The 55,259-nt window shown below is 66.8% G+C and carries 54 protein-coding genes (1 of these 54 running past the window's edge); 26 read left to right on the top strand and 28 right to left on the bottom strand.

Annotated features, from left to right (window positions below):
• A partial coding sequence (locus J8I82_RS32395; protein WP_209763800.1) for an NAD(P)(+) transhydrogenase (Re/Si-specific) subunit beta occupies window positions 1-84 on the top strand: 84 nt, incomplete at its 5' end.
• Between the two features lie 153 nt (window positions 85-237).
• Window positions 238-1,284 (top strand): response regulator, encoded by a 1,047-nt coding sequence (locus J8I82_RS32400; protein WP_209763707.1) that lies wholly within the window; start codon window positions 238-240, stop codon window positions 1,282-1,284.
• A 33-nt stretch (window positions 1,285-1,317) separates the two neighbouring features.
• Here J8I82_RS32400 and J8I82_RS32405 read toward each other — a convergent pair whose 3' ends face one another.
• From J8I82_RS32405 to J8I82_RS32445, 9 genes are all read right to left on the bottom strand, one after another.
• The gene (locus J8I82_RS32405; RefSeq protein ID WP_209763709.1) at window positions 1,318-2,571 is read right to left on the bottom strand and encodes a THUMP domain-containing class I SAM-dependent RNA methyltransferase; all 1,254 of its coding nucleotides are present in this window, start codon (window positions 2,569-2,571) and stop codon (window positions 1,318-1,320) included.
• A gap of 64 nt (window positions 2,572-2,635) precedes the next feature.
• Window positions 2,636-3,241, bottom strand: a complete 606-nt coding sequence (locus J8I82_RS32410; protein WP_209763711.1) for a 2-hydroxychromene-2-carboxylate isomerase — start codon at window positions 3,239-3,241, stop codon at window positions 2,636-2,638.
• A 34-nt stretch (window positions 3,242-3,275) separates the two neighbouring features.
• Window positions 3,276-3,698: a CopD family protein gene (locus J8I82_RS32415; RefSeq protein ID WP_209763713.1), complete on the bottom strand. Its 423-nt coding sequence runs from the start codon at window positions 3,696-3,698 to the stop codon at window positions 3,276-3,278.
• Between the two features lie 50 nt (window positions 3,699-3,748).
• On the bottom strand, window positions 3,749-5,029 hold the full coding sequence (locus tag J8I82_RS32420; RefSeq protein ID WP_209763715.1) for a glutamate-5-semialdehyde dehydrogenase: 1,281 nt from the start codon (window positions 5,027-5,029) through the stop codon (window positions 3,749-3,751).
• Between the two features lie 180 nt (window positions 5,030-5,209).
• Window positions 5,210-6,268: a DNA polymerase III subunit delta gene (holA, locus tag J8I82_RS32425; RefSeq protein WP_209763716.1), complete on the bottom strand. Its 1,059-nt coding sequence runs from the start codon at window positions 6,266-6,268 to the stop codon at window positions 5,210-5,212.
• A gap of 18 nt (window positions 6,269-6,286) precedes the next feature.
• Complete coding sequence (locus J8I82_RS32430; protein ID WP_029047839.1) at window positions 6,287-6,802, bottom strand: LPS-assembly lipoprotein LptE; 516 nt, start codon at window positions 6,800-6,802, stop codon at window positions 6,287-6,289.
• A gap of 40 nt (window positions 6,803-6,842) precedes the next feature.
• Window positions 6,843-9,464, bottom strand: coding sequence for a leucine--tRNA ligase (gene leuS, locus J8I82_RS32435; protein ID WP_209763718.1), 2,622 nt, complete (start codon window positions 9,462-9,464; stop codon window positions 6,843-6,845).
• A 178-nt stretch (window positions 9,465-9,642) separates the two neighbouring features.
• Window positions 9,643-10,440, bottom strand: a complete 798-nt coding sequence (dapB, locus tag J8I82_RS32440) for a 4-hydroxy-tetrahydrodipicolinate reductase (RefSeq protein ID WP_209763719.1) — start codon at window positions 10,438-10,440, stop codon at window positions 9,643-9,645.
• Between the two features lie 97 nt (window positions 10,441-10,537).
• Window positions 10,538-11,188, bottom strand: a complete 651-nt coding sequence (locus J8I82_RS32445) for an outer membrane protein assembly factor BamE (RefSeq protein WP_209763720.1) — start codon at window positions 11,186-11,188, stop codon at window positions 10,538-10,540.
• A gap of 243 nt (window positions 11,189-11,431) precedes the next feature.
• Between J8I82_RS32445 and fur the strand changes: the two genes are divergently transcribed.
• Complete coding sequence (fur, locus tag J8I82_RS32450; RefSeq protein ID WP_012353845.1) at window positions 11,432-11,863, top strand: ferric iron uptake transcriptional regulator; 432 nt, start codon at window positions 11,432-11,434, stop codon at window positions 11,861-11,863.
• 84 nt (window positions 11,864-11,947) lie between these two features.
• On the opposite strand, the gene J8I82_RS32455 is transcribed toward fur, so the two are convergent.
• Entirely contained in the window at window positions 11,948-12,943 is a 996-nt protein-coding gene (locus J8I82_RS32455; RefSeq protein WP_209763721.1) for a LysR family transcriptional regulator, read from the bottom strand.
• Between the two features lie 300 nt (window positions 12,944-13,243).
• Here J8I82_RS32455 and J8I82_RS32460 point away from each other — a divergent pair, with 300 nt between their 5' ends.
• Window positions 13,244-13,867, top strand: coding sequence for a flavin reductase family protein (locus tag J8I82_RS32460; RefSeq protein WP_209763722.1), 624 nt, complete (start codon window positions 13,244-13,246; stop codon window positions 13,865-13,867).
• Window positions 13,868-13,932: 65 nt separating this feature from the next.
• Here the strand turns inward: J8I82_RS32460 and gap are convergent, their stop codons facing one another.
• Entirely contained in the window at window positions 13,933-14,931 is a 999-nt protein-coding gene (gene gap / locus J8I82_RS32465; RefSeq protein ID WP_011298986.1) for a type I glyceraldehyde-3-phosphate dehydrogenase, read from the bottom strand.
• An 84-nt stretch (window positions 14,932-15,015) separates the two neighbouring features.
• Window positions 15,016-17,049 carry a transketolase gene (gene tkt, locus J8I82_RS32470; protein ID WP_209763723.1) on the bottom strand — a complete coding sequence of 678 codons (2,034 nt, stop codon included), beginning with the start codon at window positions 17,047-17,049 and terminating at the stop codon, window positions 15,016-15,018.
• A 275-nt stretch (window positions 17,050-17,324) separates the two neighbouring features.
• Between tkt and J8I82_RS32475 the strand changes: the two genes are divergently transcribed.
• From J8I82_RS32475 to J8I82_RS32485, 3 genes are read left to right on the top strand one after another with little or no spacing between them, the layout of a single operon-like run.
• Complete coding sequence (locus J8I82_RS32475) at window positions 17,325-17,753, top strand: VOC family protein (protein WP_133092314.1); 429 nt, start codon at window positions 17,325-17,327, stop codon at window positions 17,751-17,753.
• On the top strand, window positions 17,753-18,511 hold the full coding sequence (locus J8I82_RS32480; protein ID WP_209763724.1) for a 16S rRNA (uracil(1498)-N(3))-methyltransferase: 759 nt from the start codon (window positions 17,753-17,755) through the stop codon (window positions 18,509-18,511). Before J8I82_RS32475 ends, J8I82_RS32480 begins: the two co-directional genes overlap by 1 nt.
• Window positions 18,512-18,559: 48 nt before the next feature.
• Window positions 18,560-19,162 carry a YidB family protein gene (locus J8I82_RS32485; protein ID WP_209763726.1) on the top strand — a complete coding sequence of 201 codons (603 nt, stop codon included), beginning with the start codon at window positions 18,560-18,562 and terminating at the stop codon, window positions 19,160-19,162.
• Between the two features lie 79 nt (window positions 19,163-19,241).
• On the opposite strand, the gene J8I82_RS32490 is transcribed toward J8I82_RS32485, so the two are convergent.
• From J8I82_RS32490 to J8I82_RS32500, 3 genes are all read right to left on the bottom strand, one after another.
• Window positions 19,242-19,862, bottom strand: coding sequence for a barstar family protein (locus J8I82_RS32490; protein WP_029047850.1), 621 nt, complete (start codon window positions 19,860-19,862; stop codon window positions 19,242-19,244).
• Entirely contained in the window at window positions 19,859-20,230 is a 372-nt protein-coding gene (locus J8I82_RS32495; protein ID WP_209763802.1) for a guanyl-specific ribonuclease, read from the bottom strand. The genes J8I82_RS32490 and J8I82_RS32495 overlap by 4 nt, the downstream gene beginning before the upstream one ends.
• A gap of 365 nt (window positions 20,231-20,595) precedes the next feature.
• The gene (locus tag J8I82_RS32500; protein WP_209763727.1) at window positions 20,596-22,920 is read right to left on the bottom strand and encodes an NADP-dependent malic enzyme; all 2,325 of its coding nucleotides are present in this window, start codon (window positions 22,918-22,920) and stop codon (window positions 20,596-20,598) included.
• Window positions 22,921-23,289: 369 nt separating this feature from the next.
• On the opposite strand from J8I82_RS32500, the gene thiL reads away from it, so the two are divergent.
• From thiL to J8I82_RS32515, 3 genes are all read left to right on the top strand, one after another.
• Complete coding sequence (gene thiL / locus J8I82_RS32505) at window positions 23,290-24,279, top strand: thiamine-phosphate kinase (RefSeq protein ID WP_209763728.1); 990 nt, start codon at window positions 23,290-23,292, stop codon at window positions 24,277-24,279.
• Between the two features lie 134 nt (window positions 24,280-24,413).
• Entirely contained in the window at window positions 24,414-24,980 is a 567-nt protein-coding gene (locus J8I82_RS32510) for a phosphatidylglycerophosphatase A family protein (protein ID WP_209763729.1), read from the top strand.
• Between the two features lie 34 nt (window positions 24,981-25,014).
• A complete protein-coding gene (locus J8I82_RS32515; RefSeq protein WP_209763730.1) occupies window positions 25,015-25,512 on the top strand; it encodes a CinA family protein in 498 nt (165 codons plus the stop codon).
• Window positions 25,513-25,588: 76 nt separating this feature from the next.
• Here J8I82_RS32515 and pyrF read toward each other — a convergent pair whose 3' ends face one another.
• On the bottom strand, window positions 25,589-26,407 hold the full coding sequence (gene pyrF / locus J8I82_RS32520; protein WP_209763731.1) for an orotidine-5'-phosphate decarboxylase: 819 nt from the start codon (window positions 26,405-26,407) through the stop codon (window positions 25,589-25,591).
• Window positions 26,408-26,608: 201 nt separating this feature from the next.
• On the opposite strand from pyrF, the gene J8I82_RS32525 reads away from it, so the two are divergent.
• Both J8I82_RS32525 and corA read left to right on the top strand, forming a co-directional pair.
• Window positions 26,609-27,508: a DMT family transporter gene (locus J8I82_RS32525; RefSeq protein ID WP_209763732.1), complete on the top strand. Its 900-nt coding sequence runs from the start codon at window positions 26,609-26,611 to the stop codon at window positions 27,506-27,508.
• Between the two features lie 545 nt (window positions 27,509-28,053).
• Entirely contained in the window at window positions 28,054-29,016 is a 963-nt protein-coding gene (gene corA, locus J8I82_RS32530) for a magnesium/cobalt transporter CorA (RefSeq protein WP_209763733.1), read from the top strand.
• Window positions 29,017-29,037: 21 nt separating this feature from the next.
• Here corA and mtgA read toward each other — a convergent pair whose 3' ends face one another.
• The 8 genes from mtgA to mpl form a co-directional block, all read right to left on the bottom strand.
• On the bottom strand, window positions 29,038-29,739 hold the full coding sequence (gene mtgA, locus J8I82_RS32535; protein ID WP_209763803.1) for a monofunctional biosynthetic peptidoglycan transglycosylase: 702 nt from the start codon (window positions 29,737-29,739) through the stop codon (window positions 29,038-29,040).
• 86 nt (window positions 29,740-29,825) lie between these two features.
• Entirely contained in the window at window positions 29,826-30,725 is a 900-nt protein-coding gene (gene aroE, locus J8I82_RS32540; protein ID WP_209763734.1) for a shikimate dehydrogenase, read from the bottom strand.
• Entirely contained in the window at window positions 30,725-31,657 is a 933-nt protein-coding gene (locus J8I82_RS32545) for an energy transducer TonB (RefSeq protein WP_209763735.1), read from the bottom strand. The genes aroE and J8I82_RS32545 overlap by 1 nt, the downstream gene beginning before the upstream one ends.
• A gap of 111 nt (window positions 31,658-31,768) precedes the next feature.
• Window positions 31,769-33,871, bottom strand: coding sequence for a ribonuclease catalytic domain-containing protein (locus tag J8I82_RS32550; protein WP_209763736.1), 2,103 nt, complete (start codon window positions 33,869-33,871; stop codon window positions 31,769-31,771).
• 240 nt (window positions 33,872-34,111) lie between these two features.
• Window positions 34,112-34,852, bottom strand: a complete 741-nt coding sequence (gene fabG / locus J8I82_RS32555) for a 3-oxoacyl-ACP reductase FabG (protein WP_209763737.1) — start codon at window positions 34,850-34,852, stop codon at window positions 34,112-34,114.
• On the bottom strand, window positions 34,849-35,508 hold the full coding sequence (locus J8I82_RS32560; protein ID WP_209763738.1) for a chorismate--pyruvate lyase family protein: 660 nt from the start codon (window positions 35,506-35,508) through the stop codon (window positions 34,849-34,851). The genes fabG and J8I82_RS32560 overlap by 4 nt, the downstream gene beginning before the upstream one ends.
• Entirely contained in the window at window positions 35,505-36,128 is a 624-nt protein-coding gene (locus J8I82_RS32565; protein WP_209763739.1) for a YqiA/YcfP family alpha/beta fold hydrolase, read from the bottom strand. The genes J8I82_RS32560 and J8I82_RS32565 overlap by 4 nt, the downstream gene beginning before the upstream one ends.
• Window positions 36,129-36,144: 16 nt before the next feature.
• Entirely contained in the window at window positions 36,145-37,524 is a 1,380-nt protein-coding gene (gene mpl / locus J8I82_RS32570; protein ID WP_209763740.1) for a UDP-N-acetylmuramate:L-alanyl-gamma-D-glutamyl-meso-diaminopimelate ligase, read from the bottom strand.
• A gap of 200 nt (window positions 37,525-37,724) precedes the next feature.
• Between mpl and J8I82_RS32575 the strand changes: the two genes are divergently transcribed.
• The 10 genes from J8I82_RS32575 to J8I82_RS32620 all read left to right on the top strand — a co-directional run bounded on the left by J8I82_RS32575 (window position 37,725) and on the right by J8I82_RS32620 (window position 46,819).
• Window positions 37,725-38,414 (top strand): UDP-N-acetylmuramate--alanine ligase, encoded by a 690-nt coding sequence (locus J8I82_RS32575; RefSeq protein WP_209763742.1) that lies wholly within the window; start codon window positions 37,725-37,727, stop codon window positions 38,412-38,414.
• Window positions 38,415-38,465: 51 nt separating this feature from the next.
• Window positions 38,466-39,014, top strand: coding sequence for a TlpA family protein disulfide reductase (locus tag J8I82_RS32580; protein ID WP_209763745.1), 549 nt, complete (start codon window positions 38,466-38,468; stop codon window positions 39,012-39,014).
• A gap of 194 nt (window positions 39,015-39,208) precedes the next feature.
• Window positions 39,209-39,706: a type II 3-dehydroquinate dehydratase gene (gene aroQ, locus J8I82_RS32585; protein WP_209763747.1), complete on the top strand. Its 498-nt coding sequence runs from the start codon at window positions 39,209-39,211 to the stop codon at window positions 39,704-39,706.
• Window positions 39,707-39,873: 167 nt separating this feature from the next.
• On the top strand, window positions 39,874-40,335 hold the full coding sequence (gene accB, locus J8I82_RS32590) for an acetyl-CoA carboxylase biotin carboxyl carrier protein (RefSeq protein WP_209763748.1): 462 nt from the start codon (window positions 39,874-39,876) through the stop codon (window positions 40,333-40,335).
• 243 nt (window positions 40,336-40,578) lie between these two features.
• A complete protein-coding gene (gene accC / locus J8I82_RS32595; protein ID WP_133092335.1) occupies window positions 40,579-41,931 on the top strand; it encodes an acetyl-CoA carboxylase biotin carboxylase subunit in 1,353 nt (450 codons plus the stop codon).
• A 53-nt stretch (window positions 41,932-41,984) separates the two neighbouring features.
• Window positions 41,985-42,878 carry a 50S ribosomal protein L11 methyltransferase gene (gene prmA / locus J8I82_RS32600; RefSeq protein WP_209763749.1) on the top strand — a complete coding sequence of 298 codons (894 nt, stop codon included), beginning with the start codon at window positions 41,985-41,987 and terminating at the stop codon, window positions 42,876-42,878.
• 9 nt (window positions 42,879-42,887) lie between these two features.
• Window positions 42,888-44,645, top strand: coding sequence for a zinc-ribbon and DUF3426 domain-containing protein (locus tag J8I82_RS32605; RefSeq protein WP_209763750.1), 1,758 nt, complete (start codon window positions 42,888-42,890; stop codon window positions 44,643-44,645).
• Between the two features lie 122 nt (window positions 44,646-44,767).
• Window positions 44,768-45,268: a thiol peroxidase gene (gene tpx / locus J8I82_RS32610; RefSeq protein WP_209763751.1), complete on the top strand. Its 501-nt coding sequence runs from the start codon at window positions 44,768-44,770 to the stop codon at window positions 45,266-45,268.
• A gap of 100 nt (window positions 45,269-45,368) precedes the next feature.
• A complete protein-coding gene (locus J8I82_RS32615) occupies window positions 45,369-46,316 on the top strand; it encodes a carbohydrate kinase family protein (protein WP_209763752.1) in 948 nt (315 codons plus the stop codon).
• Between the two features lie 35 nt (window positions 46,317-46,351).
• Window positions 46,352-46,819, top strand: a complete 468-nt coding sequence (locus tag J8I82_RS32620; RefSeq protein WP_029047876.1) for an outer membrane lipoprotein — start codon at window positions 46,352-46,354, stop codon at window positions 46,817-46,819.
• Window positions 46,820-47,059: 240 nt separating this feature from the next.
• Here J8I82_RS32620 and J8I82_RS32625 read toward each other — a convergent pair whose 3' ends face one another.
• Window positions 47,060-47,641 (bottom strand): histone H1-like DNA-binding protein, encoded by a 582-nt coding sequence (locus J8I82_RS32625; protein WP_209763753.1) that lies wholly within the window; start codon window positions 47,639-47,641, stop codon window positions 47,060-47,062.
• A gap of 1,642 nt (window positions 47,642-49,283) precedes the next feature.
• On the opposite strand from J8I82_RS32625, the gene J8I82_RS32630 reads away from it, so the two are divergent.
• Window positions 49,284-49,769: a DUF2147 domain-containing protein gene (locus J8I82_RS32630; RefSeq protein ID WP_209763754.1), complete on the top strand. Its 486-nt coding sequence runs from the start codon at window positions 49,284-49,286 to the stop codon at window positions 49,767-49,769.
• A 122-nt stretch (window positions 49,770-49,891) separates the two neighbouring features.
• On the opposite strand, the gene J8I82_RS32635 is transcribed toward J8I82_RS32630, so the two are convergent.
• Together J8I82_RS32635 and J8I82_RS32640 are read right to left on the bottom strand one after the other, a co-directional pair.
• Window positions 49,892-51,997, bottom strand: coding sequence for a TonB-dependent receptor (locus J8I82_RS32635; protein ID WP_209763755.1), 2,106 nt, complete (start codon window positions 51,995-51,997; stop codon window positions 49,892-49,894).
• 165 nt (window positions 51,998-52,162) lie between these two features.
• A complete protein-coding gene (locus tag J8I82_RS32640; protein WP_209763757.1) occupies window positions 52,163-53,044 on the bottom strand; it encodes a LysR family transcriptional regulator in 882 nt (293 codons plus the stop codon).
• Window positions 53,045-53,184: 140 nt separating this feature from the next.
• Between J8I82_RS32640 and J8I82_RS32645 the strand changes: the two genes are divergently transcribed.
• Together J8I82_RS32645 and J8I82_RS32650 are read left to right on the top strand one after the other, a co-directional pair.
• On the top strand, window positions 53,185-53,577 hold the full coding sequence (locus tag J8I82_RS32645; RefSeq protein ID WP_209763759.1) for a tautomerase family protein: 393 nt from the start codon (window positions 53,185-53,187) through the stop codon (window positions 53,575-53,577).
• Between the two features lie 176 nt (window positions 53,578-53,753).
• The gene (locus tag J8I82_RS32650) at window positions 53,754-54,587 is read left to right on the top strand and encodes an aldo/keto reductase (protein WP_209763761.1); all 834 of its coding nucleotides are present in this window, start codon (window positions 53,754-53,756) and stop codon (window positions 54,585-54,587) included.
• Between the two features lie 19 nt (window positions 54,588-54,606).
• Here the strand turns inward: J8I82_RS32650 and J8I82_RS32655 are convergent, their stop codons facing one another.
• On the bottom strand, window positions 54,607-55,023 hold the full coding sequence (locus tag J8I82_RS32655) for a hypothetical protein (RefSeq protein ID WP_209763763.1): 417 nt from the start codon (window positions 55,021-55,023) through the stop codon (window positions 54,607-54,609).
• A 186-nt stretch (window positions 55,024-55,209) separates the two neighbouring features.
• On the opposite strand from J8I82_RS32655, the gene J8I82_RS32660 reads away from it, so the two are divergent.
• Window positions 55,210-55,259: the 5' portion of a BPSL1445 family SYLF domain-containing lipoprotein gene (locus J8I82_RS32660; protein ID WP_209763764.1), read on the top strand. It continues 529 nt past the right edge of the window; 50 of the gene's 579 nt are visible here — the first part of the coding sequence; the start codon lies at window positions 55,210-55,212; its stop codon lies beyond the right edge, outside the window.

The raw sequence follows: 55,259 nt of genomic DNA on the forward strand, positions 1-55,259 counted from the left end.
GAGCTGTTCTACATGGACAAGACCATGATGGTGTTCGGCGACGCCAAGAAGGTGGTCGAGGACATGTTCAAGGCGGTCGACTGAGACTGCCATGCCCGCAGGCGGCCGGGGCTTCCCGGGCGCCTGCGGCGCCGTGCCTTGCAAGGCAGCCACGGCGCGCTATACTGGCCTGCGAATGCGCACGCCGGCTTGCCGAATGCGCCGAACCCTGCCCGCCGGCCCCGACGCCAACGCATCATGACCTTCAACCCGCATGACCGGAACCTGTCGGTCTTCCATCACCCGGTCCTGACCGTCCTCGTCGACGACAGCAAATCGTTCATCGACAGCCTGGCGTTCCAGATGGATGCTTCGCGCGCGGTCATCACCTTCACCGACCCGCGTGAAGCGCTGCAATGGATCCGCGACGCCTATGCCACCCGCTTCCCCGGCTTCCTGCCGGTGCGGGTCACGCATGACGACCTGACCTTCCTGACCGAGCGCCGCACCGTCCAGCTCGATATCGACCGGATCTACCGCCAGATCCACGATATCAACCGCTTCCTGCAGCCGGGCGTGATCGTGGTGGACTACTCGATGCCGCAGATGGACGGGCTGGAGTTCTGCCAGGCACTGCAGGACCTGCCGTGCAAGACCATCCTGCTGACCGGCACCGCCGACGAAAGCATCGCCGTTCAGGGCTTCAACCACGGGCTGATCGACCGTTACGTAAAGAAGCACGACAGCAATATGGTGGAGCGGCTGGACCAGGAAATCGAGGCCATGCAGCAGGCGTACTTCGCCACGCTGTCGCGCACGCTGCGCGAGCTACTGACGCGGCATTCATTTTCGTTCCTGTCCGATCCGGCCATGACCGAGCGGGTGCGCCAGCTCACGGCGCGCTACGGCTTTGTCGAGTATTACCTCTACCCCAACCCGGCCGGCATCCTGCTGTTGACTGCGCAAGGCCACGCCACGCTGATGGTGATCGAGACCCGCGCCGGCCTGATGAGCCAGGTCGAATCCGCCGAAGCCTACGACGCTCCCGCCGCGCTGATCGAAGGACTGCGCGAGGGCCGCCTGATACCGTTCTTCTGGCCGGGCAACGGCATGTACACGCCCGCCTGCATCGACTGGGAACAATACTGCCTGCCGGCCGAGCGCTGCGAAGGCAACGAAGAGTTCTTCTACGCCCTGTTCGACCTGCCGCGCCACCTGCTGCAGGAGCCGGTGGTCAGCCTGCAGGGATTCCTGGCCGATTTTTCCCGCAATCCCGAGGCCCTGACGGGGCGCAAGCGCCCCTGACCCCGGCCGGGCCTGCCGGAATCAGGAAGGCGTTCAGTCCGCCTGCGGCGCCCGGTTGGTGCCGCGCACCATGTCGAAACGGAACAGCCGGCATTCAATATTGCCGTTGTAGAGCGGCGTGCGGCGCGATTCCTTCAGCCGCAGCCGGCGCGGAAAGCCAAGATCGCCGGTAAAGACCCACGCCTGCCAGCCCGCGAAATTCTGCTTGAGCGTCGTGGCAAAGGCATTGGCGAACTGGTTCGCGGCTGCCTCCTCCACCTCGTCGCGCGGCATTTCTTCCCCCGGCATCCGGCGCTGTCCGCGCACCGCGATGCGTTCGCCGTACGGCGGGTTCATCAGCAGCAGGCCCGGCTCGTCGTAGGGCGGCTGCACGAAGCGCGCATCGACCTGCTTGGTGCGCGCCTCGCCCGGCAGGCCGGCGCGCTGCCAGTTGGCCTGCGTGATGGCCAGCATGTCGGTCGAGATGTCCGACCCCACCACCTGCAGTTCATCCGCCGAGGCCAGCATGCGCGCACGCTGGGCGTCGTCCTTGAGCTTCTGCCACACCTTTCGGTCAACGCCCTTGAGCCATTCGAAGGCAAAGCTGCGGCTGCCGCCCGGGGCAATGTCCAGCGCCACCTGGGCGGCCTCGATCAGGAACGTCCCGCTGCCGCACATCGGGTCGTAGAACGGCCGGAAAGTCTGCCCCGGCACCCAGCCCGCCAGGCGCAGGATGCCGGCGGCCAGGTTTTCCTTGAGCGGCGCCTCGCCCTTCTCGGTGCGCCAGCCGCGCTTGAACAGGGGCTCGCCGGTGGTGTCCAGGTACAGCGTGCAGTCGCGCTCGGTCAGGTGAGCATAGACGCGCACATCGGGGCTGACAGTATCGACACTCGGGCGCGCGCCCAGGCGCTCGCGCATGGCATCGCAAACCCCGTCCTTGACCCGCAGCGCGGTGAAATTCAGGCTGCGCAGCGGCGACTTGTGCGCGGTGATATCGACGCGCAGCGACTCGTCCGGCGAGAACCATTGCTCCCAGCGCACGCCGCGCGCCAGGTTATAGATGTCGTCCTCGTGCCGGTAGCCGCGCGCGGCCACGCGCAGCAGCACGCGGCTGGCGATGCGCGAATGCAGGTTGACCGCATAGGCGGCGGCCATCTCGCCGGCGAAGTTGACCCCGCCCGGCACCTCCTGGTGCACCGTGAACGGCGCCAGCGCGGCCATGCCCGGCCGGGCGGCGATCTCGCGCAGTTCTTCGGCGAGTGCGCTCTCCAGGCCGCGCGGGCAAGGGGCAAAGAAGGCTTGGGTCATGGGTCAGGTTTCCTGCAAACAAAAACGTCCGCCGTAGCGGACGGGAGGTATCCGATAGCTTAGTTCAAGCGGCGGCGAGCGCGCGGTCGAGGAATTCGAGCCGGTCCTGGCCCCAGAAGGACTGGCCGTCAAACACATACCACGGCGCGCCGAACACGCCTGCGGAGATCGCATCCTGCGTGTTCTGCGCGTAGGCCGCCTGTACCGACTGGGCCTCGCTGGCCTTGAGCAGGCCATCGCCATCCAGGCCGGCATCGCCGGCAATCTGGGCGAGCGTGGCCACATCGGCGATATTGCGCTGCTGCGCCCACACCGCCGCGCCGATCGCGCCGGTCAGCTGCATCGCGCGCGCGGTGCCGTGCGCCAGCTGCGCCGCGATGATCAGCTTGCTGGCCGCGTCGCCGGAGACCGGGAAGTAGGTTGGCTCCAGGTCCAGCGGCAGGTTCAGGAACGCGCTCCAGCGCTTGAGCTCGACCAGGCGGTAAGCCTGTCGCTGCGGCGGGCGCTGCGCCAGCGGCAGTCCGCCGGAGACGGAGAATACCTTGCCCATGTCGCACGGCTTCAGGTTCACCTGCACGTCGTGGCGCTGGGCCATGGCGGTGAAGCGGGCATGGCCCAGGTAGACGAACGGCGACTGCGGCGTCAGGTAGTAGTCAACCAGCTTGCTCATCTCGATCTCGCAATTTGTGGAACGGGCGCCCGGCTCAGAACGGCTTGACGACCACCAGGATCACCACCGCCAGCAGCACCAGCACCGGCAGTTCGTTGAACCAGCGATAAAACTTGTGCGAGCGCGTATTGCGCCCGCCTTCGAACTTGCGCAGCAGCACCCCGCAGCCGTGGTGGTAGCCGATCAGCACCAGCACCAGCGCCAGCTTGGCATGCATCCAGCCCTGCCCCGCGCCGCGGCCGATGCCGTAGCCCAAGTACAGCCACAGTCCGAATACCACCGCCGGCACCGCCAGCATGGTCATGAAGCGGAACAGCTTGCGCGCCATCAGCAGCAGCCGCTCGGTGCTGGCGGCGTCGGTCTCCATCGCCAGGTTGACGAAGATGCGCGGCAGGTAGAACAGGCCGGCGAACCACGAAACGACGAAGACGATATGCAGCGCTTTGACCCAGAGCATCGGCGGACAGACGTTGGCTTGCGGTTGTTATTGTTGTTGGCGGGCCGGTGTCAGGTCCGGATCTCGCCGTGCCCGAAGACCACGTACTTGAGCGAGGTCAGCCCTTCCAGCCCGACCGGGCCGCGCGCGTGCAGCTTGTCGTTGGAAATGCCGATCTCCGCGCCCAGGCCGTATTCGAAGCCGTCGGCGAAGCGGGTCGAGGCGTTGATCATCACGCTGGCCGAATCGACCTCGCGGATAAAGCGCATGCCCGCCGAATAGTCCTCGGTGATGATCGAATCGGTATGGTGCGAGCCGTATTCATTGATGTGCGCGATGGCGTCATCCAGCCCGGCGACGGTCTTGATGGCGAGGATCGGGGCCAGATATTCCAGGCGCCAGTCTTCCTCGGCGGCATCGACCAGCCCGCTGAAACCGGCGGCCTCCAGCATGGCGCGGGTTGCCGGGCAGACGCGCAGTTCCACGCCCTTCTCCTGGTAGATGCGGCACAGCGGCGGCAGCGCGGCGGCGGCGATGTCCCGCGACACCAGCAGCGTTTCCATGGTGTTGCACGGCGCGTAGCGCTGGGTCTTGGCGTTGTCGCAGACGCGCACAGCCTTGTCCAGGTCGGCGGCGGCATCGATGTAGACGTGGCAGATGCCGTCCAGGTGCTTGATCATCGGCACGCGCGCTTCTTCCATCAGGCGCGCGATCAGGCTCTTGCCGCCGCGCGGCACGATCACGTCGACGAATTCGGTCATGGTGATCAGGCGGCCGACCGCGGCGCGGTCGGTGGTCTCGACCACCTGCACGGCCTCTGGCGGCAGGCCGGCGGCGGCCAGGCCCTCGGCCACCAGCGCAGCCAGCGCGGTGTTGGATTCAATCGCTTCAGACCCACCTCGCAGGATGGTGGCGTTGCCCGACTTCAGGCACAGCGCCGCGGCATCGATGGTCACGTTGGGGCGCGACTCATAGATGATGCCGATCACGCCCAGCGGCACGCGCATCTGGCCGACCTGGATGCCGGTCGGGCGGAACTTCATGTTCGAGATCTCGCCGATCGGATCGGCCAGCGCGGCGATCTGCTCCAGGCCGGCGGCCATGGTGGCGATGGCCTTGTCCGACAGCGTCAGGCGGTCAACGAAGGCGGCGTCCTGGCCGTTGGCGCGGGCACGCTCCACGTCGCGCGCGTTGACGGCCTTGAGCTTCTCGGCATCGCGGCGGATGGCGGCGGCAATGGTCAGCAGCGCCTGGTTCTTGTCCGCCGTGGAGGCACGCGCCATCGCGCGCGACGCCGCGCGGGCCTGGCGGCCGACGCGGTCCATGTATTGGTTGAGGTCGAGCTCGTTCATGTCAGTGGCCGGGGGAAGGCCGTCAGTGTGTGTGTTCCTCCCCTCTCCCGCGCGCGGGAGAGGGGTTGGGGGAGAGGGCTGGAGCATCTCGTGGCGATATCGCCCGACCCACCGCCTGCCCTCTCCCCCGGCCCCTCTCCCGCAAGCGGGAGAGGGGAGCAAACCTTGGGGAAAGGAGCTTCAGCGCGCAACCAACAGCGCCAGCTGCTGCAAGCCATCCCACGGCTCCGCCGGCAATGGCGCGCTGCCCGGTGGGGGCAGGTCCTGCAGGCCCTTGACCTGGCGGTCCAGCCGCGCCGCCAGCGCCAGCGCCGCTTCCAGCCGTGGCAGCTGCAGCCGTTGCGCGGCCTGCGGCACCAGCCGCTCGCGCGGGCCCCACACGCGCAGTTCGCGCATCAGCACGCCCGCCGGCTTGCCGGCCGCAAGGCCTTGCCGGACCTTGGATAATACGCGAATTTCCTCGGTCAGCGCCCACAGCACCAGCACCGTGGCCTCGCCCTCGCCGCGCAGCCCTTCGAGCATGCGCACCAGGCGCGGCACGTCGCCCGACAGCATCGCCTCGGACAGCTTGAAAACGTCATAGCGGGCCACGTTCAGCACCGCGTCGTGAACCTGGTCGAAGCTCAGTTCGCCCGGCGGGTACAGCAAACCCAGCTTCTGGATTTCCTGGTGCGCCGCCAGCAGGTTGCCCTCGACCTTGTCGGCGACAAACTGCAGCGCGCGCCGGCCAGGCTCGCCACCCTCGACGCGCTGCTGCTGCAGCGCCAGCCGCTCGCCGACCCAGGCCGGCAGCCGGGTGCGGTCCACCGTGTCGACCTTGATCGACACGCCGGCGCCTTCCAGCGCCTGGAACCACGCCGACTTGGAAGTGGCGAAATCCAGCCGCGGCAGCGTCACCAGCAGCAGCACGTCCGGAGACGGTTGCGCCGCCACCGCGCGCAGCGCCTCGCCGCCGTCCTTGCCAGGCTTGCCCGAAGGGATGCGCAGCTCGACGATCTTGCGGTCGCCGAACAGCGACATCGACTGCTGCGCCTCGACCAGTTGGCCCCAGTGGAAGCCGCGCTCGGCCACCAGCACCTCGCGCTCGGAGAACCCCGCTTCGCGCGCCGCGGCGCGCAGGCGGTCCACCGCCTCCAGCACCAGCAGGTGCTCGTCGCCGTGCACCACGTACAGCGGCGCCAGGCCCTTGGCCTTCGCCTGCTTCAGGTGCGCGTCGAGCCCGTCGAGCTTGAGTTGCATGCCGTAACTCTGCCCCGCTCAGATGGCCTTGACCGCGGCCAGCCGGCGCATCAGCTGCTGCACGATATCGCGCTGCATATCGCGGTACAGCTGCTGCTCTTCATAGTCCTTGGCCAGCGTGTTGGCTTCGTTGTAGGTCAGGTCGCGCGTCAGCACCAGCTGCGATGGCGCGATCAGTTCCTTGCCGGCGGCATCGCGCAGGCGGAAGGTGAAGCGCTGCGTCAGGCGGTATTCGCGCACCACGCCCTCGGTCGTGATCGACAGGATGGACTTGGTGCGGGTGTCCTGCAGCACGTCCAGCAGCGCATCGGCCTCTTTCTGGTCGGCCACCACCTGGGTGTCGGAGCCGCCGCGGATCGCGCGGCGCAGGTCCGCGCCCATCAGCGAGTTGGGCGGAATCCCGATATAGAGCCGCTTGAACGCGAAGTCCGAATTGCCGCGCAGATGGAAGCCGCAGCCGGCCAGCAGGCCCGTTGCCGGCACCGCCAGCATCGCCGCGAGCACCTTGCGGCGGCCCATGTTCAGTCGCTTCATTCTTGGCGATTCCTCAGTCAGGTTCCGGGCCGCTGACCCGTTACAGCACCACGTTCACCAGCCGGCCCGGCACCACCACGATCTTCTTGGGCGCCTTGCCTTCGGCAAACTTGGCCACGGTCTCGCAGCCGGCGGCGGCCGCCTCGATCGCGGCGCGGTCGGCGCTGGCCGGCACCGTGATGCTGCCGCGCACCTTGCCGTTGATCTGCAGCACCAGCTCGATCTCGCTGCGCACCAGCGCGGCTTCATCGACCTGCGGCCACGGCGCGTCGAGCAGGTCGCCGGATTCGGCGGCGAAGCCCAGCTGGTCCCACAGGCCGTGGGTGATGTGCGGCACCACCGGGTAGAGCACACGCAGCAGGATGCCGAAACACTCGCGGCGCGCGGCCGGCGAAGCGGTCTTGGCGTCTTCCAGCGCGTTCAGCATCTTCATCGTGGCCGAAACCACGGTGTTGTACTGGATGCGCTGGTAGTCGTAGTTGGCTTGCTTGAGCACGCCATGGATCTCCCGGCGCAGCCCGGCATCATCGGCCGTGATGGCACTGCCGGCGCCATCGCGCAGCGCGGCGGCGTTGGCATAGCCATAGTTCCACACACGGCGCAGGAAGCGCGACGCGCCCTCCACGCCCGAGCCGCTCCACTCCAGCTGCTGCTCGGGCGGCGCGGCGAACATCACGAACAGGCGCGCGGTATCGGCGCCGTACTGGTCAATCAGCGCCTGCGGGTCGATGCCGTTGTTCTTGGACTTCGACATCTTCTCGATGCCGCCGATCACCACCGGCTGGCCGTCGGCCTTCAGCGTGGCGCCCACCGGGCGGCCGCGCTCGTCGGTCTGCACGTCCACGTCGGCCGGGTTGTACCAGTGCTTCTTGCCCGAGACGTCTTCGCGATAGAAGGTCTCGTTCAGCACCATGCCCTGCGTCAGCAGGTTGGTGAAGGGTTCGTCGAACTTGACCAGGCCCAGGTCGCGCATGACCTTGGTCCAGAAGCGCGCGTACAGCAGGTGCAGGATCGCGTGCTCGATGCCGCCGATGTACTGGTCCATCGGCATCCAGTAGTCGTTGCGGGCATCGACCATGGTGGCCGCGTCCGGGCAGGTATAGCGCATGTAGTACCAGCACGAATCGATGAAGGTATCCATCGTGTCGGTCTCGCGGCGCGCGGGCTTGCCGCAGGACGGGCAGGTGCATTGCAGGAAACGCGGATCCTTGGCCAGCGGGTTGCCGGTACCGTCCGGCACCAGGTCTTCCGGAAGCACCACCGGCAGGTCCTGTTCAGGCACCGGCACCACGCCGCAGCTGTCGCAGTGGATCAGCGGAATCGGCGTACCCCAGTAGCGCTGGCGCGAGATGCCCCAGTCGCGCAGGCGCCAGGTGGTCTTCGTCTCGCCCAGGCCCATCGCGCCCAGGTCGGCGGCGATCGCTTCCACCGCGGCCTGATAGCCCAGGCCGTCATACTTGCCGCTGTGGATGCAGGTGCCATTTTCCTTGTCGCCGTACCATTCCTGCCAGGCTTCGGTCGAATACGGCTGGCCCTTCACGTCGATCACCTGCTTGATCGGCAGCTTGTACTTGTTGGCGAAGGCGAAGTCGCGCTCGTCATGCGCGGGCACGCCCATCACGGCGCCGTCGCCGTAGCTCATCAGCACGTAGTTGCCGACCCACACGTCGACCTTCTCGCCAGTCAGCGGGTGCACGACCTGCAGGCCGGTCGGCATGCCCTTCTTCTCCATGGTCGCCATGTCGGCTTCCATGACCGAGCCGTGCTTGCATTCGTCGATGAAGGCAGCCAGCTCGGGATTGTTCAGCGCGGCGTGCGTGGCCAGCGGGTGCTCGGCGGCGACCGCGCAGAAGGTCACGCCCATGATGGTGTCGGCGCGCGTGGTGAAGACGTAGAGCTTGCCGTCGTTGATCGGCTTGCCGTCTTCGCCCGGGATGTCATGGGTGAAGGCGAAGCGCACGCCCACGCTCTTGCCGATCCAGTTCTGCTGCATCACCTTGACGCGCTCGGGCCAGCCCAGGCCGTCCAGGTCGCCCAGCAATTCCTCCGCATACTCGGTGATGCGCAGGTAATACATCGGGATCTCGCGCTTTTCCACCACGGCGCCAGAGCGCCAGCCGCGGCCGTCGATGACCTGCTCGTTGGCCAGCACGGTCTGGTCAACCGGATCCCAGTTGACGGTGCCGGTCTTGCGATAGGCGATGCCCTTTTCCAGCATCTTCAGGAACAGCCACTGGTTCCAGCGGTAGTAGTCCGGGCTGCAGGTGGCGACCTCGCGCGACCAGTCGATCGCCAGGCCCATCGACTGCATCTGCTTCTTCATGTAAGCGATGTTGTCGTAGGTCCAGGCGGCCGGCGCCACGCCGTTGTTCAGCGCCGCGTTTTCCGCCGGCATGCCGAAGGCGTCCCAGCCCATCGGCATCAGCACGTTGTTGCCGTTCATGCGCAGGTAGCGCGCCATCACATCGTTGATGGTGTAGTTGCGCACGTGGCCCATGTGCAGCTTGCCCGACGGGTACGGCAGCATCGAGCAGGCGTAGAACTTGGGCTTTTCCTTGCCGTCGGGGCCCGCTGCATGCTCCGACACGCGGTAGGCGTCGATGGCTTGCCAGTGCTGCTGGGCGGCTTGTTCAACGGCGGAAGGAAGGTATTTGTCTTGCATGGTCGGGACAGCTGTCAGGGCAACGATCAGGGCAGCGTCTGCGCGGCAACTGGCCTGCCGGCAGCCGCGGAAGCGTTGGAATGTAGGCGGCGGGCGCCAGTCTGGGCGCCCGTCCGGCGAGCAATGCTAAAGCAATCGATTATAACCGTGGCGCCAGCCCTGGCCGCCCCGGGGCGCCTTACTTCAGGCCCAGCACATCCTGCATGTCGAACAGGCCGTTTGGCTTGCCAGCCAGGAAACGGGCCGAACGCACGGCACCGTCAGCATAGGACTGGCGGCTGGACGACTTGTGGCTGATCTCGATGCGCTCGCCGATGCCGGCAAACATCACGGTGTGGTCGCCGACGATGTCGCCGCCGCGGATGGTGGCAAAGCCGATCGAATTGGGATCGCGCTCGCCCGTATGGCCTTCGCGGGCATAGACGGCGCAGGTCTTCAGGTCGCGGCCGAGCGCATCGGCGATCACTTCCCCCATCTTCAGCGCGGTGCCCGACGGTGCGTCCACCTTGAAGCGGTGATGGGCCTCGATCACCTCGATGTCATAGCCGGTCGACAGCAGCCTGGCCGCCACTTCCAGCAGCTTGAAGGTGGCATTGACGCCAACGCTGAAGTTGGCGGCAAAGACGATGCCGATGGACTTGGCGGCCTCGGCCAGCGCGGCCTTGCCGGCATCGTCGAAGCCGGTGGTGCCGACCACCATCTTGACGCCCAGCTTCTTCGCCGCGGCCAGGTGAGCCAGCGTGCCTTCCGGGCGGGTGAAATCGATCAGGCAGTCCGCGCCAGCCAGTCCGACTTCCAGGTCCGCCGTGATCGCCACGCCGGTAGTGCGGCCTAGGAACAGGCCCGCATCCTGGCCCAGCGCCGGCGAGCCCGGCAGATCTAGCGCGCCAGACAGCTTCACGCCCTCGGTGTTCAGCACTTGTTCGATCAGCATGCGGCCCATGCGGCCGGATGCGCCTGCGATGGCGATGTTCATGGTGTCTGGCTCAGTGGAATTTGCGCAATACGCGAAAAGTGAATGGGCCGGTCATGACTGACCGGCCCGGAACAGATGGCAAGCCGCGGACGGCGGCTCAGTTCGATTTGGAGGCGTCGGCGGGCGCGGTGGCCTGGGACGGGGCTGCGGCCGGCGGCGCTTCGGTCACGGGGGCCGCGGCGGCTGCGGGCGCGGGCGTCGCCGCCGGCGCGGCGGCCGGCTCGGTCGCCTGGCGCGGCACGAAATTTTCCACAGTGGTCTGCGGCTCAGCCTGGGCAGCGGCCGTGCTGCTGGTCGATATCTTGCCCGGGGTCTGGTCCTTCAGCGCCTTCTTCATGCCGTCAATCTCGGCGATCAGCTCGTATTCGGACGGCAGTTCATCGCCGCCAAACTTGACCAGGCGGTCGCCATCAAAAAAGACCGTATATCGGCGCTGCTGCACCACCGGGGTGTTGCCGCGGCGGAACGAGAACACGTAGTCCCAGCGGTTGGCGTGGAACACGTCGGTCAGCAGCGGCGTGCCGAGCAGGAATTTGACCTGCTCGCGCGTCATGCCTTCGCGCAGCTGCGAAGCGGCCTCGCGGGACACGAAGTTGCCCTGCACGATGTTGATCCGGTACGGCGTGATGGCGTTGGCTACCTTGCGCGAGGTGGAATCGTAGGCCGAGCAGGCGCCGGCCAGCAGTGCCGCGGCCAGCAGGGAAACAACCAGCGTCGGGCGCATGGCGGACGAACGGATATAACGCATGTATCTCGCTTCCGGGAGGGAAAGGGAAAGTACGGAAAGCACCGCGGAAGACCGGCGCAGCAAGCGCTGCAAGAGCCGGTTACAACACATGCGCACGGGGCGCCTGCCGCGGCAACCACATGGGACCGACCGCAAATGCCTGAGGCGCGTTGCCCACATGGGACATGGCACCGCGGGCGACTTTTGCTGTCAAAACCCTTATGATTCAACTATCCAGACATTGTACTCTAGGGAGTCACGCCCATGCCGAGTCCGGCGGACCTCAAGAATATCGGCCTGAAGGCGACGGTGCCCAGGCTAAAGATTCTTGAAATTTTTCAGACCAGCGAACAGCGCCACCTGAGCGCGGAAGACGTCTACCGTATCCTGCTGAACGAGCATATGGATATCGGCCTTGCAACCGTCTACCGCGTGCTGACCCAGTTCGAACAGGCAGGCCTGCTGTCGCGCAACAACTTTGAATCCGGCAAGGCCATTTTCGAACTCAACGAAGGCAAGCACCACGACCACCTGGTGTGCCTCGATTGCGGTCGCGTCGAAGAATTCTTCGATTCCGAAATCGAGCAACGCCAGCAAAGCATTGCGCGTGAGCGCGGCTTTACCCTGCAGGAACACGCACTGTCGCTGTACGGCAACTGCACTAAAACGAACTGTCCCCACAGACCCAAACGATAAGCCGGCGCACGCACCGCGTAGCGCATCTGGCAAAAACAAAAACCGGCGCCGGGCGCCGGTTTTTTTTATCGGTGCGCGCCGGGATCAGCGCTCGCGCAGCGCTTGCAGGTCTTCTTCGGCGACCACGCGCGAGGGGCGCGATGCCGGCAGGCCTACGAATTCGGCCACCACCTGTCGGAACAGGTTGCGCGCCCATACCAGCATCGGATGAGTGTTGCGGCTGCGGTGCCAGAACATGTTCAAACCGACCGTGGTGTTGAGTTCAGCCGGCAGCGGGAACGCCTTCAGGCCGTAGGTTTCGCAGGCCATGTCCTTGGTCAGGGCATTGACAGTGAAGATCATGTCGGTCTGCGCGGCCATCTCGGCCTGGGCCCGCCACGAATGCACCGTCAGCGTCGCATTGCGCTTGAGGCCGCGCTGCTGCAGCGCGTAGTCGAGCGGGATCAGCGACGGCGCCGGACGGCCCGCGCCGCCGGAATGCGCCATGAAGATATGGCCGCAGTCCAGGTATTGCTCCAGCGTGCAGTGGTTCTTCAGCACCGGGTGGTTCTTGCGCGCGCACACCCAGAGGTTCAGCGATGTCACCATTTCCTCGACGATTTCCGGGTGCCGGGTCGGGAACGGGGAGAATGCCAGGTCCAGCTCGTTGGCGCGCATCGAGGCCACGTCGGCTTCCCAGGAATGGGACTCGACCAGCTTGATATGCAGGTCCGGCGCCAGCTGCTTGATACGCAGCACGAAGCGGTTGAACACCGTGTCGCCCAGCTCTGCGGCAAAGCCGATGCTCAGCGTGCCGGTGGCTACCGCGGGATCGAAATTGTCGGCGTCGCCTTCGTTGATCGACGACCACAGGTCCAGCATGTCGCGGATCTTGGGCCCCAACTCCAGCGCGCGGGGGGTGGGCGTCAGGCCGTGCGGAACGCGGATAAAGAGAGGATCGTCAAAAATCTCGCGCAACCGGCCCAGCGAATGCGACACTGCCGGCGCGGTCATATGCATCTTCTCCGCGACGTAAGTGGCGTTTCGCTTACTCAGCAGCTCGGTGAAGATCACTAAAAGCTTTGTGTCTACGTTCACCATGATCAGGCCCAGGTCAGATTTTTCTTAGCAAAGATGGCCCCACCACTTGCACTGGCTGCACATCAGAGTTCAACGGCGTCTTGGTAGTGTAAGAGGAAAAAACAAGCTCGGAAAGCAAATTCGGCATTTCTGGAACGCCGGAGCTTGTCATATTTCCGAAAAATAGTGGCGTTTTTATGAAGTTGGTCTCATATACGCCCAATTTCTGGCTAGCGGCAGGCCGACGTGGCTCGGCGTATATTGGCAGTCGCCATCCCATTTTTGTCATTCTTTTCCCAGGGCGCGGACGCGTCCGCCATCATGCCTGACTCCCAAACCGACCATTCCCGCCTTCCCGTCGAACTGCCCAAGGCCTACCGCCTGCTCAACCACGGCCCGACCGTGCTGATCAGCGCGGCCGCCGGCGGCAAGCGCAATATCATGGCCGCCGCGTGGGCCATGCCGCTGGATTTCGCACCGCCCAAGGTTGCAGTGGTGCTCGACAAGAGCACCTGGACCCGGCGCCTGCTGGAAGAAAGCGGCGAATTCGTGCTGCAGGTGCCCACCGTCAGCCAGGTCGACCTGACCGAGGCGCTTGGCTCCAGTTCCGGCCTGGCCCTGCTGGAGCAGGAAGGGACCGACAAGTTCGATGCCTACGGGCTGGGCACCTTTGCCGGCACCGTCATCGGCGCGCCGCTGCTGGAAGGCTGCGCGGCCTGGCTCGAATGCAGGCTCCTGCCCGAGCCGGCGACGCAGCAGACCTATGACCTGTTCCTCGGTGAAGTGGTCGCCGCGCATGCGGATTCGCGCGTGTTCAGCAACGGGCGCTGGCATTTCGAGGGCCATGACGCGCTGCGCACCATCCACCATGTCGCTGGCGGCCACTTCCTGGTGGACGGCGCCGCGGTCGACGCGCGCCCGCTGGCGCCGCGCCAGGCCGGCTGAACTGCCGCAGCACCCAACGAAAAACGCGCCCGAAGGCGCGTTTTTTTTCCGCAAGGACAGCCGGATTACTTGGCCACCACGCGTGCCATTTCCAGGCACTTGTTCGAGTAGCCCCACTCGTTGTCGTACCAGCTCACGACCTTGATGAAGGTGCCGTCCAGCGCGATGCCGGCTTCGGCGTCGAAGATCGAGGTGCGTGCATCGCCGCGGAAGTCCGTGGCAACAACCTTGTCTTCGGTGTAGCCCAGCACGCCCTTCAGGGCGCCTTGGCTCTGGGCCTTCATCTCGGCACAGATTTCTTCGTACGAAGCGGACTTTTCCAGCTCGACGGTCAGGTCGACCACCGACACATCGGAGGTCGGCACGCGGAACGACATGCCGGTCAGCTTCTTGTTCAGCTGCGGGATCACCACGCCCACGGCCTTGGCGGCGCCGGTCGACGACGGGATGATGTTTTCCAGGATGCCGCGGCCGCCGCGCCAGTCCTTGTTGGACGGGCCGTCAACGGTCTTCTGCGTGGCGGTGGCAGCGTGCACCGTGGTCATCAGGCCGCGCTTGATGCCCCACTTGTCGTTCAGCACCTTGGCCACCGGGGCCAGGCAGTTCGTGGTGCAGCTGGCGTTCGAGATGATCGCTTCGCCCTTGTACGTCTCGTGGTTCACGCCGTACACGAACATCGGGGTGTCGTCCTTCGACGGAGCCGACATGATCACCTTCTTGGCGCCCGCGTCGATGTGCTTCTGCGCGCCTTCCTTGGTCAGGAAGATGCCGGTCGACTCGATCACCACGTCGGCGCCGACTTCGCCCCACTTCAGCTCGGCCGGGTCCTTGACCGCGGTCAGGCGGATCTTCTTGCCGTTGACGACCAGGGTGTTGCCGTCGACCGACACTTCGCCGTCAAAACGGCCGTGCACCGAGTCGTACTTCAGCATGTAGGCCAGGTAGTCGGGCTCGAGCAGGTCGTTGATGGCAACGACTTCGATGTCCTTGAAGTTGGCGGCGGCGGCGCGGAACACCATGCGTCCGATGCGGCCGAAGCCGTTGATGCCGATCTTGATGGTCATGACTGTCTCTCCTGAGGATCGATGAAAACCGGTGGGCGCCGCTGCTGCCGCGCGGCGCACCGCGCGGCTCCAGCACCCGGATGCTTAGATAAGGGTGTCTTTCACCGTACGCACGACGTTGTCGACGGTGAAGCCGAAGTGCTTGAACAGCACGCCGGCCGGAGCCGATTCGCCGAAGGTGTCGATGCCCACTACCGCTTGGACCTGGTACTTCCACCAGAAGTCCGTCACGCCCGCCTCGACCGCCACACGCGGCACGCCGGCCGGCAGCACGCTGGCCTTGTAGGCGGTGTCCTGCTTGTCGAACACGGTGGTCGCCGGGACCGAGACCACGCGCACATGCACGCCTTCCGCAGCCAGTGCGTCTGCGGCGCCAACGGCCAGGCCCACTTCCGAGCCGCTTGCCATGATCACGGCGTCCGGACGGCCGGTCTCTGCATTGACGCTGTCGCGCAGCACGTAGCCGCCGCGCGCAATATTGGCGCGGGTGGCGTCATCGCGTTGCTGGAACGGCAGGTTCTGGCGGCTGAAGATCAGGCAGCTCGGGCCGTTCTCGCGGCGGATCGCCTCGGCCCAGGCCACAGCGGTCTCGGTGGTGTCGGCGGTACGCCAGACGTCCATGTTGGGGATCAGGCGCAGGCTGGCAACGTGCTCGATCGACTGGTGCGTCGGGCCGTCTTCGCCCAGGCCGATCGAGTCATGGGTGAACACGAACAGCGAGCGGATCTTCATCAGCGCCGCCATGCGCAGCGCATTGCGGCTGTAGTCCGAGAAGGTCAGGAAGGTCGCGCCGTAGGGGATGTAGCCGCCATGCAGCGTGATGCCGTTCATGATGGCGCTCATGCCGAACTCGCGCACGCCGTAGTTGATGTGGTTGCCCCAGGCGTCCACGCGCACGGCCTTGCTGCCGGACCAGTTGGTGAGGTTCGAGCCCGTCAGGTCGGCCGAGCCGCCGAGGAACTCGGGCAGCACCGGGCCGAAGGCCTCGATGGTGTTCTGGCTGGCCTTGCGGGTGGCGATGGTCTCGGCCTTTTCCTCGCACTTGGCGATGAAGGCTTCCACGGCGGCATCGAACGAGCCCGGCAGTTCGCCCTTCATGCGGCGTGTGAATTCGCCGGCTTCATACGGGTGGCGCTCGGCATACGCATCGAACAGCGCGGTCCAGGCACGCTCCAGGGCCTGGCCGTTGGCCTTGGCGTCCCAGGCGTCATAGACGTCGCCCGGCACTTCGAACGGGGCGTGGGCCCAGCCCAGCGCCTCGCGGGTGGCCAGCACTTCGGCGCCGCCCAGCGGCGCACCGTGCACGTCGTGGCCGCCTTCCTTGTTAGGCGCGCCCTTGCCGATCTTGGTGCGGCAGCAGATCAGGGTCGGCTTGTCGCTGGCCTTCGCCTGCGAGATCGCCAGGTCGACGGCGGTGACGTCATGGCCGTCGATGCCGCGGATCACGTTCCAGCCATAGGCTTCGAAGCGCTTCGGGGTGTCGTCGTTGAACCAGTGCACGACGTCGCCATCGATCGAGATGCCGTTGTCGTCCCACAGCGCGATCAGCTTGTTCAGCTTCAGCGTGCCGGCCAGCGAGCAGGCCTCGTGCGAGATGCCTTCCATCAGGCAGCCATCACCCAGGAAAACGTAGGTGTGGTGGTTGACGATATCGAAACCGGGGCGGTTGAATTCTTCGCCCAGCAGGCGTTCGGCCAGCGCCATGCCGACCGCATTGGTAATGCCCTGGCCGAGCGGACCGGTGGTGGTCTCAACGCCCGGGGTGATGCCATATTCCGGGTGGCCGGCGGTCTTGCTGTGCAGCTGGCGGAAATTCCGCAGTTCTTCGACCGGCAGGTCATAGCCGCTCAGGTGCAGCAGCGCGTAGATCAGCATCGAGCCGTGGCCGTTCGACAGCACGAAGCGGTCGCGGTCGGCCCACTGCGGGTTGGCCGGGTTGTGCTTCAGGTGCCGGCCCCACAGCGCCACGGCGATATCCGCCATGCCCATCGGCGCACCGGGGTGGCCGGAATTGGCCTGCTGGACGGCGTCCATGGCAAGCACGCGGATGGCATCGGCCATCAGCTTGGCGGGCTGGGAAGCAAAGGGACTCGTTGCGGGATGGGCTAGGGCGGACATTCGGGCGGTCTTGGACGTGAGCTTGGACGCGGGCGGGCGTGAGCCTGTCGGCGGGAAAACCGCAATTTTAGCAGAAGCTAAGGGGTTTTCCGGACTCCCGGACACCGGTGGCGGGCATGGCCCGGGGATCACCCGCGGGGGTAGACGCGTGGCGCGGCACCGCACTTCGACAGCGCAGCGCCACGCGCGTAAGATGCACACTCGCACCGCGCGGCCCGGCTTGTGACAGAAGACCGACAGACCGCGCCGGGTTTCCCGCATGACAGGAGACGATCATGAGCAGACCGGCCAACACCCCCTGGCTCACCCCCTACCTGACCGTCGCCAACGGGCGCGCCGCACTGGATTTCTACAGCCGCGCCTTCGGCTTTGCCGCCGGCAACGTGGTCGATGAAAACGGCGTGCCGACCCACGCTGAAATGCACTACCAGGGCGATCTGGTGGTGATGTTCGCACCCGAAGGCGCCTGGGGCAGCACCGCCCGCACGCCCCGCTCGCTCGGCGTGGAATGCCCGCAAACCTTCTATGTCTACTGCGACGATGTCGACGCGATGCACCAGCGCGCGGTCGACGCCGGGGCCGTCAGCCTGATGGCCCCCGCCGACCAGTTCTGGGGCGACCGCTACTGCATGGTCGAGGACCCGGACGGGTACCGTTGGGGCTTCGGCAAGCCGCTCGATCCGAACGGGGGCAAGGCAAGCTGATGGCTCCGCGTTTCTTTGTCGGCGGCACGGACACGATCCTTGCCGCCGAAGCCGAATTTTCCCTGCCCGAACCGGTGGTACGCCACGCCCAGGTGCTGCGCCTCGAGCCCGGCGACGCCATCACGCTGTTCGACGGCCGCGGCGGCAGCCACGCCGCCACCCTGCTCGAACTGGGCAAGCGCCATGCGGTAGCGCGTATCGGCGCGCACGACGCGGCCGAGGCCGAGCCGCCCTTCCGCGTCACGCTGGCGCAAGGGCTGGCCGGTGGCGACAAGATGGACTGGCTGATCGAGAAAGCGGTCGAGCTCGGCGTCGCCGCGATCCAGCCGCTGCAGGCCAACCGCTCGGTGGTGCGCCTCACCGGTGACCGCGCGCACAAACGCCAGGCGCACTGGCAGGCGCTGGTGCAGGCCGCCTGCGAACAATGCGGCCGCAATCGCTTGCCCGCCGTGGCCCCGGTCGCTAACTTTGAGACGTGGCTGGCGCAGTCCGGCCGCAGCGGCACCGCGGCAAGGCTGCTGGTGTCGCCGCGGGCAGAGCAGTCGCTGCCGGCCTATGCGGCCGAGCGCCGCGACGCCCTGCTTGCCGATGGCGTCACGCTGCTGATCGGCCCCGAAGGCGGCCTGTCGCCGGACGAAGAGCGCGCGGCACTGCGGGCCGGCTTCACCGGCGTGTCGCTCGGCCCGCGCATCCTGCGCACCGAGACGGCCGGGCTGGTCTGCCTTTCGACGCTCAACGCCTTGCTTGGCGGATTCTGACGGCGGCGGCCATCCGGCCAGCGCCAACCTTGACTGAAGGAGTCGACCATGGGACTACTCGATAGCGTGCTGGGCGGCGTGCTCGGACAACTGGGCAATGCCCGCGGCGAAGAAGGCAGCGCCGGCGGGCTCAATCCGAAGCTGATGATGGCGCTCGGCCTGCTGGCAGTGCTGGCCATGCGCAACCGCGGCCAGGAGAGCGGCTCTGCAGCGCCGGTCGACGATGGGCTCGGCGGACTGGGCAGCCTTGGCGGGCTGCTGGGCGGCATGCTTGGCGGCAATTCCAGCGCGCCCGGCGCCACCGGCGGGCTTGACCTTGGCTCCCTGCTGGGTGGACTGCTTGGCGGTCAGGGCGGTGCCCCGGCCAACAGCCAGGCGCTGGGCGCTGCCGCAGGCGGCATCGGCGCGCTGCAGCAGATCCTGGCACAAGCGGGGCTGGGCGAGCAGGTGGATTCGTGGATCGGCACCGGCGCCAACCAGCCGGTCACGCCGTCGGCGCTGAGCGACGCGCTGGGCGGGACCGGGGCGCTGGACTCGCTGGCACAGTCGACCGGGATGTCGCAGGAGGACGTGGCGGCGCAACTGAGCGAAGGCCTGCCCGAGCTGATCGACCGGCTGACACCGCACGGGCATGTCCCTGCGCAGGAGTAAGGCCGGCACGCGCGGCGCGCTGACAAGCAAAAAGCCCGCAATTGCGGGCTTTTTGCTTACTACGGAACTGTACCGGCGCTCAGGCGAACGAATAGAACACCCGGAACTGCACCTTGCGCTCGCCCCAGAACTCGGCGGCGTCGCGGAACACATCGAGCAGCACCTCGCGCCCTTCCTTGTCGAACTTCTGCGCAATCGGCAGGCCTTCCAGGACAATGACAAAGCCCGGCTGCGGGCCAGCCTTGTAGATCAGGTCCGTCAGGCAATCCGCCAGGGCGTCGAAGTTCTTGCCGAAATGCTTGGGGAAGATAAACGACGTTGCGATCGTTTCCAGGACCTCGGCCTTGCTGGCGCAATGCGCGCAATTGGCATAAAGGAAATGCTGGCCGAGATCGGCGGCCGCCTGGGCCAGCTCGGGCACACGGAAGGCACGGATCGACTGGACGATGTTCGGACGCACCGTCTTGAACAGGTTCATGGCCCCCTCGCTGGTGCCGTCAGCCCAGCCTGCACCGGCCGGCATGGCCACGGGCGCGTTCGCGGGCGGGAGTTTGTGCGTGAGCTCTTGGCGCTGCGGCATCGTCAGCACGTTGTCATATAGGTTCTGGGCCTGCTGCTGAGCCCGCTGCCAGCCATCTCCGGCGCCGCGCTCTTCGCGGGCGGCAAGGGCGTCGCCCAGTCCGAAAATGTCAGTCATCATTTGAGTATCCGTTTGAAGCTGTTGTAGTGGTCTTCCGTGTAGTAACAATCGTTGGCAGCGCGCTGTTCCCCGCCGCATACGATCCGCCTGGCTCCCCGGTTCCGGCTTCTGGCGCTCTTTACCGTGTACTCGCGGTAGTACCCGCGTTGTTGTTGCGGCAGGAGGCGTTCGTAGTTGCCGAATCGGGTTCCGTCCTTGTCATACGGGAACGGGCCGCCGGTTTCGATGCGCTCCAGGGTCTGCCGTGCTTCGTTGGGCAACTGCTGCACCGCAATGGTTCCCATGCCCTCGGTCTGCGCCTGGCGCGCCAGCGCGGGCTGCGCCAGGGCCAGCACCAATGCCGCGCCGGTCATCGACCGGGCCAGCATCTGCGCTGCCTGCTGCATCAAGGGTACTTGGGAAACCACGTTGCTTGTCTAGGTTGAACCGGAAATCGAGCCTGCCGCTGTTTGGGTAGACGATCTGTCCGGGCCACCCTGGCCGGCAACCTCGCGCGCCTTGTCCTGCACGCGCCGGATGCCAACCGCACCGGGGCGCTCATGGCGAGCGCCTGTATCAAAGGCGTAAGGTTACGCGCATGCACGCAATTAATCAATCCCGGCCCGGACGCAGCGGGAATTCCTCAATTGTTTCAATATGTTAAGCGTATGTGTGCGCATACTAACTGTCACCACAAGGCGACAAAAAAGCCGGGCGAACCCGGCTTTTCCGAAACCTTTGCACGGCAGGCGGCTTAACGCTTGGCAGCCGCGTCCACCACCACCAGCGAGGTCATATTGACGATGCGGCGCACCGTCGCCGACGGCGTCAGGATGTGCACCGGCGCCTTCACGCCCAGCAGGATCGGGCCGATCGCCACGTTGTTGCCCGCGGCAACCTTGAGCAGGTTGTACGAGATATTGGCGGCGTCGATGTTCGGGCACACCAGCAGGTTGGCTTCGCCCTGCAGCGTGCTGTCCGGCACCAGCTGGTCGCGCAGCTTCTGGTCGAGCGCGCTGTCGCCGTGCATTTCACCGTCGACTTCGAGTTCCGGTGCACGCTCGCGCAGGATGGCGAGTGTATCGCGCATCTTGCGGGCCGAAGGCGCTTCGGAGGAGCCGAAGTTCGAGTGCGACAGCAGGCCAACCTTGGGCTCGATACCGAAGCGCTTCAGCTCTTCGGCAGCCATCAGCGTGATCTCGGCCAGTTCCTCGGCGGTCGGGTCGACGTTGACGTGGGTGTCGACCAGGAAGATCTGGCGGCCCGGCAGCACAAGGCCGTTCATGGCCGCGTAGACCTTGCCGGTGCCGCCCAGTACCTGGTCGATGTAGCGCAGGTGCGCCGCGGTGGTGCTGACGGTGCCACAGATCATGCCGTCGGCCTCGCCCTGCTTGACCAGCATGGCGCCGATCAGCGTGGTGCGGCGGCGCAGTTCCAGCTTGGCGTACTGGGGCGTGATGCCCTGGCGCGCCATCATGCGGTAATACGCGTCGGAGTAGTCGCGGAAGCGCTCGTCGTGCTCGGGATTGACCACGGTGAAGTCGACGCCGGCACGCAGGCGCAGGCCGAAGCGCTCGATGCGGTGCTGCAGCACGGCCGGGCGGCCGATCAGGATCGGGTTGGCCAGCTTCTCATCGACGATCACCTGCACGGCACGCAGCACGCGCTCTTCTTCGCCCTCGGCAAAGACGATGCGCTTCTTCTCCATCTCGACCTTGCGCGCGGCGGCGTAGATCGGCTTCATCAGCGTGCCCGAGTGGTACACGAACTGCTGCAGTTGCAGGCGGTACGCGTCCATATCCTCGATCGGACGGGCGGCCACGCCCGACTTCATCGCGGCTTCGGCCACGGCCGGGGCCACCTTGACGATCAGGCGCGGGTCGAACGGCTTCGGAATCAGGTATTCCGGACCGAACGACAGATCCTGGATGCCATAGGCGCTGGCAACGATGTCGCTCTGCTCCTGACGCGCCAGCTCGGCCAGCGCGTTGGCGGCGGCGATTTCCATCTCGCGCGTGATGGTGGTGGCGCCGCAATCCAGCGCACCGCGGAAGATGAACGGGAAGCACAGGACGTTGTTGACCTGGTTCGGGTAGTCGGTACGGCCGGTGGCCATCACCGCGTCCGGCCGCACTTCCTTGACCAGCTCGGGCGCGATTTCCGGATTCGGGTTGGCCAGCGCCAGCACCAGCGGCTTGTCGGCCATGCGCTGGACCATGTCCTGCTTGAGCACGCCCGCGGCGGACAGGCCCAGGAAGATGTCGGCACCGTCGATGACCTCGCCCAGCTTGCGCTTGTCGGTTTTCTGCGAGAAACGGGCCTTTTCCGGGTCCATCAGCTCGGTACGGCCTTCATAGACCACGCCGGCCAGGTCAGTCACCCAGATGTTCTCGATGGGCAGGCCGATGTCGACCAGCAGGTCCAGGCAGGCCAGCGCGGCGGCGCCGGCGCCCGAGGCAACCAGCTTGACCTTGTCGATGTCCTTGCCGACCACCTTCAGGCCGTTGATGACGGCCGCGGCCACCACGATCGCGGTGCCGTGCTGGTCGTCGTGGAAGACGGGAATCTTCATCTTCTCGCGCAGCTTGCGCTCGACGTAGAAGCACTCCGGTGCCTTGATGTCTTCCAGGTTGATGCCGCCGAAGGTAGGCTCCAGCGCGGCGATGATCTGGACCAGCTTTTCCGGGTCCTTCTCGTCGATTTCGATATCGAACACGTCGATACCGGCAAACTTCTTGAACAGGCCGCCCTTGCCTTCCATCACGGGCTTGGAGGCCGCGGCGCCAATGTCGCCGAGGCCGAGCACGGCGGTGCCGTTGGTGATCACCGCGACGAGGTTGCCGCGCGCGGTGTAGCGGAAGGAGTTGGCCTGGTCGACCACGATCTCTTCACAGGCCGCGGCCACGCCCGGCGAGTAGGCCAGCGCCAGGTCGCGCTGGTTCGACAGCGGCTTGGTCGGGGTGACGGAAATCTTGCCGGGGGTCGGAAACTCGTGATACTCGAGCGCCGCTTTGCGCAGCGCCTCACGCTGCTGCTGTTTCAGATCGTCTTGGGACGGGGACTGCTGAGGGCTGGTCATCGGCGCATTTTCCAATCGGTGGAGCCGTCATTGGCTTGGCGGGGACGATCGGCGGACCGGCTCCACGTGCCCACCTTCTCTTCCTTTGGAACCCAGCATTTTATATAGTGAAATACTATTTCACAATAAGCCTTTTGCTTGGGGCACCTTTGCGATTCGGTACAATATGCCCCATCCAACGGGGCAACACCAGCAAGCGTAGCGCCGCCCGGCGCATGGCTGGTGACTCGCTGCGGTCATGGCTGTCATGCGCGGCAGTATCTTGCTGAAACGCTGCCGGCGCCGCATCCTGATGCGCCCTTCCGACTCCATCCGTCCCTCCGGTGCCTGCCGGCCGGGCAAACTCCTGTCCACTGCCAGCTCGCCGCGATGTCCGACGCCCAGCCCGCTCCGCACGCTCCACTTTCCGAGTTCGACCTGATCCGCCGCTATTTCACGCGGCCGGTGCATAAAGCCGCACTCGGCGTGGGCGACGACTGCGCACTGATCGAAGGCCGCCCGGGCCATCACCTCGCCATCAGCACCGACATGCTGGTCAGTGGCCGCCATTTCTTTGCGGACGTGGCCCCACGCGCGCTTGGCCACAAGGCGCTGGCGGTCAACCTGTCCGACCTCGCCGCGATGGGAGCCGAGCCGCGCGCCTTCACGCTGGCGCTGGCCCTGCCCGAGGCCGACCCGGCATGGCTGGCCGAGCTGGCCGACGGCATGCTGGCCCTGGCAGACGCCCACGGCTGCGAGCTGGTCGGCGGCGACACCACGCGCGGCCCGCTGACGCTGTCGCTGACCGTATTCGGCGATGTTCCGCACCGCGCCGCGCTGCGCCGCGACGCGGCACGCCCGGGTGACGATATCTGGATCTCCGGCACGCTTGGCGACGCGCGCCTGGCGCTGGGCGACTGCCGTGGCGAATGGCTGCTGCCCGAGCCCGACTTCACCCAGGTGCGCCCGCGCATGGACACGCCGACACCGCGCGTGGCACTCGGCATGGCGCTGCGCGGCATGGCGCATGCGGCACTCGACATCTCCGACGGCCTGATCGGCGACCTCGGCCATATCCTGGCACGTTCGCAGGTGGGCGCGCTGATCGATGTCGACGCGCTGCCACGCTCGGCGGTACTGGCCAGCCAGCCGGAAGCGATCCAGCGTGAATGCGTATTGGCAGGCGGGGACGACTACGAGCTGTGCTTCACCGCACCGGCGGGCAACCGCGACGCGCTCGCCGCGCTCAGCGAGCGCCTGGCGTTGCCGCTGACGCGCGTCGGGACGATCACAGCGGAGCCGGGCCTGCGGCTGGTCGACCATGCCGGCAATCCGACCCGTTACACCGGCGCGAGCTTCGACCACTTCGCCTCCTCCTGACACCGGGGCACAGGCATGTCATGATGCCGCCATCGGCGCGCCGCGCGGGAACCGGAGTCCCGCCTTCCGCAGCACTGAAAGCAGCAAGCCGGCCATAACCATAAGCAGCATCCGCATCACACGAGCCAACCTTGATGTCCACCATCCCCTCCGGGGCCGCTCCCCGCGATCCCGCCATGACCCTGGAAGCCGGCCAGACCGTCAAGGTCACGCGCCCGACGGCGCGCTTCATGCTGGCCCATCCGGCCCACCTCATCGCCTTTGGCTTCGGCTCCGGCCTGTCGCCGGTCAGCCCCGGCACGGTCGGCACGCTCTACGCGTGGCTTTCGTTCGTGGTGGTATCGCTGTGGATCGAGTCGGCCACCTGGCTGTGGATCATCGGCGCAGGCTTCCTGGTGGGCTTGTGGGCCTGCGCCAGGACCGCCCGCGACATGGGCGTGCATGACCACGGCAGCATGGTGTGGGACGAGATCATCGCGTTCTGGCTGGTGCTGGTCTTTGTCACGCCGACCGGTTTCTGGGGCCAGTTCGCCGCCTTCCTGTGGTTCCGGCTGTTCGATATCGCCAAGCCCGCGCCGATTGGCTACTACGACCGCACACTCAAGGGCCCCGGCCTGCGCGGCGGCTTCGGCGTCATGTTCGACGACATCTTCGCGGCCTTCTACACGCTGCTGGTGTTCGCGCTGTGGCGCTCGTTCTGAGCCCGGCCCATTCCATCAAACCCCCGAGTCCAACATGTCAGTCAGCCGCCTGCTCGACCAGCTTGCCGTCCAGTCCGGCGTTGCCCTTGCCGAAAAATCCCTGATGCTGGCCACCGCCGAGTCCTGTACCGGCGGGCTGGTCGCCGCCGCCATCACCGATGTCTCGGGCTCGTCCGGCTGGTTCGAGCGCGGCTATGTCACGTATTCCAACGAAGCCAAGTCCACCATGCTGGGCGTCCCGGCCAAGCTGATCCGCGACCACGGTGCCGTCAGCGAAGAGGTCGCCCGCGCGATGGCGGAAGGGGCGCTGCTGAATAGCCGCGCGCAGGTTTCGCTGTCGATCACCGGCGTGGCCGGTCCCAACGGCGGCACGCCGGAAAAGCCGGTGGGCATGGTGTGCTTCGGCTGGAGCAACCGCATCACCACCATCGTGGAAACCCAGCGCTTTCGCGGCGACCGGGCGCAGATCCGGCGCCAGGCGGCGGAGCACGCGATGCGGGGGTTGCTGGAGTTGCTGCGCAACGAGGCCTGAGGGCCCCTGCCGCCCACCCGCAGCCCAACAAAAAACCGCGCCAGCTGGCGCGGTTTTTTTATTCCGCATGCGGCAGTCAGCCGTGGCGGTAGCGGTTGATGGTCTCCCGCGTCTGCAGCGCGACATTGCGCGCCGCTGCCGCGAAATCCTTCTCGCGGCTGGCGTACAGGATTGCGCGCGACGAGTTGATCATCATGCCGGTGCCATCCGCGGTACGCCCGGCCTTGACCGTCGCCTCGATATCGCCGCCCTGCGCGCCGATGCCCGGGATCAGCAGCGGCATGTCGCCGACGATCTGGCGCACGCGCGCGATCTCGTTGGGGAAGGTGGCGCCCACCACCAGGCCCATCTGGCCAGTGGTGTTCCAGCGCTCGCGCGCGGCCTCGGCCACCAGCTGGTACAGCGGCTTGCCATCGACCTGCAGGAACTGCACGTCGGAGCCGCCGGGGTTGGAAGTGCGGCACAGCACGATCACGCCGCGGTCCGGGTAAGCCAGGTACGGCTGCATCGAATCGAAGCCCATGTAGGGGCTGACCGTGACCGCGTCGGCCTTGTAGCGCTCGAATGCTTCCAGCGCATAGTGCTCGGCGGTCGAGCCGATATCGCCGCGCTTGGCGTCCAGGATCACCGGGATGCCGGGGTGGGCGTCGTGGATGTAGTGGATCAGCTGCTCGAGCTGGTCTTCGGCGCGCTGCGAATGGAAATACGCGATCTGCGGCTTGAAGGCGCAAACCAGGTCGGCGGTGGCATCGACGATCTCGCGGCAGAACGAGAAGATGGCGCCGCCCGCGCCGGTCAGCGACAGCGGCAGCTTCTGCGGATCAGGGTCGAGCCCGACACACAGAAGGGAATCGTTACGCTGCCAGGCGGCAGCAAGCTGCTCGGTGAAAGTCATGGGATGCTCGAAATATCCTGGTGGCGCCGGCGCCTCATGGGACTTCCAAGTCCCAGGCCGGCACGGTTGGCCGCAGCGGCGTGAAAACCTTTCATCCCTGCAGCATATGTCGTTTCCGGCAATTTTACCCGCTGCGTGCTATCGTTTTGCGCTTCCTCTCAAAACAAAGAGCGGCACCGCGCACAGCCGCCATCTGCAGTCATGTCTCTCGATCGCCGCGGTATTTTCCTGCTTGTCGTACTAACCCTCGCCTGGGGCATCAACTGGCCCATCATGAAGGTCGGGGTGGCGCATTTTCCGCCGATGGGCTTCCGCCTGCTGTGCATGGCCGGCGGCGTGGTCGCGCTGGGCCTGGCGCTGCGCCTGCGCGGCGACTCGCTGGCCGTGCCGCGGCGCGAATGGGGCACGGTGTTCCGACTCGCCCTGCCCAACATGGTGGTGTGGCACCTGTTCGCCATCTGCGCGGTCAAGATGCTGTCGTCGGGACGCGCCGCCATTCTTGGCTACACCATGCCCATCTGGGCCGTGGTGTGGGGCCTGGTCTTCTTTCGCGAACGCATCGGCGGCTGGGCCTGGGTTGGCATCGGCTGCGCGCTGGCGGGCACGGTGCTGCTGCTGTCAGGCGAGATCAGCGCGCTGACCGGCAGCCCCGCCGGCACGCTGCTGATGCTGCTTGCCGCTGCCGGCTGGGGTTTCGGCACCCAGCTGATGAAGCGCACCCAGACCGACGTGCCGATCGGCGCCATGACCTTCTGGATGCTGCTGGCGACCCTGCCCTTCCTGCTCGTCGGCACGCTGCTGCTCGAGCACGGCTGGCGCATGCCGACCACCGTCGAATGGGGCGCGATCGCCTACAACGCGGTGGTGGTCTTTGCCTTCTGCCACCTGGTCTGGTTCGGGCTGGCGCGCAGCCTGCCGCCGGTGGTGTCGAGCCTGTCGATCATGTTCATCCCGGTGGTCGGCGTCTTCTCGGGCATGTGGCTGCTGGGCGAGCGGCCGCACTGGCAGGACTACGCCGCCATCGTGCTGATGTTCCTGGCCTTGTCCTCGGTGATGCTGGCGCCGCTGCTCTGGCGCCGGCTGCGCGGTGCCATGGGCTGAGGCCGCCGGCCCGGGGGGGAGCACAACGGCCGCGCCACCTCCACGGAGATTTCACTTAACAAGCGCCCCTTCGTTGGGCTACACTCGCGGCCATCACAATCCCGGAGAAATTACGTGGGCAGTAGCATCGGGTGTTCGAGTTGGCGCAGTCATGCGACCACTGCGAATGCCATGTCACTGCGGGCTGCGTAACGACGACCCGCCCGGAGCACCCGGCTCCGCGCTTCGTCGGACTTGCCCGCAGTCAGAACTGCGGGCGAGTGTCTTTCCGTGCCACCAGCGGCGCCTTCATGCGCGCCCCACCGTGGCGGATCTTCCCTCTCCCGGCTAGCCAGCCAACCCAGGCAAACGCCATCGCCTTGTCCGCCTGCTCCGCGCAGCCGCGGGACAGCGCGATCACGCTTGCCCGTGGCCCGGCCTTGCGCGGCTTGCCGCTGGGCCATGACGGGACATGACGCAATACCTGGGATGCGGCGAGCCGCCTGCGCTTGTCTTCGCGCTTGTCATTGTTTTTCGTCGCAAATCAGCAATAAGGAATCCCGGGGATGATCAACCTGTTCGTCCTGCAGAAAGGCCGGCTTGCCCAGGAGCAAGTCGACGAGCGCAATGAGCTGCTGCAGCACAAGCCGATCTGGATCGATGTCGTCAACCCTGACGACGAAGAGCTGAACTGGATCAAGGAAGCCTACGGCGTCGCCCTTCCCGAACTGGAAGACCTGGGCGACCTGGAGGCGTCGGCGCGCTATTTCGAGGGCGAGGACGAGAATATCCATATCCGCACCGACTTCCTGCTCGATGAGGAAGAGGTATCACGCAACGTGCGCGTGGCCTTCGTGCTGACCAAGGACGTCCTGTTCTCTATCCACGACGAAGACCTGCCGGTGTTCCGGCTGGTGCGGCTGCGCGCGCGCATGCGCCCGGGCTCGGTGCGCAACGCCAAGGACGTGCTGATGGACCTGTACGCGACCGATGCGGAATATTCGGCCGACTCGATCGAGGAAGTCTACGAACGCCTGGAAGAAGCCAGCCGCCGCGTGCTGGCCGAGAACGTGACCGATGCCGCCGCTGCCGACGTGCTGGAAACCATCGCCCGCGAGGAAGACCTGAACGGCCGCATCCGCCGCAACGTGATGGATACGCGCCGCGCGGTGTCCTTCCTGATGCGCAGCCAGCTGCTGTCGGCCGAGCAGCAGGACGAAGCACGCCAGATCCTGCGCGATATCGACTCGATCGAGAACCACACCGCGTTCCTGTTCGACAAGATCAACTTCCTGATGGATGCGACCGTCGGTTTCATCAATATCAACCAGAACAAGATCATCAAACTGTTCTCGGTGGTGTCGGTGGCATTGATGCCGCCCACGCTGATCGCAAGCATCTACGGCATGAACTTCAAGGTAATGCCGGAACTGGACTGGGCCGCGGGCTATCCTTGGGCGATCGCGTTGATGGCGGTGTCGGCGGCGATCCCGCTGGTGTATTTCCGCCGCAAGGGCTGGCTGAGCTGAGACCCGAAGGCCCGTCGGGCCTCAGTCCGGCAACGTCGCCGCGCCCATCCTGCGCGCGATGATTCCCGCCTTCGCGCGGAAATTCACCCGCACGTTGGCGCAGTACTCTTTTTTGTCGAAGCACTTGGGCGCCGGCAATGCCGCCGCCAGCCGCGCGGACTGCCCGATGCTGAGCTTGTCGGCATTGGTGCGGAAGTAGTGCTGCGCCGCGGCCTGCGCGCCGAACACGCCCTCGCCCCACTCCACCGAGTTCAGGTAGATCTCGTAGATGCGCTGCTTGTCGAGCCAGAATTCCAGCATCCACGTGATCGCCAGCTCCTGCCCCTTGCGCAGGTAATGCTGCTCGGACGACAGGAACAGGTTCTTGGCCAGCTGCTGCGTGATGGTTGAAGCGCCGCGCACGATGCGGCCTCGCTTCTTGTTGCGCTCCCACGCATCGAGCATGGCGTCGAGCTCGTAGCCGGGATGGTTGACGAAGCCCGCATCCTCGCTGGCGATCACCGCGCGTTTGAGGTTGCGCGAGATGCGCTCATACGGCACCCACTCGCGCTCCAGCCCGCAGCTCCACAGGTTGAAGCCGCACAGCCGCCAGCGCTCGGCCCGCATGAAGGTCGTGCTCGACGGGTTGACGTATTGCCAGCTGGCAATCTGCACGAAGAAATACAACTGCATCGCCAGCACGCCCGCGACCATGCAGCCCAGCAGGTAGCCAAGCCAGCGCAGCGGATTCAGCACCGAGCCGGCGGAGGCAGCGCCACGGGCGGCGCTGGCCGTGCGGTTGCGGATGGCCACGGCCGGCGGCGCCCCGCTCAGCCCTTGCGTTCGGCCTGCAGCGCGTCGCGCAGCTCGGCCAGCACGGGAGCAGTACGGGGGCGCACGCCGCGCCAGATATAGAAGGCCTCGGCGGCCTGCTCGACCAGCATGCCCAGGCCGTCGCTGGTGCGCGCACCGCAGCGCGCGGCGAACTGCAGGAATACGGTCGGCTCGGCACCGTACATCATGTCGTAGGCCAGCACGCCTTCGCCCAGCAGGAACTCGGGCAGCGGCGGCACTTCGCCGTGCAGGCTGCTCGACGAGGCATTGATCACGATGTCGCAGGCCTCGTCCTCGGACAGGCCTTCCAGCGCATCGAGACCGCCGCCCCACAGCTCCACGCCGAACTGGTCGGCCGCTTCGACGAACTCTTCCAGCATGTCGCTGGCGCGCGACGCGGTGCGGTTAGCCACCACGATGCGCGACGGACGCGCCTCGATCAGCGGCAGCATCGCGCCCATGGCCGCGCCGCCAGCTCCCAGCAGCAGCACGCGCTTGCCTTCGACCAGCGTGTCGAGGTTGTCCTGGATATCGCGCACCAGGCCCACGCCATCGGTGTTGTCGCCGTGGATCAGGCCATCCTCGATCCACAGCGTGTTGACCGCGCCGGCGGCTTCGGCACGCTCGGTCAGGCGGTCGGCCAGGTCATAGGCCTCCAGCTTGAACGGCACCGTCACATTGCAGCCGTAGCCGCCGTCGGCGAAGAACTTGCGCACGGTATCGGCAAACCCGTCCAGCGGCGCCTCCAGCCGGTCGTACTGCACCGCCTCGCCGGTCTGGCGCGCAAAAGCGGCGTGGATCGCCGGCGAACGGCTGTGCGAAATGGGATTGCCGATCACCACATACTGGTCCGGCGTGTTCTGGGTGCGGTCTGGCGTAGTGTCTGGAGTGGTCATCAGCGTGCCTGCAGCCGGGTTTCCAGCCCGCTGCGCGAAAACTTGAAAGTGGAAATGACTTCCAGGATGTCCTGGCGCGCCGCCATTTCCGCGGTGAAGGCGCCGAACGGCGCGGCCGCGCGCACGATCGCCACGGCCTGGCGGTCCAGCGCGGGATCGCCCGAGCTCTTGACCACGTCGATGGCGTCGATGTTGTAGCCGTCGCGGTTGTAGCCGAGCTTGCCGAGCCGGTTGACGTTGATCACCAGGATCAACTGGCCGTACAGCGGCTTGCCATTGCGTTGCGGGAAATCGGTGGTGCCACGCGCCTCGATCTTGCGGCGCAGCCGGTCGTAGTACTGCGCGTAATCGACCGCCTGCGCGCTGGTCGCCGTCAACTGGAAGCGCTTGGGCCGCTTGGCGTAGTGATCCAGGTTGCGGCCGATCTCGGCTTCGAGCTTGGCCATCTCGTCGGCCGAGGTGCGCTCGTCCTGACCGCGCTGGGGATTGTCCTGGCGCTTCTCGCCGGGCTTGAGCGGCTGGCTGCGCACCGCAGGCGCGGGCTCGCGCGCCTGCGTCAGCAAGCGCTGCTGCTCCAGTTCGAGCTGTTCGACGCGGCGCTGCACCTGGCGCACGAGGTCGCCCTCCTGCGTCACGGTCTGCGCTGGCAGCGGCGTGGTGGCGCGCTGCAGATCATGGTCGCCGCCGCCGTCCAGGTTGGCTTGCGCCAGCGCGGTCGGGTTGCGCGGCTTCTGCGCCGATTTCGCGTTGACCAGCACCACGTCAAGCGGCGAGTCCGTGCGCTTGATCTCGAACACCTCGGGCGCGGCTATCCGCACCATCAGCAGCAGTGCATGCACGACCAGGGAAATCGCCAGCGCCTTGGCCAGCGTACTGCTGTTGTGCCACCTGGCGTGCCACCGGTGGCGGGGAGCGGCGAGTGCAGCGTTCACGATGGCGGGAATTTGGCTCGGGAGGTGCGAGGCGACAAGTGAATGGGCATTCCCGGCCGGCCGGGAATGCCGCTACGCATTGTAAGTGAGCCCCGCCGATTTCCGAAGGCTTCAGCCGGCGGCGGTGCCGCCGGTGTCGCGCTCAGCCGACGGCTCGGCCGGTGCGTCGCCACCGGCGCTTGCCGCGGCATCGTCCGCGACGCCTGCGGCCTGCTCGGCGGCGTCTTCCGCGGCAGCTTCGGCTGCGGCTTCGGCCGACATTTCAGCGGCTTCCTCGTCGCTTTCCAGCTCTTCTTCAGGCAACACGCCCTCGCCGGCGAATATCTCCAGCACGCGGCACGAGACTTCCAGCGTGATCTCGTCGGTCTCGCCGATCTCCAGCAGCACCTGGGTGCCGCGCTGCGCCTGAACCAGCTCGGGCACGCGCGTGACCAGCGGGATCTCGGTAAAACGCACCGCGCCTTCCTTGAGCGCCGCGGCGACCATGCGCTCGCGGTTCTCCTGCTTGAGCCAGCGCAGGCACCAGTAGCGCTCCATGGTCGACTGGTGGTCGGCATAGGCGGCATAAGTGCCTTCAAAGTCAGCCACGGCGGCCAGCAGGTCGGCATCCTTGGGCTTGAACGGCGCCACCAGCTTGGCGGTCACGCCGTGCTGCGCCACCGCCAGGATCTGCCACTGGTTGACCAGGTCGACGTAGCGGCGCAGCGGCGAGGTGCTCCACGCGTACTGCGCCACGCCCAGCCCTTCGTGCGGTGCCGGGTAGGTCTGCATGCGGGTGCGATGCATGCCCCACGCCTTCTGCGTGCGGTAGATGCCGGGCACGCCGTTGTCCGCCAGCAGCTTGCCCCACGTGCTGTTGGCCAGGATCATCAGCTCGGCCACGATCTTGTCCAGCGGGGAGCCGCGCTTGCGCTGCTCGATGCGCACGCGCTGGCTGCCGTCGGGCTGGTCGTCGAGGTAGAAGTTGAAGTCGGCGCGGTTGTGTGTCTCGGGGCGCAGGCCGCTGGCCAGGCGCGCCTTCTGGCGCTCGTCGTACAGGTAGCCGGCGAAGTGCCACAGCTGGGTCAGCGCCTCGCGGAACGGGTAGTCGCCAGTGCCTTCGGCCAGCGAGGCCTCGGTGATGACATCGTCGAGCAGGTTGTGGCGCAGGTTGGCGGCGATCGGCACCATCTCGGCGCGGGTCTCGCTGCCAATGATCAGCCACACCGTCGGGTCCACCGTCACGTACAGCGACAGTGCCGGGCAAACCCGGCCTTCCTGCAGCGTGTAGCGCTCGACCACCGGGTCGGGCAGCATGGTGATCTTGTCGCCCGGGAAGTAAACCGTGGACAGGCGCTGGCGCGCGATCACGTCGAGCGGCTCGCCACGGCGGATGCCCAGCGCGGGCGCGGCGATATGGATGCCGATGCGCAGCTTGCCGTCGGGCAGCTTCGTCACCGACAGCGCATCGTCGATCTCGGTGGTGGTGACGTCGTCGATCGAGAACGCCTCGACCTCGGCCAGCGGCAGGTCGGCGGACGGCTCGGGCACGTCGGTATCGGGGAAGCCGGTACCCTTCGGAAAGCACTCGGCGAGGAACTTGGCCTCGTGCAGCGCACGTGCGCTGGCGACGCCGCCGGCGGCCACCATCAGCCGCATCGGCGTCATGCCGAGCGCGGTGCAGGCCGCGTCCATGGCCTTGTATTCCAGGCTGTTCTTGTCCGGCTTGAACAGCAGCTGCAGCACCTTGTTGCGGAACGATTCCGGCAGCGTCAGCGCCTTGAGCTGTTCTTCATACTCGGACTGCACCAGCGCCTGCTGGCGCTTGCGCTCGAGCGCGGCCAGCGCGGCCTTGAGCTGGTCTTCGGGCGCGCGCTGGTAGCGGCCACGCCCCTTGCGGCGGAAGTACACCGGATTGCCGTGCAGCGCCATTGCAAGCGCCGCCTGCTGCACCGCGCCGGGCTCGGCGCCGTAGTACTCGGCGGCCAGCTCGGCAAAGCCGAACTCGGCCTCGGGGGCGCATTCCCACAGGAAGTCCAGGTCGATCTCGGCCACCATGTCGCCGGTCTGGCGAACCAGTTCGATCGCCGACGGCTGCGCAAACTGCAGCAGCACGTCGCGCGACTTGACCTTGGTGCGCTTGCCGGCCGGCAGCTCCACCTGGTAAGCCTCGCCCTGCTGGTTCAGCACGGTGCCGGCGCGGATCTCGCCGCCTTCTTCGAACAGCAACTGCATCGATCGGTACTTTCAGAAATGCGCGGAACCGCATCGGGGCGCCACAAAGTGTGGCGCAGCGGCGGATCCTGTGGGAGAAATGGTGCTAACGGCATCGGCGGGCGGCGCGCTGTACGGGCCCCGCGCCGTGGCTACGAGGCCAGGCCGCAGACCCGGAATGATACCGCACCGCCGCTGCGGACCCCGGCGTGCGCCCAGGGGCCGTGCACGCCGGCGGACGCCGGAAATGTTCGGAGCGGGTCAGAGCGACATGCCGCCGCTGGCTTCGATCGCAACGCCGTTGACGTAGCTGGCGTCGTCGCTGGCCAGGAAGGCATAGATGCTGGCTATCTCTGCCGGCTCTGCCAGCCGGCGCAGCCAGCACGACGACTTCATGCCGTCGAGCACCTTGTCGGGCACGGTCTGCAGGATCTCGGTATTGACAAAGCCGGGGCAGACGGCATTGACGCGCACGCCCTTGGGACCCAGCTCGCGCGCCCAGGTCTTGGTGAAGCCGATCACGCCGAACTTGCTGGCGGCATAGTTGGTCTGGCCAAAGTTGCCGTACAGGCCGACCACGCTGGAAGCGTTCAGGATCACGCCCTTGCCCTGCTCGGTCATGATCGTGGCGACTGCCTGGGCGCAGTTGAAGACGCCCTTCAGGTTGACGTCGATCACGGCATCGAACTGCGCCTCGGTCATCTTGGCCAGGCGCGCGTCCTTGGTGATGCCGGCGTTGTTGACCAGGATGTCGATGCGGCCGTGCGCGGCCATCACCGCCGCCACCATGGCGTCGACCTCTTCGCGGCGGGTCACGTCGACGCGGTAGGCCGATGCGCTGCCGCCGGAGCCGGCGAGCTGGCCGGCGGCTTCGCGCACGCGCGCTTCATTGACGTCGCACAGCACGACGACCGCGCCCTCGGCCGCGAAGCGCTGCGCGGTGGCAAGGCCGATGCCAGCGGCGGCACCGGTGATGATGGCAACCCGACCCTGCAGTTTCATCTCGTTCTCTTGATTTCGGTAGTGTGTGAATTGACGGGGCCGCGGTCTGTGGTGCGCCGGAACATCGGTAGCGCAATCGCCTTGGTCCCCGGGGCTGGCCGTGCCAGCAGGTCCGGCAAGAAGACCTCTGTCACGAGCATGACGCCGTCGCCGCGCCGGAATACGGAGCGCCGCGCAGGCAGCATGGGCAGCGGCGCCATCGCCGGCAGCACGCGCTGCAGCGCCTGGCGCAAGGGATGGTGCGGCAGCAGCCGGGCGAACTGGAACGGGTCGCGCGTCACTGCCGGATCGATAAACAACCGCCCGCCCAGCGGGCGCGCGCCCAGCCCCCGCAGGAACGGCCAGTCGCGCCGCGCATGGCGCAGGCGCACCACGGTGTGGGCAAAGACCGCGGGAATATCGTCGCAGATCAGCAGCACTTCGCGCGTCAGCGCCGGGACGCGGTCGTGCTGGCCCAGCACCTGCCATTCATCGGCCAGCGGCCGCAACGGGCGCTGCAGCAGCTGTGCCACGCGAAAGCGCTCGGACGCGGCCACCAGCCGCGCGGTCAGCGAACCGTCGTCGCCGGTGACCCAGCGCCGCAGGTTGGGCGTGATCGCCGCATCGAAAGCCAGGTGCGAACTCCAGCCACAGCGGCGCGCAGACTGCGCGCTCATGCCGCGCCCGCGCCGGCCGGCACCTTGGGCACCTTGCCGCCCGGGCCATAGCCGCAGAAGGCGAGCACTTCGTCGACGTAGTCGGCAAATTCGCTGATGCCGTGGTCGCTGCCCTCGATCACGCGGATATTCGCGCCGGAGCAGGCGGCCACCATTTCACGGTAGTCCAGCACCTCGTCGCCGGTGGCGGCGAGCAGGTAATAGCGCTCGGGCCGGGTAATGGCGTTCACGCGCAGGTTGAGCAGTTCCTGCAGGTGGCGGCGCTCGACCGTGACCGAGCCGCCGCCGTGCCACAGCGGCTGCTCGCCCAGGTACTGCTCCAGGTCAGTCCACGGATGAACCGCCGGGTTCAGCAGTACGGTCTTGCAGCCATGGCGCTCGCCGAGCCAGCGGGCATAGAAGCCGCCCAGCGACGAGCCCATGATGGCGACTTCCTGAGCGCCGCCTGCCTGGGCGGCGCGAATGGCGGCCTCGGCCTGGGCGATCGCCAGCGCCGGCGAGACATTGAGTTCCGGGCAGGCGTAGTAGCGGCCCACGCCCCACTCGCGCATGCGCTCCTGCACCAGCCGCGCCTTGAACGACTGCGGTGAGGAGCGGAATCCGTGCAGGTACAGCAGCATGGCGGTCCCCTGCGGCTCAGGCCGCCGCGGCCAGCGCGTCCAGCAGCTTCTGGTGCACGCCGCCGAAGCCGCCGTTGCTCATCACCAGCACGTGGTCGCCCGGCTGCGCCGCGGCGCGCACGGCCTGCACCAGGGCGCCCAGGTCCTGGAACGCGGTTGCCTTGTCGCCCAGCGGCGCCAGCGACCCGGCCAGGTCCCAGCCCAGCGCATCCTTGCCGGCCGGCGCGCCGTAACCGAACACCAGGTCGGCCTGCTCCAGGCTTGCCGGCAGCTGGGCTTTCATCACGCCCAACTTCATGGTGTTCGAGCGCGGCTCCAGCACCGCCAGGATGCGGGCATCGCCAACACGGCGGCGCAGGCCTTCCAGCGTGGTCTGGATCGCGGTCGGGTGGTGGGCGAAGTCGTCGTAGACGGTCACGCCGCCGACCTCGCCGCGCACTTCCATGCGGCGCTTGACGTTGGCGAAGCGCGACAGCGAGGCGATCGCCTGCTCCGCCGGCACGCCCACGTGGCGCGCCGCCGCGATTGCCGCCAGCGCGTTCATGCGGTTGTGCGTGCCCTGCAGGTCCCACACCACGGTGCCGACCACGGCGCCGCCGAACCAGACGTCAAAGGCATCCTTGCCCGGCTGCGCGGTGTGGGCGGCATCGCTCTCGCGCCAGTCACCCACGCCGAACTGCTCCACCTCGCTCCAGCAGCCGCGCTCGAGCACGCGCGCCAGGCTTTCCTCGACACCGTTGACGACCAGCCGGCCCTGGCCCGGCACGGTGCGCACCAGGTGGTGGAACTGCGTCTCGATCGCCGCCAGATCCGGGAAGATGTCAGCGTGATCGTATTCCAGGTTGTTCAGGATCGCGGTGCGCGAGCGGTAATGCACGAACTTGCTGCGCTTGTCGAAGAACGCGGTGTCGTACTCGTCGGCCTCGATCACGAAGAAATCGGATTCGGTCACGCGCGCAGAGATACCGAAGTTCTGCGGCACGCCGCCCACCAGGAAGCCCGGGTTGTAGCCGGCATCCTCCAGGATCCAGGCCAGCATCGACGTGGTGGTGGTCTTGCCGTGCGTGCCGGCCACCGCCAGCACCCACTTGCGCGCCAGCACGTGCTCGCCCAGCCATTGCGGGCCGGACACATAAGGCAGGTTGCGATCGAGGATGGCTTCCATCAGCGGATTGCCGCGAGAGACCACGTTGCCGATCACGAACAGGTCGGGCTCGAGCGCCAGCTGGGCGGGGTCGAATCCTTCGATCAGCTCGATGCCCTGCGCTTCCAGCTGGGTGCTCATCGGCGGATAGACATTGGCATCGCAGCCGGTGACGCGATGGCCGGCCTGCTTGGCAAGCACCGCCAGGCCGCCCATGAAGGTGCCGCAGATGCCAAGGATATGAATATGCATGGGTTCCCGGGATGACATGAAGCCCGCAGGCTTGGGGACTCGGCACCCGGCGCTCGCGCGGCGGCAGCGTTGCCGCATGGTGCTGGCAGGCCGGGCAGGAAGCCATTGATTGTACCCGAGCGCCGGCGGCCTTCGCTGCACCGCGGCACCGGCGGCCGCCTCCGTGCGGCACCAGGCGTGCGCTCCGGTATCATGGGGCAATGAGCCGACGTACCCCGCCCGACCCCTCGCGCCTGCGCGAGGAAATCGCCCAGGCCGCCGCCCGCATGATCGCCGAGGACGGCGCCGACTACGCCACCGCCAAGCGCAAGGCCGCGCGCCAGGTGCTGGGTGAGCAGCGCGTGCCCGGCGAATGGCTGCCCGACAATGACCAGGTCGAGGCCGAGGTGCGCGCCTACCAGGCGCTGTTCCATGGCGACACCCAGCCGCGCGTGCTGGCCTTGCTGCGCCGTGTGGCCTTGCTGGCCATGGAGGACCTGGCGCCGTTCCGGCCCTACCTGGTGGGCGCCGTGCTGAACGGCACGGCGACCGAGCACTCCGATATCTATCTGCAGTGCTTCTGCGACAGCGCCAAGGACGCCACGCTGCACCTGCTCAACGCCGGGGTCGACTTCGAAACCAGCGAAAGCCGTCACTTCGGCGGCCGCGCCGATGTCGAGACGCTCAGCTTCCTCTGGAAGGGCCAGTGGCCCGACAGCCGCGAGGCCCGCCAGCTGGCCGGCGAGGTGCGCGCGGAACTGGGTACGCCGGTCGGCATCCATATTGCGCTGTATGATGCCGTCGACGAACGCGGCGCAGTGCGTGCCGACACCTCCGGGCGGCCCTCCCGCGCGGACCTGCAGGCCGTACGCGCGCTGATCGGCGACGATACCGACAGCGGGCCATCCTGAACCCGGCGCGCCTCCCGCTCACGTTACCCTATTCACCAGTCCAGCTTGCCCATGACTGATTCCGTCTCTTCGCCCATCCGACGCTCCCGCCTCTGGCTGTGGACCGTGATTGCCGTGGTGGCTTGCGCCGCCGGCGCGTTTGCCGGTCACTTCGTGTTCTCGCCTGAGCCCGCCAGCGACAAAGCCGTCGAAGCATTTTTTCAGACGCGGCTGCCGGACCCCGCGGGCACGGAGCTTGACCTGGGCACGCTGCGCGGCAAGACGCTGGTGGTGAACTTCTGGGCGCCGTGGTGCGGCCCCTGCGTGGAAGAAATGCCGGAACTGACTGCGCTGCACGAGGAATACAAGAACCGGCAAGTCGAGTTTGTCGGCATCGGCATTGATACGGCCAGCAATATCCAGCAGTTCACCAGGAAAGTACCGGTTGCCTATCCGCTCGCTGTGGCAGGCTTCGCCGGCACCGAGCTGTCGCGCAACTTCGGCAACAGCGCCGGCGGCCTGCCCTATACCGTGGTCATCAACCCCGACGGCAGCGTCAAGTACCGCAAGATGGGACGCGTCACCGCGGAAGAGCTGCGCGCGGTGCTGCCGCGCACCTGAGTAAGTTCTTTCGATATCTCCGGTCAATTTCGGATTTCTGGGGTGATTTTTTCCGTTTCCGTGCCGGAGGCCGAGAAAGTGCCGAAATCGCCGCCGCATCGTGACGATGCCGCCGAGCTTTGTATCCCGCGCTAGACAAATCCCTCTAAGCTACGGTAATCTCCGCGCAATTTCGTTGATCTGGTCGAGCCGCCGTGACTGCAACCCGCTCCATCCGTCGCTCAGCCCGCTACCGCAAGGTGCTGGTCCTGCATGGGCCTAACCTGAACCTGCTGGGCACGCGCGAACCGGAGACCTACGGGCACACGACCCTCGCCGATATCGACGCAGCGCTGGCCGACCATGCATCCAAGGCCGGTATTTCCCTGGCTTCGTTCCAGTCCAACCATGAAGGGGCACTGGTCGACCGCATCCACGCCGCGCGCGAGGAAGGCGTCGATTTCATCATCATCAACCCGGCGGCCTACACGCATACCAGCGTGGCCCTGCGCGATGCGCTGGCCGGCGTGGCCATCCCGTTCGTGGAGGTCCACCTGTCCAATGTGCACCGCCGCGAGAGCTTCCGTCACCACTCCTATTTCTCCGACGTCGCTGTCGGGGTGATCTGTGGGCTGGGCTGGCAAGGATACCTGCTGGCACTCGACTATGCGCTCGCCCAGGAACAGCCGCCGCCAGGAAGCCCGGGGCGCTGACCCCTGCCAGAATTTTTTGACGAACCTGCGCGCGCCGCCCGGCGGTCCGCGCCCGTTGCGCGTGCTGCGGCACGGCGGGCGCGGCACCGTGGTGGGCGCCAAACGATTTCTTCCGCCGCAGCCCAGTGGGACAGCGGCCGGACAACCTGATTCAGGAGGATAAGAAGATGGACCTGCGCAAGCTGAAGACGCTCATCGACCTGGTGGCCGAATCCGGCATCTCCGAGCTGGAAGTCACCGAAGGCGACGGCAAGGTACGCATCGTCAAGCAACCGCCGCAAGTCGTCGCCGCGCCGATGGCCATGCCGCAGCTGCAGGCACTGCCGGTCGCGCCGGCCGCCGCCCCAGTTGGCACCGCCGCGCCGGCCGCCGAGCCGGTGGCGCAGCTGCCCGCCGGCCACATCGTGACCTCGCCGATGGTGGGCACGTTCTACCGCGCGCCGTCGCCGGGCGCCGCCCCGTTCGTCAATGTCGGCGATTCGGTCAAGGAAGGCCAGACCGTCTGCATCATCGAAGCCATGAAGCTGCTCAACGAGATCGAGTGCGACAAGGCCGGCGTCATCAAGGAAATCCTGGTCGAGAACGGCCAGGCAGTGGAATACGGCCAGCCGCTGTTCGTCATCGGCTGAGGCTGAAGGGCATGCCGCGCCCAGCGCTGCCAACGGCTGCCCACGCGGCGCCCGGCACAGCCCCGGCGCGGCCCTCTACGGCGTTTCAGGACGCCAGGGACGTTGTGGGCATCGCGACCCGTTCCGTGCAGTTCCATGCAGTTCCGCGCGTTAGTGCGGCCCGGCGGCCAGCCTGACGGCCGCGCGCCCGATGTGCCATGGCGGCACGCAGCGGGACCGCTCCCGTTCTCGCAGAGAGAGACCATGTTTGAAAAAATTCTGATCGCGAACCGCGGCGAAATCGCACTTCGCATCCAGCGCGCCTGCCGCGAACTGGGCATCAAGACGGTGGTGGTGTACTCGGAGGCCGACAAGGAGGCCAAGTACGTGCGCCTGGCCGACGAAGCCGTCTGCATCGGCCCCGCCCCGTCGCCGCAGTCGTACCTGAACATGCCGGCCATCATCTCGGCCGCCGAAGTGACCGATGCGCAGGCCATCCACCCGGGCTACGGCTTCCTGTCGGAGAATGCCGACTTCGCCGAGCGCGTGGAAAAATCCGGCTTCGTCTTCATCGGTCCGACCGCCGACAGCATCCGCCTGATGGGCGACAAGGTCTCGGCCAAGCAGGCGATGATCAAGGCCGGCGTACCGTGCGTGCCGGGCTCGGACGGCGCCCTGCCCGACGACCCCAAGGAAATCCTCGCGACCGCGCGCCGCGTGGGCTACCCGGTGATCATCAAGGCCGCCGGCGGCGGCGGTGGCCGCGGCATGCGCGTGGTGCACACCGAAGCCGCCCTGATCAATGCCGTCAACATGACGCGTGAGGAAGCTGGCCGCGCCTTCGGCAATCCCGAGGTCTACATGGAGAAGTTCCTGGAGAATCCGCGCCACGTGGAGATCCAGATCCTGGCCGACCAGCACAAGCAGGCCATCTGGCTGGGCGAGCGCGACTGCTCGATGCAGCGCCGCCACCAGAAGGTGATCGAGGAAGCCCCGGCGCCGCATATCCCGCGCCGCCTGATCGAGCGCATCGGCGACCGTTGCGCGGAGGCCTGCAAGAAGATGGGCTACCGCGGCGCCGGCACTTTCGAGTTCCTGTACGAGAACAACGAGTTCTACTTCATCGAGATGAACACGCGCGTGCAGGTGGAGCACCCGGTCACCGAGATGATCACCGGCATCGACATCGTGCAGGAGCAGATCCGCATCGCCTTCGGCGAAAAGCTGCGTTTCCGCCAGAAGGACGTGCAGTTCCGCGGCCACGCGATCGAATGCCGCGTGAACGCCGAGGACCCGTTCAAGTTCATCCCCTCGCCCGGCCGCATCACCGCCTGGCACATGCCGGGGGGCCCCGGTGTACGCGTGGACTCGCACGCGTATGATGGCTACTTCGTGCCGCCCAACTACGATTCGATGATCGGCAAGATCATCACTTACGGTGCCACGCGCGAGCAGGCCATCGCCCGCATGCGCATCGCGCTGTCCGAAATGGTTGTGGACGGTATCCAGACCAATGTTCCGCTGCACCGAGAGCTGATGATGGACGCGAACTTCGTCGAAGGCGGCACCAGCATCCATTATCTTGAGCATCGCCTGGCGGAGCGCGCGAAGGCCTGAGTAACGTTACCCCGACGTTACCCGCAACACACACGCAGCAAGCAAGGAAGCCCGTGGCATTTCAGGAATGTGTGATCGAAGTGGCGCAGGACCAGGCCGAAGCCTGGTCCGAGGCCCTGTTCGACCTCGGTGCGCTGTCGGTCTCGGTGGAAGACGCCGATGCCGATACGCCCGATGAGCAACCGCTTTTCGGCGAGCCCGGGCTCGAACCCAAGCAACTCGCGTGGAACCGCTCGCGCGTGGTGGCGCTGTTCGGCGACGATGCCAATCCCGCCGTGGTCGTGGCCGCTGCCGCCAACCAGCTTGGCATCGATCCGGTGCCGGCATACGAACTGCGCGCGGTGGAAGACCAGGACTGGGTCCGCCTGACGCAATCGCAGTTCGAGCCGATCCGCATCGGCGAGCGCATCTGGGTGGTGCCGTCGTGGCACGACGCGCCCGAGCCCGATGCGGTGGTGCTGGAGCTGGATCCCGGCCTGGCCTTCGGCACCGGCAGCCATCCGACCACGCGGCTGTGCATGCAGTGGCTGGAGCAACACGTGGTGCCGGGCGAAACCGTGCTCGACTATGGCTGCGGCTCCGGCATCCTGGCAATCGTCGCGCGCAAGCTCGGCGCGGGCGATACCGTCGGCATCGACATCGATCCCAATGCCGTGGAAGCGTCTCGCTACAACGCCGAGCGCAACCAGGTCGAGGCATCGTTCGCGCTGCCCGAGTCGGTGTCGGAAGCCACCTATGACCTGGTGGTCGCCAATATCCTGTCGAATCCGCTCAAGCTGATGGCGGCCATGCTCAGCGCCCGCGTGCGCCCCGGCGGCCGGCTGGTGTTGTCTGGCGTGCTGGAGCGCCAGGCGGAGGAAGTGGCCGCCGCCTATGCACCGTGGCTGCCGCTGACGGTATGGCGCGCCGAGGAAGGCTGGGTGTGCCTGCACGGCACCCGTCCCTGATCTGTCCAGATGGCCGCCGTCAAGCTCGTCACGCGCTGCCCGGCCTGCCGCACCGCCTTCCGGCTGGTCGCCGACCAGTTGCGCCTGCGCCAGGGGCTGGTGCGTTGCGGCCACTGCGAAACGGTGTTCGATGCGCGCGAGCACCTGATCGAGATCCCCTTGCCGGCAGGCAGTGTCACGCCGCCGGCGTCCGCCGTACCGGCAACGGCCACGCCGCCTGCGGCCACATCCGCACCGGGCGCTGAGGCACCGCGCCCCGGCGAGTCCGCCGCGGCACCGCAGCCTGCGCCTGCGCCCTCCGCGCCATTCACGCCCACCATCGATCCCGGCTATGACGTGCCGGCGCTGGACGCGCCTACCATGCTCATGACCTCGCCCGAGGAGCTCGACGTCCCGGCACCGGCCGACGCGGAAGTGCATGAGGACGAGATCGAACGTGCGCTGCGCGAGGCCAACGAAGCGGTCGCCCAGCGCGACGCGCGCGACGCGGAGCGGCAAGCCGACGCCGAGCCGGTGTCGCAGCAGACGCCTGCGGCACAGACCGCGCCGGAAGCGGAACCTGCGGCGGAGCCGGAACCAGAGGCAGAGGCAGAGGCAGAGGCAGAGGCAGAGGCAGAGGCAGAGGCAGAGGCAGAGGCACAGGCACAGGCACAGGCACAGGCACAGGCACAGGCAGAGGCAGAACCAGAACCAGAACCCGAAGCCCTGCCTGAACCGGAGCGCCAAGCGACACCCGGCGCAGAAGCCACCGCCGCGCACGCGGCACCCCAGCCGGCCGCACCGCAAGCTGCCGCGCCGGCATGGCCCGCGCTGAACCACAACGCACTCGATCATCCTGCGCTCAATGAGCCGGCACCGATTGGCAAGGCCGCGGAAGCGGAAGCCGAAGGAAAAGCGGAAGCGCCGGCGCCCCAGCCAGAGGCCGTGCCCGCACCCGCGGTCATCCCGAGTGCCAGCGAATTCCTGCGCGCCGCATCGGCGGATATCGGCCCGCCACCGGCGATCCATCCGTCGCCGGCAGATACGCCCCAGGCTGCCGCCGCGCCACCCGAGAGCGAGGCTGCCGAGCGCACCGACACCAGCGATACAAGCTACGGCCGCGACGCGGGGCCCGCGCTCGGCACTGGCGAGCCTGCCAGCATCACTGGCGAAGCCGTGGCACGCGAGCAGACCACGCGCCGCTGGACCCGCACGGAAGCCCCGGCCGGCCCGGTCTTCGCTCCCGACTTCCTGCGCCACACCCGCGAACGCGAGCGCGAGCGCGCCCCCGCGCGCAGCCGCGCGCCGGCGTCGCGTACGCTCTGGTACGTCGCGGCAGCGGTGCTCGCCCTGGGCGCGACGGTACAAGCGGTGTATCTCGCGCGCAGTCCGCTGGCCGGGCAGTTTCCGATGCTGCGTCCGGCACTGGAGGCCGCATGCGCCCCGTTCGGCTGCGACGTGCCACCATGGCGCGACATCGACGCACTGCGTATCGAGAGTTCGCAGCTGCAGCGCCTGGACGAAGGCGGCGATGCCTACATGCTCGCCGTCACGCTGCGCAACCTGGGCCGCGCCACCACTGCGCTGCCCGCGATCGAGCTGGTGATGACCGACCTGCAGGACCAGCTGCTGCTGCGGCGTGTGCTGCAACCGGCGGATTACCTGGACCCTTCGCAAAAGGCCTTCGCGACAGAGGGTCTTCGTGCCGGCATGGAGCTGCCGGTTCGGGTACGATTCCGGACGCAGCAGGCGCCATCCAACTACCGCGTGCTGATTTTTTATCCGTGAATTCCGCGGCCTGCCGCCAGACCGAATCCGAGTCCGGCGGCGGGCAGCGCCCCCCCACCGGGGCATTGGCCGGCCAGGCGCCGGAAACTGAACCGGAAACCATCAGACATCAAGGAGTAGACATGAGCAGCGTCACCCTCGGCGGCAACCCGATCGAAGTCGCAGGCAAGTTCCCGCAGGCCGGCGACAAGGCACCCGCCTTCTCGCTGGTCGGCAAGGACCTGAAGGACGTCACGCTGGCCGACTTCGCCGGCAAGCGCAAGGTCCTGAACATCGTCCCGAGCCTGGACACGCCGGTGTGCCAGGCTTCGGCCCGCAAGTTCAACGAGGCCGCCAACGGCCTGGCCAACACCGTCGTGCTGACGATCTCGGCCGACCTGCCATTCGCGATGGGCCGCTTCTGCACCACCGAAGGCCTGGCCAACGTGGTGACGCTGTCGACGATGCGCGGCGCCGAGTTCAAGGGCAACTACGGCGTGGACATCAAGAGCGGCCCGCTGGCCGGCGTGACCGCGCGCGCAGTGGTGGTGCTCGACGAGAATGACACCGTCAAGTACGCCCAGCTGGTCCCTGAAATCAAGACCGAGCCTGACTACGAAGCCGCCCTGGCCGCGCTGCAGTAACACACGCGCCGCCTGACGGCAGCGGCCGCCCGCGGAACCGGGGCGGCCGTTTTCGCTTTATCTGACCCATCCAACCAACAACCTGCAACCTGGAGAGAGCATGGCCAGCCTGATCTGCGGCTCCGTCGCCTACGACACCATCATGACGTTCGACGGACGCTTCCGCGAACACATCCTGCCGGACCAGATCCATATGCTGAACGTCTCGTTCCTGGTGCCCGGCATGCGCCGCGAGTTCGGCGGCTGCGCAGGCAACATCGCCTACACGCTGAAGATGCTCGGCGGCGATCCGGTGGTGATGGCCACCGTCGGCACGGATGCCGAGCCCTACCTGGAATACCTGCGCAAGCTGGAGATTCCCACCAGCCACATCCGCGTGCTGCCCGAGACGTTCACGGCGCAGGCCATGATCACCACCGACCTGGACAACAACCAGATCACCGCCTTCCACCCTGGCGCAATGAGCCAGTCACAGCTGAACAACGTCAAGGACGCGCTTGGCGGCGGCAAGGCGCCGGCGCTCGGCATCGTGGCTCCGGACAGCCGCGAAGGCATGCTGCACCACGCGCGCCAGTTCGCCGAGACGGGCGTCCCGTTCATCTTCGACCTGGGCCAGGCAATGCCGCTGTTCAACGGCGAAGACCTGCGGGAGTTCGTTGAACTCGCCAGTTACGTGACAGTCAATGACTACGAGGCGCAGGTCCTGCTGTCCCGTACCGCATGGACCAGCGCGGAGGTTGCCGCCAAGGTCCGTGCCTTCATCGTCACGCACGGCGAGCGCGGCGCCAGCATCTATGCCGATGGTCAGCAGTACGCGATCCCGGCCGTGCAGGCCGAACGCATCGTGGACCCGACCGGCTGTGGCGACGCCTTCCGTGGCGGCCTGCTCTACGGCATTGAAAACGGTTTAGACTGGGAAACGACCGGCCGCCTGGCTTCGCTGATGGGGTCGGTCAAGATCGCGCAGCAGGGTCCGCAGAACCACTGGTTGTCGCGCGAGGAAATCGGCAACCGGTTCCAGTCTGCATTCGGGTACCGCTACGCCTGACCTGCGGCCAGTGCGTGGCTTTTTCGGGATCTGACATGAACCACAAGGTCCGGGGCGGCGCGCTTGCCGTCATTGCCATCGCGGCCCTGGTCGCCGGCTGCGCGACGGAGTCCAACTCCAACAGCGTCTACAGCACCGGCCAGGCGCAGCGCGAACAGACGGTGCGCTATGGCGTGGTCGAGGGTGTACGCGAAGTTGCCATCCAGCGCAGCCAGACCGGCGCGGGCACGCTCGCCGGCAGTGCCATCGGCGGCATCGCGGCTGGCAGCACCATCGGCAGTGGCAACGGCGCGGTGGCGGCGGGCATCCTCGGCGCGATACTGGGCGGCATCGCCGGCAGCGCTGCCGAGAACAAGGTCAACGAGCGGCGCGGCCTGGAGATCACCGTGCGCCTGGACAACGGCGAGATGCGCGCGATCACGCAGGAGGCCGACGAGGTCTTTCGCCCGGGCGAGCGTGTGCGGCTGCTGTCCTCGGGCGGCGTCACCCGCGTCACGCACTGAACCGCTGCGCCCGGCCGGGCGCCAGCATGCAGCGCATCCAGGCGCCGCGCCCGCACGGGCCGCGGCGTTTTTTCTTTCTCACACCCCAATGAAAAAACCCGCCGGGCCAGCGGCCATCGGCGGGTCTGCAAGACTGGCGTCTTGCTGACCGGATACGCAGTATCCGGTCGTGCTGGCACGCACTGCGTGCCGATGTGGTTCCGTACGGAACGCGTAAGTCCCACGCCGTGGCGGCGCAGCTTACGGACGGTTGCCCGTCGGGAACGGCCAGGCAGCGGCCGGGTTCAGCGCGGTCTTGGCAGCCGAAGCGGGAGCAACGGCAGGGGCAGCGGCAGGCTTCGCAGCAGCCTTCTTGGCAGCCGGCTTCTTCGCAGCAGCCTTCTTGGCCGGAGCCTTCTTGGCGGCCGCCTTCTTGGCAGCAGCCTTCTTGGCCGGTGCGGCCTTCTTGGCGGCGACCTTCTTGGTTGCAGCCTTCTTGGCCGGTGCGGCCTTCCTGGCGGCGACCTTCTTCACTGCGGCCTTCTTGGCCGGTGCTGCCTTCTTGGCGGCGACCTTCTTGGTTGCAACCTTCTTGGCGGCGACCTTCTTCACTGCGGCCTTCTTGGCGGGGGCCTTCTTGGCCGCAGCCTTCTTCGCCGGCGCAGCCTTCTTGGCGGCGACCTTCTTCACTGCGGCCTTCTTGGCCGGTGCCTTCTTGGCGGCCGGTGCTGCCTTCTTGGCGGCTACCTTCCTGGTTGCGGCCTTCTTGGCCGGAGCGGCCTTCTTGGCGGCCGGCTTGGCGGCCTTCTTAGCCGCCGGCTTTTTCTTTGCAGCAGTTGCCATGGATAACTCCTTCACTAGAGAGTGAATATCGAATGACCTAAGTCAGGCGACCCGACCGACCCGAGGCGCGATAACACAGCGCGGCCCCAGTCGAGCGAGCGATTCATCGGCGCGCGGCCCCGACTGCGGCTGCACGCTAATGAATTCGGTTGCAGGCGCACCACCCGTGGCGGTGACTTCGCGGCAATCGCGGACCCGCAAGCGGGACCGGGGCACTTGCCGCGCCCTGGAATATTCGATCGGCCCGCCCCGCCAGTTGGGTCGGCGCGCGGCCTGAAAAGAGGAGATATCGGACAGCAGGCCTGCGGTGCGGGCATGGCCTCGCGCACGGCAAGCGGCATTCATTCGGTGGTAGCTGGTCCAACCCGTCAATGGACCAAGGGAGACTGCACGCGTTTTAAGAAGCCGGCTCGGCCAGGTCTGCGTCAAAGTTCTCGTGCTCCTCGGCTACAACCTTCATCACTGCATCGAAGCGCGCATCACGCTCGTCGTTCCAATCTTGCTTCCTGCTTCTCTGCAATGAAGTGAGACTCTTGTCAAGGCGAATCATAATTCGTTTGCACGATGATGTTAAGAAAAAAGTGCAAAAAAACTTGCCTGCATGCGTTGCTCAAACTAGTTCTCTCGGGCGTCGTCACGAGGACGTTGCCGATGGCATCGCGATACCTCGCTCGCACGCTGATGCGAACGCGCGCTTCACGCGTTCGCACACGCGTCGCGGCCCTCCATCCCGACGCGCGCGCACGCAGCTTTTACACACCCGCACGGCACCCGATTACAACCCGCGCAACGCGCATCGCAGGAATGCTCGAGCCCTGCTGCGCACCTCATCGCGCTTTCCGAAAAGCCGCATGGACAAAGGCTTTGCGGGCGACGCACAGATCCGCGCACGACCCGCGCGGTAGTGCTCGAGCACGCAAGCGCGCACGCCGGGAACGGGTAGCGCGCTTCGTCGTCTGCATGCGTTACACAGTCGTCGGCGCGCACGCGCCAAGCGCATCCGGCTGACTGCAACGACTCGCGCCACGCAACTCGCGCGAGCGAGCCGGACCAGCCGACGAAGAGTGATGCGCGAACGCAACGGTTTGCATCGAAGCAACAGCGCGAGGACATCGAAGCGTTGCGATTGAGCAAAGCGGCGACGCGCGCGAAGCATCGCGGCAACACTTCGAACGCTTGCCGGAAACAGCTGCGCCGACAGCATCGCGATCGCTGCCCTCATCCATTCGGATGACTCGGATCACGCAGCATGGTTCGCTGCGCGCATCGCGCGATGCCGACTGCCCCGGCACGCTTCGCACTGCTTGCCACAGGCTTGCCGATGTCGCCGCGAGAGCCCGGCAGTGCGCCGCGCGACCGCTTAGAGGAATGCTTCGGCACCGCGCTCAGCGGCCCGTTTTGCTGCAACACAAAAACCCGCAAACCACGGCTGCATGCGGCTTTGCGGCGAGCATGCAAGCGGTGCGCGGAGGCTGCCGCGGGGATGGGCGAGCGTGCCGTGCGATTGCAGCGCGGCGCCTGCGAAAGTAGATTGGCGTGCGCGCCCGCCGCCCGGGCTCCGCTGATTCGATGCGAGCAGCGGTCACCGCGCGGCGCATCGCACCGGCACCTGCCGGTGGCAACGAACCTCAAAGGAGACATCATGCGCAACCCATCCCACCTTGCCGGCGTCCGTCCGCTGGTGCGTCCGGCATTGCGTGCCGCGGTGCTCGCCGCCGCCCTGCTCGGCAGCGCCGCCGCGATGGCGCAGGCCTCGCCCAGCGGCATGTGGAAGACCATCGACGACAGCACCGGCAAGCCGCGCGGGCTGGTAGAGATCAGCGAGAAGAACGGCGTCTACAGCGGACGCCTGGTGAAGACCTTCGTCGAAGGCGACGGCAAGTCCAGGCTCTGCGACAAGTGCACCGACGCGCGCAAGGACCAGCCCCTGATCGGCATGACCATCCTGACCGGCCTGCGCAAGAGCGGCGACAACGAGTGGAGCGGCGGCGAGATCCTCGACCCGGAGAACGGCAAGGTCTACAAGAGCAAGATGTCGCTCGCCGAGGACGGCAACAAGCTCAACGTGCGCGGCTTCATCGGCATCAGCCTGATCGGCCGCACCCAGACCTGGGAACGCGAGCACTGAGCGTGCGACGGCTCGTGTGACTCAGGGTTTCTCCGCAGCCGCCGACAACACGCGGCGGCGCGGCTCACGAAAAAAACCGGGCGGTTCTCACCGCCCGGTTTTTTTGTCCTCGATGCTGCGCTTTACATCCGGTACCGCAGCGTCGCCATCACGCTGCGCGGGGCGCCGGGCATGTTCAGGTTGGGGCTGGTGCCGTGCGCCGAGACGATGTAGCCCTTGTCGAACAGGTTGTACACGTTCAGCTGCGCCTCGAAGGCGCCGCGGCGGTACCAGGCCATGGCGTCGGCGGTGACGTAGCCGGGCAGCGTCACGGTATTGAGCGGATCGGCATAGCGCGCGCCCACCAGGTTGAGGCCGGCGCCCACGCCGAAGCCGTGGCCCAGGTCCTTGGTCACCCACGCGTTGCCGGAGTGGCGCGGCGTGATGGTGGCGCGCTTGCCCTGCAGCGCGGCGGTGGACTTGGTGATGGTGGCATCCAGGTACGCGTAGCCCGCCAGCACGCGCCAGCCGCTGCCCAGCTCGGCCGCGCCGGAGAGTTCGATGCCGTCCGTGCGTTGCTCGCCGATCGGCAGCAGTGCCGTGTTGGTGGCGTTGGCAACCTTGATGTTGCTGCGCTCCAGCCGGAACACCGAAATCGTGGTGCTGGCTTTGCCGTTCAGCCAGTCGTACTTGGCGCCGACTTCGGTGTTGTTGGTGGTCTCCGGCGCCAGGTCGGCGTTGTTGGCCGCCAGCGCAAAGGCCTCGCCCGACGGCTGGAACGACTTGCTCCACGACACGTAGTACGACTGCGCCTTCGACGGCTGCCACACCAGGCCGGCGCGCGGGCTCCAGGCGGTGTCGGTGCGCGACAGGTCGCGCTGGCCGGCGATCCGGTTCTTGGTCTCCTGCTGGAAGTTGTCGTAGCGCACCCCGACCAGCGCCTTCCACTGCTCGCTGAACTTGATCATGTCCTGGGTGTAGAACGCCAGGGTGTCGAACACGCCCAGGTTCGAGGTGGTCGGGTTGCCCGGCGCCTGACGCGGCAACACCGGCAGTACCGGGTTGAACAGGTCGAACGTGCCCGGCACCGGCTTGGTATTGTTGACCTGGTCCTTGTTCTGTTGCCCGATCTCCATGCCGTACAGGATCTCGTGTTCCATGCCCAGGAAGGTCGCCTTCTGGGTCAGGTCAGTCTGGTTGAACCAGCCATGTTCCTCGCGGCGGACATTGCCGTGATTCATGGTCAGCGTGCGCGCCGCTTCGTTGACCGCAGCGGTCAGCGTGTTGTTGCGGTCCAGCGAGTAGTGGTAGTAGCGCGTGGCGTTGCGGATCGACCAGTTCTGGTTAAAGCGGTGGTTGATCGTGGCGGTGCCGGAGAACACGCGCGACTGCGAGTAGTCGGCATCGCGCGCATTGGCCGCGCCGTAGTAGCGCGAGGCCGGCACGTCGACCGGGCGGCCCTGGTAGGCCGGGATGCCGAAGTCGGTGACGCGGCGGTCTTCCAGGTAGTCGGCCTGGAACAGCACGGTGGTCTCGGGCGCCACGCGCAGCTCCAGCGAGGGCGCGATCGCCTTGCGGTCCAGGAACTGCTGCGAGCGATAGCTGTTGGCCTTCTCCACGGCGCCGGTGATGCGGAACGCGGCAGCGCCGTCGGCGAACACGCGGCCGACGTCGGCCTCGGCGCGGCGGTCGGCCCACATGCCGTAGCTCAGCGCGAAATCGGTGACGTCGATGCCGGGCTTCTTGGTGACGCGGTTGATCAGGCCGCCGGCCGAGCCGCGCCCGTACAGCACCGCCGCCGGGCCCTTGACCACTTCGACGCGGTCCACGTTGGACAGGTCGCGGAAGTACAGCGCGTCGTCGCGGATACCATCGACGAACTGGTCGGCGATCGCGGTGAAGCCGCGGATCGAGACCTGGTCGCGCTGGCCGTCGCCATGCGAGAACGACACGCCGGGCACGTTCTTCAGCGCGTCCTGCATCGACGTGGCGTGCTGGTCGCGCATCACCTCGGCGGTGACCACGTTGACGGTCTGCGGAACGTCGCGCAGCGGCGCTTCGGTCTTGGTCGCGCTGACCGCGTTGGGCGGGTTATAGCCGGCGCCCAGTTCCCGACTGACATCGGCCTTGACGGTGACCTCAGGCAACTGCGCCGCTGCCGCCGGGGTCGCCTGCGACCAGGCTGCCATCGGTTGAAAAATGAAGGTCCCCGCCACCGCGGCGCAGATCGGGTGAAGTTTTATTCTCATTCCCTGTAATCGACTGTAATTTTTTTAAGAAAGCGACGCATTATCAATTACGAGAATGAAGGGGTCAACGAGACTGCGAATTATTCCCATTCAATGCCGCGCAGCGTTGTTTTCAGATCGGCGTTGATCGTGAGCAGTACGCTGGCGTTTGACTTGTGGGCCGACTCAGGCCAACTGCTCGGCCAGGACGTTGCGGGCCTCGGCAATGAATGGCGATTCTCTGCGGCGGGCGGGTAGCAGGAAGAACTCCGCTTCGGGCAGGCGTGGCAACCCAAGCCGCGCGACCGTGCCGCCGTCCAGCGGCGCGACACCTGGCCCGATCGCCGATGCGTTCAGGCAGGACAGCCCCAGCCCAGCCGCGAGCGCGAGATGCAGGCCCGCCACGCCCGAGGCCGAGTGCGCAACTTCGAACAGCAAGCGCTTGCGCAACAGCAGCTGCACCACGAACTGGTGCAGCGAACACGTGTCGGGCAGCAGCACCAGCGGCAGCATGGCGGGCAGCGCGTCGGCCTCGCCGGACGCCGCCACCCAGGCCAGCGGTTCGCGCCGCAGCACGGTGCCCCGCGTGCTCTTGCCCGTTGTGTCGCGGCCGCGCGGCAGGCGCATGCTCAGCCCGATATCGAAGGCATCCATCTCGGCGGCGGCATCGATTGCGGCACTCTTCATCACCGTCACATGCAGCCTTAGGTAGGGATAGCGTTCGCGCAGGCGCCGCAGCATGCCGGCGATTTCGCCGGGTCGGAAGTAGTCGGTGACGGCAAGCCGCAGGTCGCCCTCCAGCGCGTGCCCGCGCAGTTCCTGCAGCGCCAGTTCGTTCAGCGCGAGGATGCGCCGCGCGTGCTCCAGCAGCCGCGCACCGGCCGGCGTAGGCACGGCGCCGTGCCGCCCGCGCGACAGCAGCGGCACGCCGGCGCGCTCTTCCAGCTTGCGCAACTGCTCGCTGACCGACGACTGCGACAGGAATAGCCGGGGCGCGGCGGCGGACAGGCTGCCGCAGTCGGCAACGGTGACGAAGGTGCGCAACTGGTCTGTGTCGAATCCACGCATGATGAGCGCTCCGGCAAGGTGGTAAGCGAGGCCGCATTTCCTTCGGATAATCCGATGGAATACATTGGATATTCCCGCTTTTCCGATATTACACCGGCTTCTAACATGGCATCACCCACCCACGAAACAAGGAGCCAGCCATGCCCCACATCGTCCTGCACCTGTCCGGCCAGCCCGATGCCACCCTTACCCGGCGCAGCGCCGCTGCCATCGCCGACCTGACCGCAAGCGTGCTCGGCAAGAAGCGCGACGTGATTGCCATCACCGTCCACTACGTGCCGCGCGACAGCTGGATCATCGGCGGCGTGCCGCTGTCCGAGCAGGATCGCAACGCCTTCCACCTCGATATCAGCGTCACCGACGAGACCAATACCAAGGCTGAAAAGGCGCAATTCATCCAGGCCGTGTTCGAGACCATGGCAGGGCTGCTCGGCAACCTGCATCCCGTCTCTTATGTGCATGTGATCGATGCCCGCGCAGCAGCGTACGGCTATGGCGGCCGCACGCAGGAGTACCGCCACCAGCACGGCTGAGGCCCGCATCGTTTCTTGGCCGGCAGGCGGTGTGCTTGGGGCCGGACTGTATTTTTTTGTGACCGGACTGGTCTGAAGCAATCGCGCGGCCCGCGGCTTGTACATTTGGTGCGTTGTTAACTAGTGTGAGTTGGGTGCCGCCGGCACCCAACTCCGGCCATCCTGGAATCCAGCGCATGAAACAGATCACCCTGCCCGACGGCGAGCGCATCCCCGCGCTCGGCATGGGAACGTGGAACATGGGCGAGACGCCCGCCGCGCGCGCCGAAGAGATCGCCACGCTAAGGCTGGGCCTGGACCTGGGCCTGCGGCTGATCGATACCGCCGAGATGTATGGCGAGGGCCAGTCCGAGGAAATGATAGGCGAGGCCCTGGCCGGACGGCGCGATGAGGCCTTCCTGGTCAGCAAGGTCTATCCGTTCAACGCCAGCCGCCGCGGCACCTTGCAGGCGTGCGAGCGCAGCCTGCGGCGGCTGCGCACCGACCGCATCGACCTCTACCTGTTGCACTGGCGCGGCGGCGTCCCGCTGGAAGAGACCGTCGCCGCCATGCAGGCGCTGCAGCGTGACGGCAAGATCCGCCACTGGGGCGTGAGCAACCTGGACCTGGCTGACCTGCAGGAGTTATGGGACGCGCCCGGCGGCGACGGCATGGCCACCAACCAGCTGCTGTACAACCTGGGCCGGCGCGGCATCGAATGGGATCTGTTGCCATGGCTGCGCCAGCGCGGCATCCCGGTGATGGCCTACTCGCCGATCGAGCAGTCGCGGCTGCTGGGCAACCCGGGGCTGAAGCGCTTCGCGCGCGACCACGGCATAACCGCGGCGCAGGCGGCGCTGGCCTGGCTGCTGGCGCAGGACGGCGTCATCGCCATTCCCAAGACGGGCCGGCGCGAGCGCCTGCAGGAGAATATCGGCGCGCTGTCGCACCTGTTGTCCGCAGCCCAGCTGGCCGAGCTCGACCGCATCTTCCCGCCACCGGACGGGCCAGGGGTGCTGGAGATGCTGTGAGCGCGCCGGTGACGCGGCGTCAGTTCAGGCGCGACGCGTAGCGTTCGCGCTCGACGTAGCGCACCAGGTAGTTGCGCGCCTTGTCGCGGGTATCGGCCGTGACGCGCGCCGCCGCCTGGCGGGCGCTGTTCTTGCCGTGCGACGACGACATCTGTCCATCCAGGTAGCTGCGGAAGGCGTCGTGCATGGCGTTCAGGTCGGACTGGCAAGCAGCCAGCGCCGCATTCGCCACGTCCTTCGACTGGCCCTTCGACGACAGGTTGTCGTCGGCCTTTTCCTTGACGCAATCCATGTATTTGGCGCGCAGCGACTGCCAGCCGCTGCTGTCGGCGGTCGCGGCGGCGCTGGCGGTATCCCCGGCGGCGGGTCCGGTCGAGGGCTGCGAAGCGCACGCAGCGAGGAGCGCCAGTGGCAGGGCGGTAAGAATTTTCTTCATGGGATGATGCGATGCGGCAGTGCCGCATGGATGCGTGGTTGTTTCGGGGAACCCTCAAACTGCCACGAATGCGTCGGCGAGGCTACCTTCGTCACAAATGGAAACGCCTCGTCACCACGTGAATGTTTGTCCGAGTGCTTTTGGCGCCTATGCTTCAGAGACGACAACAACACCCAAGGAGATAAGATGAAACGTCGAAACTTCCTGAGCGCCAGTGCCGGCCTGGCCCTGGGCAG

This window comes from Cupriavidus consociatus (assembly GCF_017814975.1).
Classification (GTDB): domain Bacteria; phylum Pseudomonadota; class Gammaproteobacteria; order Burkholderiales; family Burkholderiaceae; genus Cupriavidus; species Cupriavidus consociatus.

What these genes read in the sequence shown, in the direction of transcription:
- J8I82_RS32400 (WP_209763707.1), top strand. Translation starts at nt 238, where the DNA reads ATGACCTTCAACCCGCATGACCGGAACCTGTCGGTCTTCCATCACCCG.
- J8I82_RS32405 (WP_209763709.1), bottom strand. Translation starts at nt 2,571, where the DNA reads ATGACCCAAGCCTTCTTTGCCCCTTGCCCGCGCGGCCTGGAGAGCGCA.
- J8I82_RS32410 (WP_209763711.1), bottom strand. Translation starts at nt 3,241, where the DNA reads ATGAGCAAGCTGGTTGACTACTACCTGACGCCGCAGTCGCCGTTCGTC.
- J8I82_RS32415 (WP_209763713.1), bottom strand. Translation starts at nt 3,698, where the DNA reads ATGCTCTGGGTCAAAGCGCTGCATATCGTCTTCGTCGTTTCGTGGTTC.
- J8I82_RS32420 (WP_209763715.1), bottom strand. Translation starts at nt 5,029, where the DNA reads ATGAACGAGCTCGACCTCAACCAATACATGGACCGCGTCGGCCGCCAG.
- holA (WP_209763716.1), bottom strand. Translation starts at nt 6,268, where the DNA reads ATGCAACTCAAGCTCGACGGGCTCGACGCGCACCTGAAGCAGGCGAAG.
- J8I82_RS32430 (WP_029047839.1), bottom strand. Translation starts at nt 6,802, where the DNA reads ATGAAGCGACTGAACATGGGCCGCCGCAAGGTGCTCGCGGCGATGCTG.
- leuS (WP_209763718.1), bottom strand. Translation starts at nt 9,464, where the DNA reads ATGCAAGACAAATACCTTCCTTCCGCCGTTGAACAAGCCGCCCAGCAG.
- dapB (WP_209763719.1), bottom strand. Translation starts at nt 10,440, where the DNA reads ATGAACATCGCCATCGCAGGCGCATCCGGCCGCATGGGCCGCATGCTG.
- J8I82_RS32445 (WP_209763720.1), bottom strand. Translation starts at nt 11,188, where the DNA reads ATGCGTTATATCCGTTCGTCCGCCATGCGCCCGACGCTGGTTGTTTCC.
- fur (WP_012353845.1), top strand. Translation starts at nt 11,432, where the DNA reads ATGCCGAGTCCGGCGGACCTCAAGAATATCGGCCTGAAGGCGACGGTG.
- J8I82_RS32455 (WP_209763721.1), bottom strand. Translation starts at nt 12,943, where the DNA reads ATGGTGAACGTAGACACAAAGCTTTTAGTGATCTTCACCGAGCTGCTG.
- J8I82_RS32460 (WP_209763722.1), top strand. Translation starts at nt 13,244, where the DNA reads ATGCCTGACTCCCAAACCGACCATTCCCGCCTTCCCGTCGAACTGCCC.
- gap (WP_011298986.1), bottom strand. Translation starts at nt 14,931, where the DNA reads ATGACCATCAAGATCGGCATCAACGGCTTCGGCCGCATCGGACGCATG.
- tkt (WP_209763723.1), bottom strand. Translation starts at nt 17,049, where the DNA reads ATGTCCGCCCTAGCCCATCCCGCAACGAGTCCCTTTGCTTCCCAGCCC.
- J8I82_RS32475 (WP_133092314.1), top strand. Translation starts at nt 17,325, where the DNA reads ATGAGCAGACCGGCCAACACCCCCTGGCTCACCCCCTACCTGACCGTC.
- J8I82_RS32480 (WP_209763724.1), top strand. Translation starts at nt 17,753, where the DNA reads ATGGCTCCGCGTTTCTTTGTCGGCGGCACGGACACGATCCTTGCCGCC.
- J8I82_RS32485 (WP_209763726.1), top strand. Translation starts at nt 18,560, where the DNA reads ATGGGACTACTCGATAGCGTGCTGGGCGGCGTGCTCGGACAACTGGGC.
- J8I82_RS32490 (WP_029047850.1), bottom strand. Translation starts at nt 19,862, where the DNA reads ATGATGACTGACATTTTCGGACTGGGCGACGCCCTTGCCGCCCGCGAA.
- J8I82_RS32495 (WP_209763802.1), bottom strand. Translation starts at nt 20,230, where the DNA reads ATGCTGGCCCGGTCGATGACCGGCGCGGCATTGGTGCTGGCCCTGGCG.
- J8I82_RS32500 (WP_209763727.1), bottom strand. Translation starts at nt 22,920, where the DNA reads ATGACCAGCCCTCAGCAGTCCCCGTCCCAAGACGATCTGAAACAGCAG.
- thiL (WP_209763728.1), top strand. Translation starts at nt 23,290, where the DNA reads ATGTCCGACGCCCAGCCCGCTCCGCACGCTCCACTTTCCGAGTTCGAC.
- J8I82_RS32510 (WP_209763729.1), top strand. Translation starts at nt 24,414, where the DNA reads ATGTCCACCATCCCCTCCGGGGCCGCTCCCCGCGATCCCGCCATGACC.
- J8I82_RS32515 (WP_209763730.1), top strand. Translation starts at nt 25,015, where the DNA reads ATGTCAGTCAGCCGCCTGCTCGACCAGCTTGCCGTCCAGTCCGGCGTT.
- pyrF (WP_209763731.1), bottom strand. Translation starts at nt 26,407, where the DNA reads ATGACTTTCACCGAGCAGCTTGCTGCCGCCTGGCAGCGTAACGATTCC.
- J8I82_RS32525 (WP_209763732.1), top strand. Translation starts at nt 26,609, where the DNA reads ATGTCTCTCGATCGCCGCGGTATTTTCCTGCTTGTCGTACTAACCCTC.
- corA (WP_209763733.1), top strand. Translation starts at nt 28,054, where the DNA reads ATGATCAACCTGTTCGTCCTGCAGAAAGGCCGGCTTGCCCAGGAGCAA.
- aroE (WP_209763734.1), bottom strand. Translation starts at nt 30,725, where the DNA reads ATGACCACTCCAGACACTACGCCAGACCGCACCCAGAACACGCCGGAC.
- J8I82_RS32550 (WP_209763736.1), bottom strand. Translation starts at nt 33,871, where the DNA reads ATGCAGTTGCTGTTCGAAGAAGGCGGCGAGATCCGCGCCGGCACCGTG.
- fabG (WP_209763737.1), bottom strand. Translation starts at nt 34,852, where the DNA reads ATGAAACTGCAGGGTCGGGTTGCCATCATCACCGGTGCCGCCGCTGGC.
- J8I82_RS32560 (WP_209763738.1), bottom strand. Translation starts at nt 35,508, where the DNA reads ATGAGCGCGCAGTCTGCGCGCCGCTGTGGCTGGAGTTCGCACCTGGCT.
- J8I82_RS32565 (WP_209763739.1), bottom strand. Translation starts at nt 36,128, where the DNA reads ATGCTGCTGTACCTGCACGGATTCCGCTCCTCACCGCAGTCGTTCAAG.
- mpl (WP_209763740.1), bottom strand. Translation starts at nt 37,524, where the DNA reads ATGCATATTCATATCCTTGGCATCTGCGGCACCTTCATGGGCGGCCTG.
- J8I82_RS32575 (WP_209763742.1), top strand. Translation starts at nt 37,725, where the DNA reads ATGAGCCGACGTACCCCGCCCGACCCCTCGCGCCTGCGCGAGGAAATC.
- J8I82_RS32580 (WP_209763745.1), top strand. Translation starts at nt 38,466, where the DNA reads ATGACTGATTCCGTCTCTTCGCCCATCCGACGCTCCCGCCTCTGGCTG.
- accB (WP_209763748.1), top strand. Translation starts at nt 39,874, where the DNA reads ATGGACCTGCGCAAGCTGAAGACGCTCATCGACCTGGTGGCCGAATCC.
- accC (WP_133092335.1), top strand. Translation starts at nt 40,579, where the DNA reads ATGTTTGAAAAAATTCTGATCGCGAACCGCGGCGAAATCGCACTTCGC.
- J8I82_RS32605 (WP_209763750.1), top strand. Translation starts at nt 42,888, where the DNA reads ATGGCCGCCGTCAAGCTCGTCACGCGCTGCCCGGCCTGCCGCACCGCC.
- tpx (WP_209763751.1), top strand. Translation starts at nt 44,768, where the DNA reads ATGAGCAGCGTCACCCTCGGCGGCAACCCGATCGAAGTCGCAGGCAAG.
- J8I82_RS32615 (WP_209763752.1), top strand. Translation starts at nt 45,369, where the DNA reads ATGGCCAGCCTGATCTGCGGCTCCGTCGCCTACGACACCATCATGACG.
- J8I82_RS32620 (WP_029047876.1), top strand. Translation starts at nt 46,352, where the DNA reads ATGAACCACAAGGTCCGGGGCGGCGCGCTTGCCGTCATTGCCATCGCG.
- J8I82_RS32625 (WP_209763753.1), bottom strand. Translation starts at nt 47,641, where the DNA reads ATGGCAACTGCTGCAAAGAAAAAGCCGGCGGCTAAGAAGGCCGCCAAG.
- J8I82_RS32630 (WP_209763754.1), top strand. Translation starts at nt 49,284, where the DNA reads ATGCGCAACCCATCCCACCTTGCCGGCGTCCGTCCGCTGGTGCGTCCG.
- J8I82_RS32635 (WP_209763755.1), bottom strand. Translation starts at nt 51,997, where the DNA reads ATGAGAATAAAACTTCACCCGATCTGCGCCGCGGTGGCGGGGACCTTC.
- J8I82_RS32640 (WP_209763757.1), bottom strand. Translation starts at nt 53,044, where the DNA reads ATGCGTGGATTCGACACAGACCAGTTGCGCACCTTCGTCACCGTTGCC.
- J8I82_RS32645 (WP_209763759.1), top strand. Translation starts at nt 53,185, where the DNA reads ATGCCCCACATCGTCCTGCACCTGTCCGGCCAGCCCGATGCCACCCTT.
- J8I82_RS32650 (WP_209763761.1), top strand. Translation starts at nt 53,754, where the DNA reads ATGAAACAGATCACCCTGCCCGACGGCGAGCGCATCCCCGCGCTCGGC.
- J8I82_RS32655 (WP_209763763.1), bottom strand. Translation starts at nt 55,023, where the DNA reads ATGAAGAAAATTCTTACCGCCCTGCCACTGGCGCTCCTCGCTGCGTGC.